General features: G+C 64.9%; 56 protein-coding genes. 17 read left to right on the top strand and 39 right to left on the bottom strand.

The window, feature by feature from the left end; all coding sequences use genetic code 11:
- The 3 genes from P8Y39_01205 to P8Y39_01195 form a co-directional block, all read left to right on the top strand.
- A partial coding sequence (locus tag P8Y39_01205; GenBank protein ID MEJ2190952.1) for a helix-turn-helix domain-containing protein occupies positions 1 to 603 on the top strand: 603 nt, incomplete at its 5' end.
- 164 nt (positions 604 to 767) lie between these two features.
- Positions 768 to 1,262 carry a hypothetical protein gene (locus P8Y39_01200; GenBank protein ID MEJ2190951.1) on the top strand — a complete coding sequence of 165 codons (495 nt, stop codon included), beginning with the start codon at positions 768 to 770 and terminating at the stop codon, positions 1,260 to 1,262.
- A gap of 80 nt (positions 1,263 to 1,342) precedes the next feature.
- The gene (locus P8Y39_01195; GenBank protein MEJ2190950.1) at positions 1,343 to 1,963 is read left to right on the top strand and encodes a HEAT repeat domain-containing protein; all 621 of its coding nucleotides are present in this window, start codon (positions 1,343 to 1,345) and stop codon (positions 1,961 to 1,963) included.
- A 32-nt stretch (positions 1,964 to 1,995) separates the two neighbouring features.
- Here the strand turns inward: P8Y39_01195 and P8Y39_01190 are convergent, their stop codons facing one another.
- Complete coding sequence (locus tag P8Y39_01190; protein MEJ2190949.1) at positions 1,996 to 2,874, bottom strand: A/G-specific adenine glycosylase; 879 nt, start codon at positions 2,872 to 2,874, stop codon at positions 1,996 to 1,998.
- Between P8Y39_01190 and P8Y39_01185 the strand changes: the two genes are divergently transcribed.
- The 3 genes from P8Y39_01185 (at position 2,858) to P8Y39_01175 (ending at position 4,498) form a co-directional block, all read left to right on the top strand.
- On the top strand, positions 2,858 to 3,847 hold the full coding sequence (locus P8Y39_01185; protein MEJ2190948.1) for an NAD(P)H-binding protein: 990 nt from the start codon (positions 2,858 to 2,860) through the stop codon (positions 3,845 to 3,847). The two genes, P8Y39_01190 and P8Y39_01185, sit on opposite strands and share 17 nt — an antisense overlap.
- Before the next feature lie 63 nt (positions 3,848 to 3,910).
- Complete coding sequence (locus P8Y39_01180; protein ID MEJ2190947.1) at positions 3,911 to 4,189, top strand: cupin domain-containing protein; 279 nt, start codon at positions 3,911 to 3,913, stop codon at positions 4,187 to 4,189.
- A 3-nt stretch (positions 4,190 to 4,192) separates the two neighbouring features.
- Complete coding sequence (locus P8Y39_01175) at positions 4,193 to 4,498, top strand: hypothetical protein (protein MEJ2190946.1); 306 nt, start codon at positions 4,193 to 4,195, stop codon at positions 4,496 to 4,498.
- Positions 4,499 to 4,501: 3 nt separating this feature from the next.
- Here P8Y39_01175 and ychF read toward each other — a convergent pair whose 3' ends face one another.
- The 4 genes from ychF to P8Y39_01155 form a co-directional block, all read right to left on the bottom strand.
- Positions 4,502 to 5,596 carry a redox-regulated ATPase YchF gene (gene ychF / locus P8Y39_01170; GenBank protein MEJ2190945.1) on the bottom strand — a complete coding sequence of 365 codons (1,095 nt, stop codon included), beginning with the start codon at positions 5,594 to 5,596 and terminating at the stop codon, positions 4,502 to 4,504.
- On the bottom strand, positions 5,593 to 8,334 hold the full coding sequence (gene uvrA / locus P8Y39_01165; protein MEJ2190944.1) for an excinuclease ABC subunit UvrA: 2,742 nt from the start codon (positions 8,332 to 8,334) through the stop codon (positions 5,593 to 5,595). Before uvrA ends, ychF begins: the two co-directional genes overlap by 4 nt.
- Before the next feature lie 74 nt (positions 8,335 to 8,408).
- Positions 8,409 to 9,278: an acetylglutamate kinase gene (gene argB, locus P8Y39_01160; GenBank protein MEJ2190943.1), complete on the bottom strand. Its 870-nt coding sequence runs from the start codon at positions 9,276 to 9,278 to the stop codon at positions 8,409 to 8,411.
- 1 nt (position 9,279) lies between these two features.
- The gene (locus P8Y39_01155) at positions 9,280 to 9,873 is read right to left on the bottom strand and encodes an FmdE family protein (GenBank protein ID MEJ2190942.1); all 594 of its coding nucleotides are present in this window, start codon (positions 9,871 to 9,873) and stop codon (positions 9,280 to 9,282) included.
- 182 nt (positions 9,874 to 10,055) lie between these two features.
- On the opposite strand from P8Y39_01155, the gene P8Y39_01150 reads away from it, so the two are divergent.
- Complete coding sequence (locus P8Y39_01150; protein MEJ2190941.1) at positions 10,056 to 12,521, top strand: tetratricopeptide repeat protein; 2,466 nt, start codon at positions 10,056 to 10,058, stop codon at positions 12,519 to 12,521.
- A gap of 27 nt (positions 12,522 to 12,548) precedes the next feature.
- Entirely contained in the window at positions 12,549 to 13,373 is an 825-nt protein-coding gene (locus P8Y39_01145) for an AAA family ATPase (protein ID MEJ2190940.1), read from the top strand.
- Positions 13,374 to 13,381: 8 nt separating this feature from the next.
- Here the strand turns inward: P8Y39_01145 and radA are convergent, their stop codons facing one another.
- Entirely contained in the window at positions 13,382 to 14,734 is a 1,353-nt protein-coding gene (gene radA / locus P8Y39_01140) for a DNA repair protein RadA (GenBank protein MEJ2190939.1), read from the bottom strand.
- Between the two features lie 2 nt (positions 14,735 to 14,736).
- Positions 14,737 to 15,513, bottom strand: coding sequence for a bifunctional hydroxymethylpyrimidine kinase/phosphomethylpyrimidine kinase (thiD, locus tag P8Y39_01135; protein MEJ2190938.1), 777 nt, complete (start codon positions 15,511 to 15,513; stop codon positions 14,737 to 14,739).
- Positions 15,514 to 15,608: 95 nt separating this feature from the next.
- On the opposite strand from thiD, the gene mqnB reads away from it, so the two are divergent.
- Positions 15,609 to 16,310, top strand: a complete 702-nt coding sequence (gene mqnB / locus P8Y39_01130) for a futalosine hydrolase (protein ID MEJ2190937.1) — start codon at positions 15,609 to 15,611, stop codon at positions 16,308 to 16,310.
- On the opposite strand, the gene P8Y39_01125 is transcribed toward mqnB, so the two are convergent.
- The 18 genes from P8Y39_01125 to P8Y39_01040 all read right to left on the bottom strand — a co-directional run bounded on the left by P8Y39_01125 (position 16,294) and on the right by P8Y39_01040 (position 29,387).
- On the bottom strand, positions 16,294 to 16,593 hold the full coding sequence (locus P8Y39_01125; protein ID MEJ2190936.1) for a PilZ domain-containing protein: 300 nt from the start codon (positions 16,591 to 16,593) through the stop codon (positions 16,294 to 16,296). The genes mqnB and P8Y39_01125 overlap by 17 nt on opposite strands.
- An 80-nt stretch (positions 16,594 to 16,673) precedes the next feature.
- Positions 16,674 to 17,312, bottom strand: coding sequence for a thiamine phosphate synthase (gene thiE, locus P8Y39_01120; protein MEJ2190935.1), 639 nt, complete (start codon positions 17,310 to 17,312; stop codon positions 16,674 to 16,676).
- Between the two features lie 41 nt (positions 17,313 to 17,353).
- Positions 17,354 to 18,709, bottom strand: coding sequence for an acetyl-CoA carboxylase biotin carboxylase subunit (gene accC / locus P8Y39_01115; GenBank protein ID MEJ2190934.1), 1,356 nt, complete (start codon positions 18,707 to 18,709; stop codon positions 17,354 to 17,356).
- Positions 18,710 to 18,718: 9 nt separating this feature from the next.
- Positions 18,719 to 19,162, bottom strand: a complete 444-nt coding sequence (gene accB, locus P8Y39_01110) for an acetyl-CoA carboxylase biotin carboxyl carrier protein (protein MEJ2190933.1) — start codon at positions 19,160 to 19,162, stop codon at positions 18,719 to 18,721.
- Positions 19,162 to 19,722 (bottom strand): elongation factor P, encoded by a 561-nt coding sequence (gene efp, locus P8Y39_01105; GenBank protein MEJ2190932.1) that lies wholly within the window; start codon positions 19,720 to 19,722, stop codon positions 19,162 to 19,164. Before efp ends, accB begins: the two co-directional genes overlap by 1 nt.
- Before the next feature lie 24 nt (positions 19,723 to 19,746).
- On the bottom strand, positions 19,747 to 20,784 hold the full coding sequence (locus P8Y39_01100; GenBank protein ID MEJ2190931.1) for an aminopeptidase P family protein: 1,038 nt from the start codon (positions 20,782 to 20,784) through the stop codon (positions 19,747 to 19,749).
- Positions 20,785 to 20,801: 17 nt separating this feature from the next.
- The gene (aroQ, locus tag P8Y39_01095; GenBank protein ID MEJ2190930.1) at positions 20,802 to 21,236 is read right to left on the bottom strand and encodes a type II 3-dehydroquinate dehydratase; all 435 of its coding nucleotides are present in this window, start codon (positions 21,234 to 21,236) and stop codon (positions 20,802 to 20,804) included.
- A gap of 34 nt (positions 21,237 to 21,270) precedes the next feature.
- Complete coding sequence (locus P8Y39_01090; GenBank protein ID MEJ2190929.1) at positions 21,271 to 21,477, bottom strand: cation transporter; 207 nt, start codon at positions 21,475 to 21,477, stop codon at positions 21,271 to 21,273.
- 107 nt (positions 21,478 to 21,584) lie between these two features.
- Positions 21,585 to 23,024, bottom strand: coding sequence for a M48 family metalloprotease (locus tag P8Y39_01085; GenBank protein ID MEJ2190928.1), 1,440 nt, complete (start codon positions 23,022 to 23,024; stop codon positions 21,585 to 21,587).
- Between the two features lie 47 nt (positions 23,025 to 23,071).
- Positions 23,072 to 23,428 carry a hypothetical protein gene (locus P8Y39_01080; GenBank protein ID MEJ2190927.1) on the bottom strand — a complete coding sequence of 119 codons (357 nt, stop codon included), beginning with the start codon at positions 23,426 to 23,428 and terminating at the stop codon, positions 23,072 to 23,074.
- Complete coding sequence (locus P8Y39_01075; GenBank protein ID MEJ2190926.1) at positions 23,406 to 24,509, bottom strand: tetratricopeptide repeat protein; 1,104 nt, start codon at positions 24,507 to 24,509, stop codon at positions 23,406 to 23,408. The genes P8Y39_01080 and P8Y39_01075 overlap by 23 nt, the downstream gene beginning before the upstream one ends.
- A gap of 32 nt (positions 24,510 to 24,541) precedes the next feature.
- Positions 24,542 to 25,723, bottom strand: a complete 1,182-nt coding sequence (coaBC, locus tag P8Y39_01070) for a bifunctional phosphopantothenoylcysteine decarboxylase/phosphopantothenate--cysteine ligase CoaBC (GenBank protein ID MEJ2190925.1) — start codon at positions 25,721 to 25,723, stop codon at positions 24,542 to 24,544.
- Positions 25,701 to 26,111 carry a DNA-directed RNA polymerase subunit omega gene (gene rpoZ / locus P8Y39_01065; protein ID MEJ2190924.1) on the bottom strand — a complete coding sequence of 137 codons (411 nt, stop codon included), beginning with the start codon at positions 26,109 to 26,111 and terminating at the stop codon, positions 25,701 to 25,703. The genes coaBC and rpoZ overlap by 23 nt, the downstream gene beginning before the upstream one ends.
- Positions 26,112 to 26,118: 7 nt before the next feature.
- Entirely contained in the window at positions 26,119 to 26,763 is a 645-nt protein-coding gene (gene gmk, locus P8Y39_01060; protein MEJ2190923.1) for a guanylate kinase, read from the bottom strand.
- Positions 26,756 to 27,031, bottom strand: a complete 276-nt coding sequence (locus tag P8Y39_01055) for a DUF370 domain-containing protein (GenBank protein MEJ2190922.1) — start codon at positions 27,029 to 27,031, stop codon at positions 26,756 to 26,758. The genes gmk and P8Y39_01055 overlap by 8 nt, the downstream gene beginning before the upstream one ends.
- An 11-nt stretch (positions 27,032 to 27,042) precedes the next feature.
- Entirely contained in the window at positions 27,043 to 27,882 is an 840-nt protein-coding gene (locus P8Y39_01050) for a YicC family protein (GenBank protein ID MEJ2190921.1), read from the bottom strand.
- 80 nt (positions 27,883 to 27,962) lie between these two features.
- Positions 27,963 to 28,676 (bottom strand): dethiobiotin synthase, encoded by a 714-nt coding sequence (gene bioD / locus P8Y39_01045; GenBank protein MEJ2190920.1) that lies wholly within the window; start codon positions 28,674 to 28,676, stop codon positions 27,963 to 27,965.
- A gap of 3 nt (positions 28,677 to 28,679) precedes the next feature.
- The gene (locus tag P8Y39_01040; protein MEJ2190919.1) at positions 28,680 to 29,387 is read right to left on the bottom strand and encodes an SDR family oxidoreductase; all 708 of its coding nucleotides are present in this window, start codon (positions 29,385 to 29,387) and stop codon (positions 28,680 to 28,682) included.
- Positions 29,388 to 29,501: 114 nt separating this feature from the next.
- On the opposite strand from P8Y39_01040, the gene P8Y39_01035 reads away from it, so the two are divergent.
- The 4 genes from P8Y39_01035 to P8Y39_01020 all read left to right on the top strand — a co-directional run bounded on the left by P8Y39_01035 (position 29,502) and on the right by P8Y39_01020 (position 33,140).
- A complete protein-coding gene (locus P8Y39_01035) occupies positions 29,502 to 30,308 on the top strand; it encodes a helix-turn-helix domain-containing protein (GenBank protein MEJ2190918.1) in 807 nt (268 codons plus the stop codon).
- Positions 30,309 to 30,356: 48 nt separating this feature from the next.
- The gene (locus P8Y39_01030; GenBank protein ID MEJ2190917.1) at positions 30,357 to 31,232 is read left to right on the top strand and encodes a phosphoribosylaminoimidazolesuccinocarboxamide synthase; all 876 of its coding nucleotides are present in this window, start codon (positions 30,357 to 30,359) and stop codon (positions 31,230 to 31,232) included.
- A 157-nt stretch (positions 31,233 to 31,389) separates the two neighbouring features.
- Positions 31,390 to 32,370, top strand: a complete 981-nt coding sequence (locus P8Y39_01025) for an ATP-binding cassette domain-containing protein (protein ID MEJ2190916.1) — start codon at positions 31,390 to 31,392, stop codon at positions 32,368 to 32,370.
- Positions 32,367 to 33,140: an ABC transporter permease gene (locus P8Y39_01020; GenBank protein MEJ2190915.1), complete on the top strand. Its 774-nt coding sequence runs from the start codon at positions 32,367 to 32,369 to the stop codon at positions 33,138 to 33,140. Before P8Y39_01025 ends, P8Y39_01020 begins: the two co-directional genes overlap by 4 nt.
- 167 nt (positions 33,141 to 33,307) lie before the next feature.
- Here the strand turns inward: P8Y39_01020 and P8Y39_01015 are convergent, their stop codons facing one another.
- Both P8Y39_01015 and P8Y39_01010 read right to left on the bottom strand, forming a co-directional pair.
- On the bottom strand, positions 33,308 to 33,544 hold the full coding sequence (locus P8Y39_01015; GenBank protein ID MEJ2190914.1) for a hypothetical protein: 237 nt from the start codon (positions 33,542 to 33,544) through the stop codon (positions 33,308 to 33,310).
- 191 nt (positions 33,545 to 33,735) lie between these two features.
- Positions 33,736 to 34,488: a protein kinase gene (locus tag P8Y39_01010; protein MEJ2190913.1), complete on the bottom strand. Its 753-nt coding sequence runs from the start codon at positions 34,486 to 34,488 to the stop codon at positions 33,736 to 33,738.
- Positions 34,489 to 34,620: 132 nt separating this feature from the next.
- On the opposite strand from P8Y39_01010, the gene P8Y39_01005 reads away from it, so the two are divergent.
- Positions 34,621 to 35,001 carry a PA2779 family protein gene (locus P8Y39_01005; GenBank protein ID MEJ2190912.1) on the top strand — a complete coding sequence of 127 codons (381 nt, stop codon included), beginning with the start codon at positions 34,621 to 34,623 and terminating at the stop codon, positions 34,999 to 35,001.
- 69 nt (positions 35,002 to 35,070) lie between these two features.
- Here the strand turns inward: P8Y39_01005 and P8Y39_01000 are convergent, their stop codons facing one another.
- The 12 genes from P8Y39_01000 to P8Y39_00945 form a co-directional block, all read right to left on the bottom strand.
- On the bottom strand, positions 35,071 to 36,768 hold the full coding sequence (locus P8Y39_01000) for an AarF/ABC1/UbiB kinase family protein (protein MEJ2190911.1): 1,698 nt from the start codon (positions 36,766 to 36,768) through the stop codon (positions 35,071 to 35,073).
- A gap of 10 nt (positions 36,769 to 36,778) precedes the next feature.
- Positions 36,779 to 37,102: a hypothetical protein gene (locus P8Y39_00995; GenBank protein ID MEJ2190910.1), complete on the bottom strand. Its 324-nt coding sequence runs from the start codon at positions 37,100 to 37,102 to the stop codon at positions 36,779 to 36,781.
- 29 nt (positions 37,103 to 37,131) lie between these two features.
- Complete coding sequence (alaS, locus tag P8Y39_00990; protein MEJ2190909.1) at positions 37,132 to 39,771, bottom strand: alanine--tRNA ligase; 2,640 nt, start codon at positions 39,769 to 39,771, stop codon at positions 37,132 to 37,134.
- Positions 39,768 to 40,124, bottom strand: a complete 357-nt coding sequence (locus tag P8Y39_00985) for a hypothetical protein (GenBank protein MEJ2190908.1) — start codon at positions 40,122 to 40,124, stop codon at positions 39,768 to 39,770. Before P8Y39_00985 ends, alaS begins: the two co-directional genes overlap by 4 nt.
- Positions 40,124 to 40,588, bottom strand: a complete 465-nt coding sequence (locus P8Y39_00980) for a RecX family transcriptional regulator (GenBank protein ID MEJ2190907.1) — start codon at positions 40,586 to 40,588, stop codon at positions 40,124 to 40,126. The genes P8Y39_00985 and P8Y39_00980 overlap by 1 nt, the downstream gene beginning before the upstream one ends.
- A gap of 7 nt (positions 40,589 to 40,595) precedes the next feature.
- Positions 40,596 to 41,750 carry a PilT/PilU family type 4a pilus ATPase gene (locus P8Y39_00975; GenBank protein MEJ2190906.1) on the bottom strand — a complete coding sequence of 385 codons (1,155 nt, stop codon included), beginning with the start codon at positions 41,748 to 41,750 and terminating at the stop codon, positions 40,596 to 40,598.
- Between the two features lies 1 nt (position 41,751).
- The gene (recA, locus tag P8Y39_00970; GenBank protein ID MEJ2190905.1) at positions 41,752 to 42,738 is read right to left on the bottom strand and encodes a recombinase RecA; all 987 of its coding nucleotides are present in this window, start codon (positions 42,736 to 42,738) and stop codon (positions 41,752 to 41,754) included.
- A 40-nt stretch (positions 42,739 to 42,778) separates the two neighbouring features.
- The gene (thpR, locus tag P8Y39_00965; protein MEJ2190904.1) at positions 42,779 to 43,360 is read right to left on the bottom strand and encodes an RNA 2',3'-cyclic phosphodiesterase; all 582 of its coding nucleotides are present in this window, start codon (positions 43,358 to 43,360) and stop codon (positions 42,779 to 42,781) included.
- 72 nt (positions 43,361 to 43,432) lie between these two features.
- On the bottom strand, positions 43,433 to 43,891 hold the full coding sequence (locus tag P8Y39_00960; GenBank protein ID MEJ2190903.1) for a phosphatidylglycerophosphatase A: 459 nt from the start codon (positions 43,889 to 43,891) through the stop codon (positions 43,433 to 43,435).
- A gap of 9 nt (positions 43,892 to 43,900) precedes the next feature.
- Positions 43,901 to 44,326 (bottom strand): OsmC family protein, encoded by a 426-nt coding sequence (locus P8Y39_00955; GenBank protein ID MEJ2190902.1) that lies wholly within the window; start codon positions 44,324 to 44,326, stop codon positions 43,901 to 43,903.
- Entirely contained in the window at positions 44,323 to 45,270 is a 948-nt protein-coding gene (gene lsrF, locus P8Y39_00950) for a 3-hydroxy-5-phosphonooxypentane-2,4-dione thiolase (protein MEJ2190901.1), read from the bottom strand. The genes P8Y39_00955 and lsrF overlap by 4 nt, the downstream gene beginning before the upstream one ends.
- A 21-nt stretch (positions 45,271 to 45,291) precedes the next feature.
- The gene (locus P8Y39_00945) at positions 45,292 to 46,320 is read right to left on the bottom strand and encodes an alcohol dehydrogenase catalytic domain-containing protein (protein ID MEJ2190900.1); all 1,029 of its coding nucleotides are present in this window, start codon (positions 46,318 to 46,320) and stop codon (positions 45,292 to 45,294) included.
- Between the two features lie 193 nt (positions 46,321 to 46,513).
- On the opposite strand from P8Y39_00945, the gene P8Y39_00940 reads away from it, so the two are divergent.
- Genes P8Y39_00940 through tpx form a run of 3 tightly spaced genes read left to right on the top strand, consistent with a single transcriptional unit; the run spans position 46,514 to position 48,154 of the window.
- Entirely contained in the window at positions 46,514 to 46,969 is a 456-nt protein-coding gene (locus P8Y39_00940) for a CBS domain-containing protein (protein MEJ2190899.1), read from the top strand.
- A 6-nt stretch (positions 46,970 to 46,975) separates the two neighbouring features.
- Complete coding sequence (locus P8Y39_00935) at positions 46,976 to 47,623, top strand: nitroreductase family protein (GenBank protein MEJ2190898.1); 648 nt, start codon at positions 46,976 to 46,978, stop codon at positions 47,621 to 47,623.
- Between the two features lie 9 nt (positions 47,624 to 47,632).
- Complete coding sequence (gene tpx, locus P8Y39_00930) at positions 47,633 to 48,154, top strand: thiol peroxidase (protein ID MEJ2190897.1); 522 nt, start codon at positions 47,633 to 47,635, stop codon at positions 48,152 to 48,154.
- Positions 48,155 to 48,297 lie beyond the last annotated feature (143 nt).

The raw sequence follows: 48,297 nt of genomic DNA, 5'->3' as shown, positions 1-48,297 counted from the left end.
GGCCACGCCATCGAGAACAGCCTGGACAACCTTCGGGAGTTCCATCGCCTGGGGGGGAAGAACAAGATAAAGGTGGACTCCCGCGTCCTGGCGGCCACGAACAGGAACATCGAGGAGGCTGTGCAGAAGGGCGATTTCAGGTCCGACCTCTATTACCGCCTCAATGTCATAACCATCCAGGTCCCTCCGCTCAGGGAGCGGAAGGAGGATATCCGCCCCCTTGTGGAGCATTTCCTCGGGCTCTATGCGAAGAAGAACAACAAGGACATCCGGGGGTTCGACGAGCCGGTGATGGATATACTGACCGCCTACGAATGGCCCGGAAACGTCCGGGAGCTCGAGAACACCGTGGAAAGGGCCGTCATCCTCTGCCCCTACGATTTCATCACCGAGGAGTGCATTCCCAGGCGCCTGCGCATCTGCCCCGAGGAGGAGCCCGCATCGGACGGGGAAGAATTCAACCTCATGGAGATAGAGAAAAGGGTCATCCTCAAGGCCCTGGAAACCGACAACTGGAACCAGTCCCGGGCGGCCGAGCTCCTGGGAGTCTCCCGGAAGACGTTGAGAACCAAGATGAAGAACCTGGGACTTCTCCCGGGCTGACAGACGCCCCCGGCCTCATCCCTCCCCCCTTCCCCCCCGGTCTTTTCCGCACTTCTGCAAACGGATTTGCCCGGATGCAAAAGAACGCGGACTTTTTCCCTTTTATTACCGGCGCTTAGAGCTGGTACGAAACGTGCCATTCTCCGGGCAGAGGAGAGCCGGAGATGCGCACAAGGGAAATGCCGCCGGGCGATATCGACTATGCCCTGATTGACCCTCCCCTGAGGGCCCTGGTGAGGGCGCTCAACCGGAGCGCCTGGGTGCGGACGCGGGGATGCTGTGCCGGGCGTGCCGCCCACCCGGGGGGAGACTTCTATCTCGCCCTGGAGGTGCGGGGCATGGAGGGAATCCGGGGCCTTCTCAGGTGGCTGGCCCTGTCCCGTTCGCTGGGCTGGGACATGTGCCTGGAAGCGGGCGCCCTCAGGGCCCTGGTCCTGCCCGATGTGGAGCTCTGCCCCGCCGCGGCATCCGACGGGGAGTGGGTCCGCCTGGAGCTCCGCGATATCCTCGGGGACCGGCCCCCCACGGAGACCGAGACCCGGGGCGCCATACGGGCCCTCGAGGCCGGATGGAACGCACTTCACGGGCAGACGGGTCAGCACCGGAATGCCCTGACTATTACCGATTTCCCCATAAAGGAGGTCTTGAGGACGCCATGAAGACACGTCTCGTTTTGTCCTTGCTCGTTGCCGCCTTATTCTTTTTTTCTGCGCCCTCTCTCTGGGCGAGGGCTCCCCTCGTGGCCGGCGCCGAGCCCTATGACGCCGAGCTTCTCTCCGAGTACCGCGACCTGGGCAGGACGGCGCCCCTGATGGCCGCTCTCAAGGACCGGGACCCCTTCGTCAGGGCCAGGGCTGCGCAGCTCCTGGGGGAAATGGGAGACCCCGAGACAGCCGAGGCCCTGATCCAAAGCCTCAAGGACCCCAACCCCTATGTGCGCGCCTATGCGGCCGGCTCCCTGGGGGAGATGGGTGAAAGAAGGGCCGTGGAGGCTCTGGCCTTTCTTCTTTCCGACGAGAGCCCTTTCGTGAGGGCGAAGGCCGAGCTTGCCCTGGGAGAAATCGGCGACCCCCGGGCGGCCCCCCATCTCATCCAGGCCCTGGGGGACCGGGAAGCCGTCGTCCGCTGTAACGCCGCCTGGGCCCTTGGAAAGATATGCGTGCATGAGGCCACGGCACCCCTGGTGCAGGCCCTCGGGGACGAAGACCCCTCGGTGCGCGCCTCGGCCGCCGCAGCCCTGGGCCAGGCCGGAGACCCCACGGCCATGGAGTCTCTGAAGGAAGCCCTCGACGATGAAGACCCCCTTGTGAGGACGAAAGCGGCCCAGGCCCTCTCGGAGCTGATGGAAAGCGACAGGTAAGAACACTCCTCTGGCCGGAGGCCGAACCCTCCTCAGGCCACCCGGTAGACGCCCCGGCCGTAGCGGAGGAAACCTTCCTCGGCGAGGGCCGCAAGGACGGGGGAAAGCCGCTCTGAGGAGAGCCCGAGGGCGCGGGCAAGCCGGGCACGGGTCCCGGGGCCTTCCGTCAGAAGCAGCCGAAGCACACGCCCCCGGAGCTCCCTCTCGGAGCCCTTGAAAGGGCTCTGCTTCGCGTAATGGGCGCTCCTCTGGTTGGTGCGGGGTGCCTTCTGTCCGAGCATGACGCCGTAGTCCATGAGAGCGTAATACCAGGAGCGGGGGTCGGCCCTGTCCAGGGTCTCTGCCACCAGGGGGAGGATGTCGCCGTCCCTGACACAGGCGGCATTGGGAAAAAAGAAATGGAGGAAGACGCGCCGGATGTTGGTCTCCACAAAGACCGCAGGCTCGCCGAAGGCAAAGGCCGAAACGGCAGAGGCCGTAGCCCTCCCCACGCCGGGCAGCGCCATGAGGGCCTCCACGCCCCGGGGAAGCCTGCCGCCGTGCTCGCGCGCCACCCTCCGGGCGGCCTCCCGAAGCCACAGGGCCCGCCGGTTATAGCCCAGCCCCTGCCAGAGGACCAGGACCTCCCGCACCTGGGCACGGGCCAGGGCCCGGAAGCTCCCGAAGGCGCGGAGGAAAGGACCGTACTTTGCCAGAACGCGCTCCGTGCCCGTCTGCTGAAGCATGACCTCGGAAAGGAAAATCCTGTAGGGCACGCGGGTCCGCCTCCAGGGGAAATCGCGGCCATGAACCCGGTAGTGTTCGTAAATGGCCGAGCGGAACGCCTCGACGTCCAGCGGGGCGGGGCGGAGCCGCTGCCCGGGGACGGCCCGGCATGAGGGCGTTCCGTGATGCGTGCCGGAGGCTTTCATTACCCCTATAATAAAGAAGGAGGTGGCGCCTGTGTCGAGCGTGCAGTTCCACATGGTGACGGGGGCTTTCGGCTTCTCGGGGAAATACGTGGCCCGGAGACTCCTGGAGGCCGGCCATGAAGTGCGCACCCTGACCAACTCCCCCCACAGAAGCAACCCCTTCGGGGGCAAAGTGAAGGCCTTCCCCTATAATTTTGACGACCCGGAGAAGCTCGCCGAATCCCTCCGGGGAGCGGCCGTCCTCTACAACAACTACTGGGTGAGGTTCAACCATCCCGGTTTCTCCTATGCCCGGGCGGTGGAGAACTCCCGCGTGCTCTTCGAGGCGGCGCGGCGGGCGGGGGTGAGGCGGGTGGTGCACATAAGCATCACCAACCCCTCGGAGGACTCCCCCTTCGAATACTTCAGAGGGAAGGCTCTCCTGGAGCGCCTCCTCGGGGAAAGCGGCATCCCCCACAGCATCCTCCGGCCTGCCGTCCTTTTCGGCAAGGAGGACATCCTCATAAACAACATCGCCTGGTTTCTCCGGCACTTTCCCGTCTTTGGGGTCTTCGGCACAGGCCAGTACAAGCTCGAGCCCATTTACGTCGACGACCTGGCGGCCCTGGCAGTGCACGAAGCCCAAAGGACCGAAAATCGCACGCTGGATGCCATCGGCCCGGAGTGCTACACATACAGGGAACTCGTTCAGGCCGTGGGCGAGGCCATCGGGAAGAAGAGGCCCATCGTCCCGGTGCCGCCCGCCCTGGGTTACGCGGTGGGCTCTCTGGTGGGCAGAATCCTCGGGGACGTCACCATTACCCACGACGAGGTGGAGGGGCTCATGGCCGGCCTCCTGCACACCGGCTCGCCCCCGCTGGGCGGAACACTGCTCAGCGAGTGGGTCCGGGAACACGCCGAGCTGGTGGGCTCCCGCTACCACAGCGAGCTTGCCCGGAGAACGGACCGGGAAAGTCCCTACGAAAAGCTCTGAATCACAGACCCCGCCGGGGCCGCTCTGGTATAATTATGCGCATTCCACCATCACGGAGGAAAAATGGAAGACATCACGATTGAGCGGAACGCATCATCCGAGCGGCTAGAGGAGCTGGGCGTCCCGGACTGGGCCATCTGGAGCCGGGAGGAGTCGTCCTTTCCCTGGACCTACGGCGACACCGAAACGTGCTTTTTCCTCGAAGGCGACGTGACGGTCACCCCGGAAGGGGGCAGCCCCGTGCGGCTGGCCAAAGGAGACCTGGTGACCTTCCCCCAGGGCATGTCCTGTACGTGGGAGATTCACCGGACCGTGCGGAAACATTACAAGTTCGGCGGATGAGCGATGGCCATGGACGGCGGACGGCTGGAGGTCCTCCTGGTGCAGGAGGTGCTCAGGCGGATAAAGACCTACGAGGACATCGACGTCGCCGTGCACGCCCTGGTGCGGGCCATCGTGGCCGTCCTGGGCCAGACCGTCATGTCCCTGCCCGAAGAAGAGCGGGAGGGCTTCTTCGACCAGGGGACCGAAGAGGTCACCAATGCCCTGAAGCACTACAAGTGGCAGATACTGAAGGAGAGCAAGAAGAAAGAGAAAGACGACAAGCTGGGCTGGTTCGCGCGAAGGATTTCGGAGAATGACATGGTGTGATTCTCAGACGTTGAAACGGAAATTGACGATATCGCCGTCCTTTACTTCGTAGGATTTCCCTTCGAGCCTCAGAAGCCCTTTCTCCCGTGCCTGGGCCATGCTTGCGCCGGCCGACATGAAATCGTCGTAGGAGACCACCTCCGCCCTGATGAAGCCCCTCTCTATGTCGGAGTGGATCTTGCCCGCGGCCCTGAGAGCGCTCGTCCCTCTCCCGACGGCCCAGGCCCGCACCTCGTCGGCACCCACGGTAAAGAAGGAAATGAGGCCCACCTTATCGTAGGAGACGCGGATGAGCCTGTCCAAGGCCGGCTCCTCGATTCCCAGATCGTCGAGGAAGTCCCGGGCCTCCTCCGGGGGAAGCTCCGCAATCTCCATCTCGACCTTCCCGCTCAGGACCTGCACGTCCACCTGGGAGGAACCCCCGAAGAAGCCCGAAACGCTCTCCCTCCACGAGGCGGCCTTTTCGGAGCCAAGGTCCGTCTCGCCGACGTTCAGGACGACCACCTCGGGCTTTATGGACATGAACTGCAGGTGGCGCATGGCCCGCAGCTCGGCCTCGCCGAAGGCGGCGTCCCTGAGAGGTCTTTCGGCCTCCAGGGTCTCCCGGGCCCTCAGGAGCACCTTCTTTTCCTCCTCGTTTATCTTTACCCCGCCCTTCTTCCGCGAGGCCTCCATGGTCTCGAGCCTCCGCTCCACCAGCTCCAGGTCGCCGAAGAGGAGCTCGGCCTCCACCGTCTCCACGTCGGCCAGGGGGGCTATCCGCCCCAGGGGGTGAAGGACCGCCTCGTCCTCGAAGGCCCGCACCACCTGCACCAGCGCGTCGGCGTCCTTGATGAACTCCAAGACGGTACGGTTCTGTTTCAGGTCCTTCGGGGTGAGGCCGATGTAATCCACGTAATGGACTGTGGAAAAGGTGGTTTTCCTGGGATTGAATATCCCGCTCAGCCGGTCAACCCTGGGGTCGGGCACCTTCACCACGCCCATGTTGGGCTGTCCCCCGGTGGAGGGATAAGGGGTCGTCTCCGCGCCGAGCCCGGTAAGGGCGTTAAAGACCGTGGTCTTGCCCGAGTTGGCCAGGCCGGTGATGCCTATTTTCATGCCGCCTCGCCCCTTTCGGCCCTGGCGGCGAGAAGCTCCCCGACGTACCTGCCCGTGTAGGAGCGGGTGGCCTCAACGATTTTCTCCGGAGGACCCGCGAAAAGCACCTCCCCGCCCTGCTCGCCTCCCTCGGGCCCCAGGTCCACCAGCCAGTCGGCGGCACGGATGACGTCCAGGTTGTGCTCGATGACCAGCACCGTATTGCCGGAGTCCACGAGCTTTCCGAGCACCGTAAGCAGGGCCCCCACGTCCTTCATGTGCAGCCCCACCGTGGGCTCATCCAGCACATACAGGACGCCCCGAACGCGCCCCACTCCCAGCTCGGCACATATCTTGAGCCTCTGGGCCTCTCCCCCCGAAAGGGTGGGCGCGGGCTGGCCCAGTATCAGGTAGCCCAGGCCGACCTCCCTCAAGAGGGCAAGGCGCCCTTGTATCTGCGACTGCCCGCCGAAGAAGAGCGCGGCCTCATCCACGGTCATCTTCAGGACCTCGTCGATGCTCTTGCCCTGGTAGGTCACGCCCAGGGCTTCCCGCCCGTAGCGGCGCCCCCCGCAGTCCTCGCACGTGATGTAGAGGTCCTCGAAGAAATACATCTCGAGCTTCTGGTATCCTTCGCCCTTGCACGTCTCGCACCGCCCGCCCGGGACGTTGAAGGAGAAGAAGCCCGGCCCGTACCCCCGGGCGCGGGCTTCCGGCTGCTCGGCAAAGAGCTTCCGGATGTGGTCGAATATCTTCATGTACGTGACGGGGTTGGACCGGGGGCTCCGGCCGATGGGGGACTGGTCCACCAGCTTCACGGACTTCAGGGCCTCAAACCCCTTGAGAGAGCGGTAAGGCAGGGGGCTGTCCGTCCCCAACCGGAGGTTCTTGACCAGGGCCTTGTAAAGGGTGTCCACGGCCAGCGTGCTCTTGCCCGAGCCGCTTACGCCGGAGATCACGGCGAGTGTCCCCAGGGGAACCTCGAGGTCCACATCCCTGAGGTTGTTTCCCGAGGCCCCCTCAAGGCGAAGCCATCCCGAGCCCGTCCTCGGGCGCTCTACGGGCGGCGCCGCCTCCTCGAGGCCGCGCACGTAGCGGGAGGTCACGGTGTCGGCCTGGAGAAAATCCCTCTTTTCTCCCGCGAAGACGACATTTCCCCCCAGATGCCCGCCCCCGGGGCCCAGCTCGACGACCCAGTCGGCGCCCTCGATGACCCCCTTGTCGTGCTCCACCACGATGACCGTATTGCCGATGTCGGCAAGCTCGGCCATAATCTCCGAGACCCGGTCGGTGTCGCGCTTGTGCAGGCCCACCGTGGGCTCGTCCAGGACATAGAGGGTCCCGGTCAGGCGCGAGGAGAGCTGGTTGGACAGGTTGACCCGCTGGTACTCGCCCCCCGAGAGGGTCTTGCCCTCGCGCCACAGGGTGAGGTAGTCAAGCCCCACCCTATGGAGGAAACCGAGCTTCAGCTCTATCTGCCTGAGCAGCTCCGCGGCCACCATCTTCTGGAAGGGAGAAAGAGGCATCTCTCCGAAGAATCCCATCAGCCCCGAGACGGGGAGACCGCAAAGCTCGGCTATGTCCAGGTCGCCGATGCGATAGGCCAGGGCCTCGGGCCGGAGCCTCTTGCCCCGGCAGGCGGGACAGAGCACGCCCTTGCGGTAGCGGGAGAGGAAAACCCGGACGTGCAGCTTGTAGCGCTTGCCCTCAAGCTCCTCGAAGAACTCATCGATGCCCTCGAACGCGCCGGTCCCCTTGAAGAGCTTCGTCCGGTCGGCTCGCGAGAGCTTCCTGTAGGGCTTGTTGACGTCGATGCCCGCCCCGGGCGCGCCCTTCAGAAGCTGGGACTTCCACCACCGGGCGGCGGGCTTCTCCCAGGGCTCGACGGCCCCTTCGGCCAGGGAAAGGTACGGATCCGGCACGATGAGGGATTCGTCGTAGCGCAGGATGTTGCCGAACCCCTTGCATTGCGGGCAGGCCCCCACGGGATGGTTGAAAGAGAAAAGCAGGGGAGAGGGCTCCTCAAGCGCATAACCGCACCCGTCGCAGACGTTGCCCGCGACGAAGGACCTCTCGGGGCCGTCCACCACCCTGACCTTCATCCGGCCGTCTCCCTCCCTGAAGGCGGTCTCCACGCTGTCGGCCAGCCGTTTTTCGTCCCTGAGGACAAGCCTGTCCAGGACGACCTCAAAGGGCGGCCCGGCCTCCGGCGCATCCTCGAAGTCCAGGACACGCCCCTCACGCCAGAGGCGGAGGAACCCCCGCTTTCCGAGGTCTTCCCTTTTCTCCGGGCTTTCGAAAGTGACGACCGCCTTGCGGTTCCGGTAGTTTTCCATCAGCTCCCGGGTGACGTCGGAGGGATGCCACCTGTGGATTTCCTCCCCGCACCGGGGGCAATACGCGGTGCCCACCTTGGCGTACAGGAGCCGGAAGTAATCGTACATCTCCGTCAGCGTGCCCACGGTGGAGCGGGAGCCCCGCACGGGGTTCCTCTGCTCCAGGGCGATGGCGGGCCGGATGTTCTCTATGGCCTCCACCTGCGGGCGGTCCAGCTTCTCCAGGAACAGGCGGGCGTACGTCGAGAGGCTCTCGATGAACCGCCACTGCCCCTCCGCGAAAATGGTGTCGAAGGCCAGAGAGGACTTCCCCGAGCCCGAAACCCCGGTGACGGCGATGACCCGGTTATGCGGGAGGGCGAGGGAAAGGTCCTTGAGGTTGTTCTGCCTCGCGCCCTTCAAGATGAGCTCGTCCGTGGACATCCCCTTATTTTATAGGCCTTCCAGAGGGGTTTGCAACGTGGGTGGCCCCGGCCTTGCGGGCCGGACGAGGCCTTTCAGTGCGTAATCTCGGTGCCCAGGCCCCTGTCGGTGAATATTTCCAGGAGAAGGCAGTGCGGGACGCGGCCGTCAATAATGTGGACTTTGCCCACGCCGTCCTTCAGGGCGCTCAGTGCGGCCTGCACCTTGGGGATCATGCCGCCGGAGATGGTGCCCGCGGTTACGAACTTCGCGGCCTTCGCCCGTGAAAGGGAGACAAGGGTCTTTCCCCCGGCATCCCGGATGCCCGGGACGTCGGTGAGGTAGATAAGCTTCTCGGCCTTGACCGCCGCCGACACGGCGGCGGTCAAGTCGTCGCCGTTTATGTTCAGGGTCTCCCCGTCAGCGCCCACGCCCACCGGCGATATGACCGGGATAAAGCCCGCCCTGTCCAGGCTGACCAGGACATCCGGGTCCACCTCGGTCACCTCGCCCACCAGGCCCAGGTCCAGGTACTCCTCCGGGGCAGGCCCCTTGAGGCGCTTCTTCCGGGCCTTGATGAGCCCGGCGTCCTTTCCGCTCAAGCCCACCGCCCGCCCCCCCTGGCTGTTGATGAGGGAGACTATCTGCTTGTTCACCAAGCCCCCCAGGACCATCTCCACTATCTCCATGGTCTCTTCGTCCGTGACCCGGTGGCCGTGGACGAAGCTGGGCTTCTTGCCCATCTTCTCCATGGTGGCGCTTATCGTGGGCCCGCCGCCGTGGACCACGACCGGACGGATGCCGATGAAGTTCAGGAGGGCGACGTCCTGCGCAAAGGCCTGCTTCAGGTGTTCCTCCACCTGCGCCGACCCGCCGTATTTTATGACGAAGGTCTTCCCGTAAAAAGAGCGGATATAGGGCAGGGCCTCGATGAGGACCCCTGCCTTTCTGATGAGCTCCTCCACGCTAGCCTTCCCGGTCCTCGGCCTCCGCGCAGGGGAGGCAGAGGACCTTGCCCTCGCGGAGGCGGGCACGGGGCTCCATGACCTTCTCGCCGCAGCGCTCGCACCGGAGACTGGCGTAGATGCGGGCCTGGTGCGGCGGCTCCATCCGCCCCCGCTGCACCTCAAAAAGCTCCCCCTCCGGGGCCTCCATAATTGCCTCGATTTTCCGGGATTTTCTGTCCTGCACGGCCTCGCGGACAGCCGCGGAGCGGTCCCCTTTCATATAGCGGCCCCACGCCTCCTTCTCCTCGCTGGTCTCGGGCGGGGGCTCCCATTTGACCGCGACCCGCAGGAACTCGCCCGAAGGGCGCTTGATGAACGTGTAGACCTGCTTGCCGTAGTCCCGGTACAAGAGATTGCCCTTGCCGAAGGTGCATCCCGTCAGGACCTGCACGGCATCCACGGCGCACGAGTCGTTCTCGACCTCGGCCACCAGTTCCTCGTCCTCGGCCCGTTCGCCCATCTCGCGCAGGGCGAGCTCGCTGACCCTGTAGCCCAGGGCCAGGCCGGGACAGACGTGGCCGTGAAAAGCGGCGACATCCTCAAGTGACTGCATCGCTTCCTCCGTATCTCTGGTTCATGCCTCCCATTGTAAATGAAGAAGTCCGGATTTTGCATGGCGTCAACGCCGTAAAGGGTAAAAAAATGCCCGGAATGTGATGTGACTCATTTCACGTTTTTTCAACGAAAACGTATAATTATTGACAGTTTATCTGATTATGTGTGATAATCTGCCGTATGGTCGATAAGGCCTCCATAAGCAAGAACGCCCAGAAGTACCTTGCCAAGGGGCAGATAGACAAGGCTATCGCCGAGTGGCGGAAACTTGCCGACGTCTCGCCCGACGGCAACGTCCTGAACTTCATCGGCGACCTCTACATCAAGAAGGGCGAGAAGGCCCCCGCCCTGGCCGAGTTCCGCAAGGCCGCAAAAATTTATATGAACGAAGGGTTTACCCTGAAGGCCCTGGCCATTTACAAGAAGATCCTGAACGTCAACCCCCGTGCCGCGGACGCCCTTATCGCCCTGGGGCAGTTGACGGAAGAGAAGAACATCTTCACCGACGCCGTCAAGTACTACCTTGCCGCGGCGGACGTCCTGTCCAAGGAGAACAAGCGGGACGAGCTCCTGAAAGTCTATGAGCGCGTCCTGAACCTCGCGCCGACGAACGTCCAGCTGAAAACCAAGGTGGCGGAGCTTTTCTCCAAGGAGGGGTTCGTCTCCGAGGCGGCCCGGGAGTACCTCAACATCGGGCAGATTCACCTGGACAAGGGGGACGCCGAAAAGGGCGGCAAGTTCATCCATAAAGCCATGGAGATACAGCCCAACAACGTCGATGCCATCGTGGCCATGAGCCGCCTGGCCGAGAGTTCGGGAGACATGGCGAAGGCCGAAGAGCACCTGAGCTCCGCCCTTCAGAAGGCCGGCGAGAGTACCGGACTGCTCAAGAGAAAGGCCGAACTCCGCATGGCTTCGGGCGACCGCCAGGGGGCCATAGACGTCATACGCACGCTCGTGGAGAAAAACCCCTCCGACGTCGGGGCGCGGAAGCACCTGGGCGACCTGTACCGGCAGGCAGGCTCGAGGGAAGAGGCCTGGGGGCAGTTCCGCACCATCATCGAGACGCTTATAAAAGAGCAGGAAGTGGCGGAGGCCCAGGAGCTTCTCGAGGAATTCAAGGACCTCGAGCCCGTGGAGAACCGGCGCCGTCTGGTCGACCTGTACAAGAAGGCCGGGGATGAGCGGGCCGCGGGCGAGCTCCTGGGGCTGGCTTCCCTCCATGAGAAAGAGGGCCGGACGGAACAGGCGATTGCGTGCCTGAAAGAGGCCGAGGGCCTGAGGCCCGATGACGCGGAGATAAAGAAAATGATGGCGGCCCTTCAAAGCGGAGCCGAAGAGAAGCCGAAAGAAACCCCGCAGAAGCCCGAGGAAACCCCGGCAGCGGCCCAGCCAGAGGACGAAGCCGGAGACGGGGGGGCTTCCCTTGATATCGCAAGCGCTCAGGCCGACCTGGAGGCCCTTTCGGGCCTGGGCGCAGAGGACGTCCAGCCCGAGGAGAAACCCGGGCCGCCCCCCTCCGCCCACCAGCCGGCCAAGAGCCTGGAGGAGGCCTTCATGGAGACCGACATCTTCTTCAAGTACGGACTCCTGAACGAGGCAAGGAACCTCTTGGAAGGCTGGAAGGCCAAGGCGCCGGAGAGCGTGGAGCTTCACGAGAAGCTCAAGCACCTCTACGAGAAGATGAACGACTCCGAACAGCTCGTGGGCGAGTGCATCATCCTGAGCACCCTGTTGGCCCGCCAGGGGAAGGAGGCCGAAAGCAGGGTCTATCTTGAGGAGGCGCGGAGGGCCGGGCCGTCGGACCCCAGGCTGAACGGGGGGCCCCAGGAGGCCGAAGGGCCCGAAATGCTCACCGCGGATGCCACCGGGGACATAGGCGAAGAATTCGCCCCGCAGAAGGAGGCGGATTCCCCGGAGGCTTACGCCGAGAAGATATCGGAAGGCGACTTCTATCTCGGACAGGGTTTCTACGCCGAAGCGGCGGGCGTCTACCGGTCCCTGCTCGAGAAAATCCCCGACAACGAAGACCTCCGGAAGAAGCTGGGGGAGGCCGAAAGGAAAATGCAGGAGGAGCACTCCTCTCCGGCCCCCGCCGGCGAGGAGTACGACATGGAGGCCGAGGCCTCCGGCGAGCAGCCGGATGCGCAGGCTCAGGAACCGGCCCTCGACGACAACGTCATGGAAATCTTCGACGAGTTCAAGAAGGGCCTGGAACAGGAAATCGAGGCCGAAGACGCCGAGACCCACTACAACCTGGGCATAGCCTATAAGGAAATGGGCCTGGTGGACGACGCCATCAAGGAATTCCAGGCCTCCCAGCACGACCCGGACTACCTCTCCCAGTCCGCCACCATGCTCGGGGCCTGCTATATGCAAAAGGGACTCTATGCCCTGGCCATCGAGTCCTTCGGCACGGCGCTCATGAAAGTGGACCAAGCGGACGAGGCCTCCTGGAGCCTGAAGTACGACCTCGCCCTGGCCCACGAGCAAAACGGCGACGCGGCCCAGGCCCTGGACCTCTTCACGGAGGTCTACGGCTGGAACGCGGATTTCCGCGACGTGGCCGAGAAGGTCAATGCGCTGAAGACGGCGGCCGAGAAGGCACAGCCCAAGGGCAAGAAGAACCGCGTGTCATATATTTGATTTCCTGCCTGATGTATAATAGGCGCCATGGATTTTCTGGAATTCTACGGCCTGAAAGAACATCCCTTCTCCAACGTCGTCGACAGCCGCTTCTACTTCAACAGCGACCAGCACTCCTCGGCCCTCGTCAAGCTCAAGCACGCCGTGGACGCCAAGCGCGGCCTCTCGGTGGTCATCGGCGACATCGGCTCGGGAAAGACCACGCTGGCCAGGAAGCTCCTTGAAGAGCTCGACGAGGAGAGATACGAAGCCGCCCTCCTTGTAATCATCCACTCCTCGGTCAGCTCCGAGTGGCTCTTGAAGAAGCTGGGGCTGCAACTGGGGCTCGAGGAAGTGGCCGACGGCAAGGTGGAGCTCCTGGGCCAGTTGCACCGGCGGCTCGTGGACATCGACGAAGAGGGCAAGACGGCCGTCGTCCTGATGGACGAGGTGCAGATGCTCAACTCCCGGGAGCTCATGGAGGAGTTCCGGGGCATCCTGAACATGGAGAGGGCCGAGGGAAAGATGATGAACCTCATCTTCTTCGGCCTGAGCGAGCTGGAGGACGTCCTCAGCCTGGACGAGCCCCTGAAGCAGAGGGTGGCGATGAGGATACGGCTTCAGGCCTTCACGGAGAAGGACGCCCACGACTACATTCTCCACCGCCTCCGGGTCGCGGGGGCCGCGCGACAGATATTCACCGAGGAGGCCATCAGGGCCGTCCGGGGGTTCGCAGGCGGCCTTCCGCGCCTGATAAACACCATATGCGACAACGCTCTCCTTGAGGGTTTCCTGGTGAAGGCAGAGGTCATCGACGAGCAGCTCGTCCGCTCCGTGGCCGTGGACCTGGCACTGGAGACAGACCTGCGGTAGCCCGGGAGTTACATCCCCGCGGCCTCCAGGGCCTCCTCAAGCCGGGAGACGCCCATGACCTCGAGGCCGAACGTCTCCCGCTGCCTCCCGGCGTTGCCCCCGGGAATGACGGCCCGGCGGAAACCCACCTTGGCCGCCTCCCGGAGCCTCGTCTCGGCCTGGGCCACCGCACGCACCTCCCCGGAGAGGCCTATCTCTCCAAAGGCGATGATGTCGTGACCCGCGGGAATCTCCCTCAGGGAAGAGGCCACCGCGAGCACCAGGGGGAGGTCAACGGCCGGCTCCACGAGCTTGAGCCCTCCCACCACGTTGGTGAAGATGTCCATTCCCCCGAGCTGAAGCCCCCCGAGCTTCTCCAGGACCGCCACCAGGAGGTTCACCCTGGCCACGTCGAACCCGATGGAGGTCCTGCGGGGCATGCCGAAGGAGGTGGGCGTTACCAGGGCCTGCATCTCCACCAGGAGCGGGCGGGTCCCCTCCATGCTGGCCAGCACCACGGAGCCCGTCACCCCCGCGGGGCGCTCGGAGAGGAAGAGCTCCGAAGGGTTGGCTATCTCCCTGAGGCCCGCGTCGGACATCTCGAAGACGCCTATCTCGTTGGTGGAGCCGAAGCGGTTCTTCACCGCGCGAAGAATCCTGTAGGGATGCCCGCGGTCCCCCTCGAAATAAAGCACCGTATCAACGATGTGCTCTAGGACGCGGGGGCCCGCTATGGCCCCCTCCTTGGTCACGTGGCCGATGAGAAAGACGGGCATGCCGGTGCGCTTGGCCAGAAACATGAGCCGCGTGGCGCACTCGCGCACCTGCCCCACCGTGCCGGGGGCCGAGTCCATCTCCTCCGAGTACAGCGTCTGGATGGAGTCCACCACCAGGAGGTCGGGAGACAGGGAGGCCGCGGCATCCAGGGTGTTCTGAAGCGAGGTCTCCGCGAGGAGCACCACGTCCCCGGAGGCCACCTGCATCCTGTCCGCGCGGAGCTTTATCTGCGCGGGCGACTCCTCCCCCGATACGTAAAGGACCTTTCCCCCGACCTCGGCGGCCACCTGAAGGAGAAGGGTGGATTTCCCGATGCCCGGGTCCCCCCCGATGAGGACCACGGAGCCGGCCACCACGCCGCCGCCCAGGACGCGGTCGAACTCCCCGATGCCGGAGGAGGCCCGGGTCTCGCTCCCGGCCGGCACGTCATTCAGCGGGATGGGCACGGCGGCGCCCGCGAGCCCCTCGGAGCGGTGCTCCCGCCCCCCGCCCACTCTCTCCTCGACGAGGGTGTTCCACTGGTCACAATCCGGACACCGCCCCATCCACCGGGCACTCACATACCCGCACGCCTGGCACTGATACCGGGTCTTCGCCTTCGCCATTGCTACAGCCTCAGGAGGGCCCTTCCCCTCCCCGGCCTCCAGGCCCCCCGGATGGCGGCGCTCACGGCGTCCTTGGCCTTTCTGACCGCCTCCAGGGGCGGGGCCCCCAGGGCCAGGTGCGCCGCCACGGCCGCGGAGAAGGCACACCCCGTCCCATGGTACCGGCCCTCGTAGCGCCTGTCCTCGACGGCAACCATGTCGGTCCCGTCAAAGTAGAGGTCCAGCGTCCGGTCCTCCCCCGCCCCGCCGAAATGCCCCCCGGTGATGACCACGGCCCGGGGACCGAGGGCCTTCAACGAGCGGGCGGCCTCCCGCATCTCCTCCAGGGTCTCGATGGCCACGCCGGTGAGGACCTGGGCCTCGTAGACGTTCGGCGTAACGACACGGGCCACGGGCAGGAGGGTCTCCCGCATGACCTCCAGGGCCGCTTCCTCCAGCAGGGGGGTGCCCGAGGAGCTTACCGAGACGGGGTCCACGACGAGGTTATCGAGGCGATGACGCTCCACGGCGTTTCGCACCTCCTGCACGGCGCCCGCCGTATGGAGCATGCCCGTCTTCAGGGCATCCGGCCTAAGGTCCGCAAGAAGGACGTCCAGTTCCGCACGCAGGAACTCCCCTCTGACCGGCATGATGGACCGCACCTCTTCGGTGTTCTGCGCGGTGAGGGCGGCGGGCACCGAAAGGCCGTGCACACCGAGGGACCAGAAGACCTTGAGGTCGGCCTGAAGCCCCGCACCGCCCGAAGGGTCCGAGCCGGCGATGGTGAGAGCCATCCGCATTCCTGGATTATACAGCCCCGAAAAAGCCCTTTACAAACGGCGGCCCTCCCGAGCGAAGCGCCTGCCATAATCCGGGGCGTCTGCTATAATCCCCCATGTCCGGAAAATCTCCCCTGGGGCTCCTGGCTTCGGTGCCTTTCGAGGCCGGGCACATAAGGAAACACCTGAGGAACGTGCGGCTGGAGAAGCACGTGGCCAGGGGAACTCTGAAGGAAAGGCCGGTGGCTCTCCTGGTTTCGGGCATGGGGGCGGCAAACGCCGCCTGGGGGGCCACCGTGCTCATCGAGCGCGCGGAGCCCTGCGCCCTCGTTGTTCTGGGAATCGGGGGCGCATACCCCGGGAGCGGCCTCGCCGTGGGAGAGGTGGCCGCCTGCGAGCGGGAGGTCTACGCCGACCTCGGGGTGCTCACCCCCGGGGGGCTCGCCGGCCTTGAGGCCACGGGCATTCCCCTTCTCCGGCGGGGGCGGAAGACGTATTTCCAGGAGTTCCCCCTGGACCGGGGGCTCCTCCGGAAGGCCCTCCGGCATTTGCACATCCGAAGCGGCACCTTCCTCACGGTGGCCCAGGTGACGGGAACCCTGCGGCGGGCCAGGGAGCTTCGCAGGCGTTTCGGCGCCCTGTGCGAGAACATGGAAGGCGCGGCGGCGGCCCAGGTGTGTGCGCGATACGGCGTGCCTCTTCTCGAAGTGCGCGGGATAAGCAACATGGTTTCGGACCGGGAGCCGGCCTCGTGGCGGAAGCGCGAGGCGGCCCGAAACTGCCAGCACGCGGTAATGGAGCTTACCGGCGTCCTCTGAGCTCCTCGACGAAGGCCTTTATCCGCCGGGCCACGCCCTCCTCGGGGTTGACGAAGCTCGCCCCGAAGCCGATGCCCGGCTGCGCGTGCTCCACCTTGGCGGTGACGGTTATTTCCTCCCCGTCGAGGGCGAAACTCAGCTCGATGACGGACTGCGGCACGACGTTGGCCCGCGTGTAGACATACATGCCGTTTTCGTTCAGGTCGAGGGCGGTGCCGCGTTGGGAACGATTGATGAGGACGTCCTGCTCGATGGAGACCCGCCTTTTACGCTTTTCCCGCATCGGCGCTAGTGTATAAGATTGCGCCGGAAAATGACAAGTATTCCGGTCACAAAAAGAGATGCGGCGTAAAAAGGAAGAGACTACGAGCGGGCCCCGATGCGCCCGCCCCGGCCGGAGGGCTCCAGGCGGGACATGAAATCCACCACGTTCTGCCTGAGGTCCCCCGAAAGCAGGCCGGAGGCCACGGCCACGCCCTGCGCCCCCGAAGCCAGCACGCGGCTCACCGAGCGGGCGTCTATCCCTCCGATGGCCACGACCGGGATGTCCACCTCCCTGGTCACAGCCCGGATGACCCCGATGCCCCTGGCGGGGCCGGCGTCCTTTGTCCGCGTGTCGAAGACGGGCCCGAACCCGATATAGTCCGCCCCCTCCTGCTGGGCCCTCCGGGCTTCTTCCAGGGTGTGGGCTGAGACGCCGAGGATCATCTCCTCGCTGATGACCTTCCGGGCTTCCCTGGCGGGAAGGTCCGCCTGTCCCACGTGCACGCCGTCGGCCCCGACGGCGCGGGCGATGTCGGGATAATCGTTCATGATGAAGAAGGCCCCGAAATCGCCGGTGAGATTTCTCAGGGCGAGGGCGTTTCGGTACAGGGAGAGGCGGTCCTTCTTCTTCTCCCTGTACTGGACCCACCGGATGCCCGACATGAGGGCCATGCGCACCATCTCGACACAGGTAAGGGGACAGGCGTCGCGGTCCGTAATGAAACAGATGCCGCCCATGTAAAGGGGCCGGACCTTATGGCGTCGTGAGGCCATGGACATCAATGCCGGTGTGCGGGTTCAGTGCTCATGCGTTCCACAAACCTCGTATTAAAGTTACCACTTATGAAGTGTTCGTTGTCAAGTACCAGGCGGTGAAAGGGGATGGTAGTCTTGATGCCTTCCACCTGGAATTCCCCAAGGGCGCGCTTCATGCGCGCGATGGCCTCCGTGCGGTCGCGGCCATGGACGATGAGCTTGGCGATGAGGGAATCGTAGTGCGGAGGGACGGACCATCCCGCATAGGCCGCCGTATCCACGCGAACGCCCGGGCCTCCGGGGAGGTAGAGGAAGGTGATCTTCCCGGGAGAGGGGACGAACCTCTCCGGGTCCTCGGCGTTGATGCGGCACTCTATGGCATGGCCGGAGAGCCTGACCTGCGACTGCTTCACGCTCAGGGGCTCCCCGGCGGCCAGACGTATCTGTTCCTTGACGAGGTCCACGCCCGTGACGGCCTCCGTCACGGGATGCTCCACCTGAACGCGGGTGTTTATCTCCATGAAGTATGTCTCACCCTCCGGCCCCACGGCGAACTCCACGGTGCCCACGTTCCGGTAGTTGAAGGCCTTGGCTGCCTTGACCGCGAGGTCGCCCATCTTCCTCCTCATGCGCGGAGAGACGAAAGGCGACGGGGCCTCCTCCACCAGCTTCTGGTGCCTGCGCTGGATGGAGCAGTCCCGCTCGCCCAGGTGTATCACGTCCCCTTCGCCGTCGGCCGCAATCTGCACCTCGATGTGGCGGAGCTCGGTGATGTATTTCTCCATGTAAAGGTCCTTGGTCCCGAAGGCGCTCACCGCCTCGCGCTGGGCGAGGTGGAAGGCATTGGAAAGGTCCTCCGGGCCCGGGACAATCTTCATCCCCCGTCCTCCGCCTCCATGGGCGGCCTTGAGGATGACCGGAAAGCCAATCTTCTTGGCCAGCTTGAGGGCCGCCTCTTCGCCGGCCAGGACCCCTTCGCTGCCCGGGACCACGGGGACCCCGTTTTTCTTCAGGACCTCCCGGGCCTTGGACTTGTCCCCGCCCATGCGGATGTTGCGCGAGGTGGGCCCGATGAAGACAATGCCCGCCGAGGCGCACGTCTCGGCAAAGTGGGCGTTTTCCGAGAGAAAGCCGTAGCCCGGATGGATGGCGGAGGCGTCCGTCAGCTCGGCCGTGGTCAGGAGGGCGGGAATGTTCAGGTAGCTCTGCAGGGGGTCCGGCGGCCCGATGCAGACGGCCTCGTCGGCGAGCCGCACGTGCATGGATTCCTTGTCGCCGCTGGAATAGACGGCCACGGTGGGTATGCCCAGTTCCCGGCATGCCCGGATGACTCGAACCGCAATCTCGCCGCGGTTGGCTATCAGTATCTTCTTGAACATGCCCGGGGGTTAGGCCGGCTCGATGAGAAAGAGAGGCTCGCCGTACTCCACGGCCTGGGCGTTCTCCACCAGCCGGCTGACGATGACGCCGTCCACTTCGCTCTCGATCTCGTTCATGAGTTTCATGGCCTCGATGATGCAAACGACCTGCCCCTTGCGCACCTTGTCGCCCACCTCGACGAACGGCGAGGCCTCGGGGGAAGGCGCCCTGTAGAACGTGCCCACCAGCGGCGCGCTCACCGTCACCAGCCGCTCGGACTCCTCGGGAGGCCTTTCCTCTTTCCGGGCCGCTTCGGCCGCCTGAGCGGGGACGCCCGCCTGCGGCATCTCTATGGAGGCAAACATCTTCTCCCGCCGGAGCCGGATCCTCATGCCCTCCCTCTCCAGCTGAAGGTCGGTGATGTCCGTGTCCTTCAGGAGGTCCATCAGGCGCTTTATCTCGTCCAGATCCATTATTTAACCCTTTCGATGTACTCCCCCGTGCGTGTGTCCACCCTGATGGCGTCTCCCACCTCTATGTGAAACGGCACCTTCACCGAAGCCCCCGTCTCCAGCGTGGCGGGCTTGGAGCCCCCGGAGGCCGTATCGCCCTTGAATCCGGGCTCGGTCTCGGTGACCACGAGCTCCACAAAGGTCGGCGGCTCGATGGAGATGGGCCGGCCCTTGAAGTACAGGATGGCGACGGTGGTGTTTTCCTTCGTGAACTTCCGGGCCTCCCCGAACTGCTCCTCCGTCAGGGGCACCTGCTCGTAGGTTTCCGTGTCCATGAAATAATGGAGCCCGTCCTCCGCGTACAGGTACTGCATCTGCCGCTCTTCGAGCTCCGGGGTCTCGAACTTCTCTCCCGAGCGGAAGGTGTCCTCCAGAACCGCCCCCGTGATGAGGTTCTTCATGCGGGTCTTCACCAAAGCGCCGCCCCGGCCCATCTTGGAATGCTGAAAGTCCACGACCTCGAAGGGCTCGCCCTTGTAGAGGATCTTTGCACCTTTTCTGAACTCGGCCGTCGAAATCAAACCACCACCTCCGCGCCGTGCCTCCTAAAGTATCCGCAGCTCCACCGGAAGCGAGGTGAGCACCTCGCGGCCGTCCCTCCCCACCAGGACCATGTCTTCTATTCTAACACCCCCCAGCCCGGGAACATAGACGCCCGGCTCCACGGTGAAGACCATCCCCTCCCGCACCCTCCTGCGGGAGCGCCCGGAGATACGTGGGAGCTCATGGACCTCGAGGCCCACGCCGTGGCCCAGCGCATGCCCGAAGAACTCCGCGTAACCCGCATTTTTTATAACATCCCTCGCCTCCTTGTCAATCCGCGAGGCCCTCTCTTCGGCCTTGACCGCCGCGATTCCCCGGCGGTTGGCGTCGAGGACCAGGCGGTAGAGCTCCTCTTTCGGGGCGGTGTCCTTCCCCCTCAGCAGCACGGTGCGCGTCATGTCGGAGCAATATCCGTCGGCCTCCCCGCCCCAATCGATGACCACGAGGTCGCCGGGAGCGAGTTTCCGGGAGCCGGGCGCCCAGTGGGGCTTGGCGGAGTTCGGCCCGGAGGCCACGATGGCGTCGAAGGGCACCCGCCGCGAGCCATGAAGCCTCAGATGGTCCTCAAGCCTCAGGGCCAGGGCCCTCTCCACCGCGCCGGGCCTTACGTGGGGCAGAAGCTCCTCGAAGGCCGCCTCCGCCCGGCGCACGGCCTCGCGGATGTGTCTCATCTCCTCTTCGTCCTTGCGCATGCGGAGCTTCTCCACCACGCCCTTGCATGCCCGGAGTGCAATTCCGCTCTTCTCGAGCGAACGGTAAAACTCGTAGCTTATCGAGGACTCCACCCCCAGGGAGCGAACCCCGCGCCGCCTGGCCAGCGCGCGCACCGCCTGCTCGGGGGCCCGCTTCTCGACAAGGACGGTGAAGGCCGGGTCCACCTGCTCCCGGGCCTGAAGAGCGTACCGGGAGTCCGTGACGAACAGCCTTTCCCCCGGCGTGACGAGGAGGAAGCCCGAGGAGCCCGTAAACCCGCTCAGATAGCGGACGTTGGGCATCCGTGTGACCAGGAAGGCGTCCACCTTCCCGGGGAGGCGCCGCATGGCTGAAAGGCGCCCCTTCATTCTCCGGGCTGAAGGTACGTCCTGGCTGCCCTGAGGGCCAGAAGATAGCTCTCCACCCCGAAGCCACTTATCTGCCCCAGGGCGACCCCGGCTATGTAGGAGACCCGGCGGAACTCCTCCCGCCGGTGGATGTTGGACAGATGCACCTCGATGGCGGGCTTCCCGGCGGCGGCGATGGCGTCACGAAGGGCTACGCTCGTGTGGGTGTAAGCCGCGGGGTTGATAACGAGGAACGCATAGTCCTGCTTCTGGATGCGGCTGACCATGGCGCCTTCGTCGTTGCTCTGGAAGATGGAGACCTCCAGGTCCAGGTCGGCTGCAAGGGCCCGTATCTGCTCGTCTATTTCCTCCAGCGTCCGGGAGCCGTAGACTTCGGGCTCCCTCGCCCCGAGCATGTTCAGGTTCGGACCATGGATGACGAGGACTCTCACCCTCCCCCTTCCTGCGTTCGAGGAGAATACGGACTCAGGACTTGCTGACCTTGTAGCCGGCCTTCTCGACGGCCATCTCCAGGTCGGCGCGCGATATCTTCTTCTCGTCGAAGGCGACCTCCGCGGTGCCGATTTCCACCTTCGATGAAGAAACGCCGTCCAGGCCCTCCAGGGCCTGCTTGACCCGCATGACGCAATGCTGGCAACTCATGCCCTCTATCTTCAGCGTGGCTTGGGCCATACGGCACCTCCTTTGGCCTCATTTTATGCGGAAAGTCCGGGAAAAGCAAGCACGGCGAGCACTTAGGGGCGGAGGCCTCACGCCGCGGCATCCCCCGCCGGGCAGGGTCAGGAAGGGGTCATGCCCAGGGCGGCGAGCCTTTCCCGGGCCAGTGCGCCCATGTCGTTCTCCGGCGCCACTTCGAGCTGCCTCTGGTAGGACTGCACGGCCTCGCGGAGACGTCCGGTGCTCTCGTAGCAGAGGCCCAGCATCCCGTGGACCTCCGGATGGCGGGGATAGGCCGAGGCGAAGCTCTCCAGGTAGGGGAGGGCCTCCCGGTACTGGCCGAGCTTGAAGTGGCTCTTCCCCATGCCCAGCACCGTGCCTGCATGCGCGGGGAAAAGCTTGAGGCTCTTGTCGAAATGCACCAGGGCGTCCCGGTAGCGCCCCTGGCTCATGGCAACCAGGCCCAGCCCGTAGACCGACGGCTGATAGTCGGGGTACAGGGCGAGCGCCCGCTCGAAGTATCCCCGCGCCTTCTCCGGGCTGTCGCGCTTGAGCATGAGCATGCCGTAAAGGTTATGGAAGGGAGCCTGCCCCTCCATTGTTGCCAGGGCTTTCTTGAGCTCCGCTTCGGCCTCCCGGAGCTTCCCCTCGCCGTAGTACTTCACCGCACGGTCGTAGGGGGCGTAGGCCTGGTGGACCTCGCGCAAGGAGCGCGTTTTCTCGATGAAACGCTCCCGGCCGGTGCCTCCCTGGGGAGCCGTGACCTGGTAGGGGGGAAGGTCGCCTATCATGTCCCGGATTTCTTCCTTGCGGACCGATTCCCGGGGGTGGGTGGAAAAAAGCGCCTCGATAATGGTGCCCTCCCGTCTCTTCTCGCCGATGCGGTGCAGGTAGTCGTCCACGGCAACCATGAGCCGCTCATGGGCCTGCACCGCCTGACGGGGGTCATAGCCCAACTCCGCCATGTAGCGCACGCCCAGGCGGTCCGCCTGAAGCTCCTGGTCGCGGCTGAACTTCAGAAGCAGGAGGCTGCTGCCCAGGGCCCCCACGCCCAGCACCACGTCCCTGGTCCCGGAGTCGGCAAGCACCGCTCCGCCCAGGACCAGGCCCAGTTGCTGAAGCGTGCGCCGCGTGAGGGCCTTGGCGGTGTGGCGGGCCGCCACGTGCCCCACCTCGTGGCCCATGACGGCGACGAACTGGGCCTCGTTGTCAAACTCCGCCAGGAGCCCGCGGGTTATGGCCACATAGCCCGGCAGGGCGAAGGCGTTGGGGACGGAGGTGTTCAGGGTGGCAAAACGGAAGGGCAGGTCGGGACGCTCCGAGTTCTCCCATATGCGCCTGACGATGGGCTCCAGGTAGCGCTGAAGCTCCTCGTCCCGGTACCGGCCCCCGTAGCCCCAGGTGAGGCTGGGTGCGGCCTCCTTGCCCAGCTGTATCTCTTGCTGCTGGGAGACCAGCATGAGCTCCGGCTTGCCCGTCACCGGGCTTATGGCGCAGGAGGAAAGGACGAGAAACGCTGCACAGGCGCAGGCCGCGCGGAAAAGGACGGAGAGCGGTCTCATGCATAGATTTTGAAGGAAAAAGAATCGGAGCGCAAGCCCGGAGAGGCCTAAAACTCGCTTTCTATCCGCGGGACCAGGCCCCGCAGGACGAAGCGGCCCTTCCCGTAGTTGCCGTGGGGCAAGACCACCAGGGCCAGGTAGTACTCCCGGTTTATCTTCCGCATGATAATGCCGCAAAGGTCGGAGACGACGGAAAACTCCTTGGCTTCTCCCAGGCCCAGGCTCTCAGCGGCGGAGGCGATGTCGCGCATCATCTGGGAGGCCTCGGCAGAAAGGTCCTCGAGGTTGATGATCTTGTGCTGTGTGTACTCCTCCACCGTCATGCCGTCGATGCCGATAATCATGGCCGAGACGGCCCCGTCCACCCGCTCAACGGATTCTCTAAGTATTTCCGAGAAACTCATCCCGCCTCTTCTTTATCCCGTCGAGAAAGCCAGAGAGCCTCTCCTCGAGGACCTCGTCCTCCTTGCCGGTCATCTTGAGGAGCCACTTCAGCTCCTGGAGCCTCTCCCGCGCCCGTGGGTTGTCGGGCTCACCAGAAAGGAGCTCGCCGTAGAGGTCCATGGCCTTGCCGTAGTCCTCGGTGCGGACGGCTTCGTCGGCCCGCCCCAGAAGCACGTCCGCCTCGGAAGGCGGCCCCGCCGGGGCCTCATGGGGCGGGGGCTCCTCCTCCACCGCCGGCCCCTTCATGTCCTGAAACTCTTTTTCCAGCTCCTCAAGAGAGACCGTCTCCTGAACCTGGACTTCCGGAGGACTCATCTCCTCCTCCATGCCCGGGACTTCCTCTTCCGGGGGCGCCATCTCCTCCCCCATGCCAGGAGCTTCCTCTTCCGGGGGCCCGGCCCCCTCCTCCGGCTCGGGAAATTCCAGTTCGAAAGCCTCTCTTTCCCGAAGGCCCTCTCCCTCCTCTTCTTCGCCCTTCTCGCTCAGGGAAAGAATGAATTCCTCGTCGCCTAACTCGGCCTCTTCCTCGGCCTCTCCGGCAGGAGCACCCATGCCCAGGGGCTCCTCGGCGCCCAGGTACTCCTCTTCCTCCTCGCCCAGGGACTCGAAGACGGCCTCTTCCCCGGGCGGGGTCCCTTCCCCGAGCTCCTCGGCCTTCACCCCCTCCAGAAACTGGCATGTCTCCTCGTCCCCGGGGTTCAGCTCGAGGACTTTCCGAGCCTGCTCGACCGCCCGGGGAAGGTCGCCCAGCTCCCGGTAGATATCCAGGAGCTTCTTGCACGCGAAGATGTTGTCCGGAACCGCCGCAACCACGTGCTCCAGCTCTTCCCGGGCCTCTTTCAGCATGTTCTGCTGCAGATATATCTTGGCCAGGGCCACCCTGGCGCTCATGTACCCGGGCTGCCTCTCTATGCCGGCCCTCAGCGTCTCTATGGCGCCCTCCAGGTCTCCGGCCTTGCGGTACTCCTCGGCCAGGGGGACAAAGAGCGCGGAGGACGGGTCCTTGTCTACTTTTTCCTTCAGCTTCTCGATGTTGTCCATGCGACTGATTTTTTACAATGCGGCGAGAAAAGTCAACCCCTTGCCCCACAAACCCCGTCCAGGATTGCCTCGGCAACTTCCTCCTTGCTCATCAGGGGGTATTCGCGCCGGGCGCCGCCCTGGACGATTGTCACTTTGTTGGTGTCGGAGTCAAAGCCCGAGCCGGGCTGGCTGACGTCGTTGAAGACGACCATGTCGACGTTCTTCTTCTGGAGCTTCTCGCTGGCCCGCCCGAGGCCCGGACCGGTCTCGGCGGCAAACCCCACGACGAAGGGCCTGCGCCCCATGGCCCCCACTTCCGCCAAAATGTCTGGAGCAGGGGCCAGCTCGATGCGGCGCAGCGTCTCCTTGGGGAGCTTTGTCCCGGAGGTGACCGTGGGGACAAAATCGGCCACGGCCGCCGCCATCACCAGGACGTCAGCATCCACGGTCTCCTCCAGCACGGCCTCTCGCATCTGGCTCGCGCTCTCCACGCGGACAAGGGCCACCGCGGGAGGCGGCGCAAGGACGGAAGGGCCGCTGACGAGCGTGACGTCCGCCCCCCTTCGCCGGGCCGCGGCGGCCACGGCGTATCCCATCTTGCCCGAGGACCGGTTGCTGATGAAGCGCACGGGGTCTATGTGCTCGCGGGTGGGCCCGGCGGTGACCACGACGCGCTTTCCGGCCAGGTCCTTTTTCGAAAGCGCCGTCTTTACGGCCTCCAGGATGGCCGGGATGCCGGCCATCCTGCCCTTGCCCTCCTCCGCGCAGGCCAAGGCGCCCTCCTCCGGAGGGACCTCCAGCACGCCCCGCTCGGCCAGGACGGCCAGGTTGCGGCGGACGGCGGGGTTTTCGTACATCCGCCAGTTCATGGCCGGAGCCACGACGACCTTCCCGGTAAAGGACAGATAGGACGCGCTCAGCAGGTCCCCCGCCCAGCCCGAGGCCAGTTTGGCCAGGGTGTGGGCCGAGGCCGGGGCCACCAGCAGGAGGTCCGCCTGGCGGGGAAGGGAGATGTGGGCCATGGGCTCCCCGAACATGTCGGTCCCGGGCGGGCAGCCCGAGGCCGCCTCCACCAGAAGCGGGGTTATGAAACGACGAGAGGCATCGGTCATTACCACGGCGACCGATGCCCCCTCGTCCTTGAGCCGTCTTATCAGGTCTATGGCCTTATAAGCCGCAACGCTGCCCGTGATGCCGTGAAGGATTTTTCTATCCCTCAGACGTCTCCTCATCTTCTTCCTGTTTTCTCTCGGCGAACAGGTCCTCGAGCCCCTGCCTGTCGGCCTCTTCCCGTTCCGTGAGATAGACCTTCAGGTCGCGCTCCAGCTCCGAGAGGTCCTCGGGCATGACCTCCTTCCTCTTCTCTTCGAGGAAGCGCTTGTAGTCGAACTTCCGCGCCTTCTCGTTGGCCGCCCGGGCCTCCTCGCCCACCAGGAACTCCAGCTTCCCTTCGATGGTCTCCTCCAGGGCCGTGGTGGTGAACTTGGTGTAGCGGGTATCCACCCGGGGGCGCGCCCCGAAGGCAAGCTCCTTGGCCCGCTGCGCCGCGATGGCCACCAGGCGGAACCGGCTGTCGATTTTCTCCTTGTCGATCTCGATAGGGAGAGAGACGATGTCCATGTATCCCTTACTCCTCCTGCCTGAAAAAATTCTCTTCCACCCACGCGGGGTCGAGGTCCTCGACCCTGAGGCGCCGGGCCAGTATGACGGACTCCAGCTCCCCGACGGCCTTCTCGAGGACGTCATTTACTATAACATAATCATAAAGGGCGTACTCCCTCACCTCCTCGAGCGCCCGCCGGAGGCGCTCCCGGACGACGGACTCCGGGTCGGTCCCCCGGCCCGAGAGCCGCTCGGCCAAGGCCTCCATGGAGGGGGGCAGGACGAAGACGTAGACGGCCTCGCCGTAAAAGTCCCGCATCTGGCGGGCCCCCTGCACATCGATGTCGTGGATGACGTCGTAGCCGGCCCGGAGCATCTCCTCCAGCGCCCTCCTGGGCGTGCCGTAGAGGTTGCCGTGCACGCGGGCCCACTCGGCGAAGTCCCCGGCCTCCACCATGCGCTGAAACTCCTCCTCGTCCACAAAGACGTAGTCCACGCCGTCCACCTCCCCCGCGCGGGGCTTCCGGGTGGCGTAGGAGACGGCAAAGCGGAGGTCCGGCCGGCGGGCAAGGAGCTCCCGGCAAAGGGTGGTCTTTCCCGCCCCCGAAGGGGCCGAGACCACGAAGAGGTGGCCTCCGGCCGTCTTCCTCGGCTGCGGGGCCTCACTCACCGTCCGGGGACCTGCCCTCCACGAAGCGCTGCGTAATCGTCTCCGGCTGAAGAGAGCTCAGAATGACGTGGCTGCTGTCGGTGACGATGATGGAGCGCGTGCGGCGCCCCTCCGTGGCGTCAACCAGCTTCCCCCGCTCCCGGGCGTCGTCCCTCAGTCTCTTCATGGGCGCGCCGGAGGGGGCCACCACGGCCACCACGCGCGAAGCAGCCACCACGTTGCCAAAGCCGATGTTGACAAGCACTCTGCCCACGTCGCCCTTCTTCATGCACCTTCTCCCTACTGGATGTTCTGCACCTGTTCGCGGGTGCGCTCTATCTCCGCCTTCATATCGACAACCAGCCTCAAGACCCGGGCGTCTCCTGCCTTGGAGGCGACGGTGTTGGCTTCGCGGTGCATCTCCTGAAGGAGAAAATCCAGCCTCCGGCCTATTGTACCACCCTCCCGGAGGATTGTCCGCATCTGGGCGATGTGGCTCGAAAGGCGCGCCACCTCTTCGGCGAAATCTCCCTTCTCGGCCAGGGCGGAGGCCTCCTGGAGCAGACGGGCCTCGTCCACCCGGGCCGTGGAGTTCAGAAGCTCCCGGAGAGAGGCCGATGCCCTCTCCCTCTCCTTCTGGCGGACCTCCGGCGCGAGGGCCTTGACCGCCTCGTTCAGCCCCTCCAGGGCGTCCAGGCGCCCCAGGGCCTCCGCCGCGAGGGCCTTGCCCTCCCTCAGGCGCATCTCTTCCAGTTCGCCCGCGGCCTCCTGCACCGCCTCGAAAAGGACCTTTTCGTCATAGACCGCCTCTTCCGTGAGGAAGAACTCCTTCCACTGAAGGAGCGTGTCCATCGTTATCTCGCCCTCCACCAGAAACTCGTCCCTGAGCTCGCGGAGGGCGGCCAGAAGCCTCTCCACCATGGGTTTGTTTACGTGGAAGACGAGGGGGCCCTCTCCGGCAAAGGAGACATAGACGTCGAACTTCCCCCGGCTGAACCGCTTCTTCAGCCGCTCCCTGACGGCCATCTCGTGCCGGGCGAGATGCGGGGGCAGCTTCGTGAAGCACTCCATGAACCGGTGGTTCAGGGAGCGAATCTCGACGCGAAACCCCCCGTGTTCGGCCGCTCCAAACCCCGTCATACTCTGTACCATGAGAACACTATAGAGAACTCACGGAATTTAGTCAAAGCCCCCGGGGGCCAGGGGCGGAGCGCGCCGGGTCAGACGGCGCGGAGGTGTTTTTCCACGGCACCCAGGTCGAGGGCCTCCCGCGCCCCTTGCGCCAGGCTCCGGGCGGAGAGGTCGGCAAGGAAGGGGAAAACCCCCAGGAGAGGCACCGGAAGAAGCCTCCTCAGGGCGGCGGGGTTTGTCTCCTCGGCCAGCGTGCCCCCGGGCGCGCGGTGCAGGCAAAGGACGACGCCCGCCACGCTCAGGCCGGCCCCGAGGGCGTGCTCCACGGTAAGCAGGGTGTGGTTGAGGGTTCCAAGGAAGGCAGAGGCTACCACCAGGAGAGGAAAGCCCGCCTCCCGGGCCATGTCGGCCACCGAGAAGCCCGGCGCCACGGGGACCAGAAGCCCGCCCACGCCTTCCACCACGAGGGCGTCGTGGCGGGCGGCAAGCTCCCTGACGGCCCGCATCAGGCTGCCCTGCTCTATGGTGCGGCCCTCAAGCTCCGCCGCCACCAGGGGGGCCAGGGGATGGGCGAACCTCAGCGGACAGATGGCCGAGAGGGGCTCCTCCCCGCCGGAGGCCTCCCGGAGCATGGCGCCGTCGGCAGGCTCAAGCTCCGGGCCCCTCCTCAGGCACCCCGTCTCCACGGGCTTCATTCCCACGACGTCCAGGCCCCTCTCCCTGAAGGCCCCGACCAGGGCGGAGGCTACGACGGTCTTGCCCACGCCGGTATCCGTGCCCGTGACGAACAGCCCCCGCGCCATTCCCTACGGCCTCGAGTCCAGGGAGAAGACCTGGCCTGTTATGCCCTCGGTGCCCGCGAGCCAGGCGACGAAGGAGGCCGCCTCGCCGGGGTCGGCAAGCCGCCCCAGAAGGCTTTCCCTCCGTGCGCGCTTCACCGCCCCGGGCCGGGAGCGCCCCATGTCGGTGGCCATGTAGCCCGGAAGCACCGCGTTCACCCTGATATTGTCCCCGGCAAGCTCCCTGGCCGCAGATGCCGTAAGCCCGAGCAGGGCCGCCTTGGAAACGCTGTAGGCCGCCTGCCCCGCACCTCCCCGGAAGGCCGCGCGGGAGGAGACGTTCACGACATGCCCTCCGCCGCTCAGGGCCATGAGGGGGGAGAGCAGCTTCGTGGTGTGAAAGCATCCGGCAAGGTTGGTCCTCATGACCTGGTCCCAGTCCTCCTCCCCGAGGGCCAGAAGGAGCGCGTCCCGCACGATGCCGGCGTTGTTGACGAGGACATCGAGCCTCCCCCAGCGCTCCTCGAGAAGGCCGGCCATCCCGGAGACCTCGGCGGCGCTGCCCACGTCGCCCCGGATACTCAGGCCCTCCGGGAGCTCCGCCGCCACCCGGCGGGCCGCCTCCTCGTCCCGGCGATAATTGACCGCCACCCGATAGCCCGCCCCGGCCAGGGCGCGCGCCACGTGGGCGCCAAGGCCCCGGGAGGCGCCGGTGACGAGAGCGACTTTCCGCATGGGACTTTACTATTGCATTCCGCCCGGTCCGTGTCAAGCCGGAAGCCGGCGAGCAGCAGCGTCCAACCCCGTACGGGCTTGACAGCGGGGGCCGGGTCTCTTATATTAACTCCCATGGTAGTCAAGAGGCTCATCGAGAACCTCATGTACACCGGCCTTACCGAGTACGAGGCCAAAGCCTACATGGGCCTCCTGGTCAAAAGCCCCGCCACCGCCTACGAGCTGGCCAAGGAGTCGGGCATCCCCACCTCGAAAATCTACGAGGTCCTCTCCCGCCTGGAGGAAAAGGGCGTGGCCCTGCCCACAGGGGCGGAAGGCGGCAGGAGATACATCCCCATGGAGCCCGAGGAATTCGTCGAAAGCAGGCGGTTCATGATGGAGGCGACGCTTCAGTACCTGAGAAACGACCTCGGCAGCACGGGGGCGGGACAGGCCTCCTTCTACATCTGGCATATCGGCGAGTACGGGCCCCTCCTGGACAAGGCCCGCAGGATGGCTGGCGGGGCCGCAAGAACCCTTCTCCTTTCCCTCTGGGCCGAGGAGATGGAGGCCCTGGAGGGCCCTCTCCGGGACGCCCTGGGAAGGGGGGTAAAGGTGGCCTCGCTTCATTTCGGCGTGCCCGCGGTCCGGGTAGGACAGGTATTTTCCCACCCCATCCAGGGCATTGCAGGAGGCCGGAAGCGGAGCTTCGTCATGGTTTCGGACTCCAGGGAGGCCGTCACGGCCGCAATAGCAAGAGACGGCTCCGTCGAGGGGGCCGGGAGCGCCAACAGGGGATTTGTCGCCCTTGCCGAGGAGTACGTCAGGCACGACATCTACATGATGAAGATAGCCAGGAGATTCGGCCCGGGCCTGACGAGGGCCTTCGGCGGACGGTTCGAGAAGCTCCGGGACGTCTTCAGCGACGAGGAGGCCGGCTGAGGCTTTCCTTTACAAAGTCGCGCTCCTTCCGCATATAATATACGCCTTATGGGCATGGTCTTGAAAACGGAGATACCCGCCCTGGGGAAGCCGCGCCGGGGAAAGGTCCGGGACATCTACGACCTCGGCGAGCACCTGCTCCTTGTGGTCACCGACCGCATCTCCGCCTTCGACGTGGTCCTCCCCGGCGGCATCCCGGGCAAGGGAAAGGTCCTTACCGAGATAAGCCTGTTCTGGTTCCGCCGGATGAAGGACCTCATGGAAAACCACGTGGTTTCGGCCAGCGTGGCGGACTTCCCCCCGGAGCTTCACGCCTATGGAGAGGTCCTCGAGGGACGGAGCCTTCTGGTCAGGAAGGCCGAGGTCATCCCCGTCGAGTGCATCGTGCGGGGCTATCTTTCCGGAAGCGGATGGAAGTCCTACCAGAAAGACGGCACCGTCTGCGGCATCGCGCTCCCCGGCGGGCTTCGCGAGTCCTCCCGGCTTCCGGAGCCCCTTTTTACCCCGAGCACCAAGGCCGCGGCGGGCCATGACATCAATATCTCCTTCCGGGAGATGCAAAACACCGTGGGCACGGAGACCGCCCGCCTCCTGCGCGAGAGGAGCCTCTCCATTTACGCCAGGGCGTCGGAGCTGGCCGAGAAAAAGGGCATCATCATCGCCGACACCAAGATGGAATTTGGCCTCCGCGAGGGGCGCGTCATCCTCATCGACGAGCTTCTGACCCCGGACTCCTCCCGCTTCTGGTCCCGCCGCCAGTACGAGGAGGGAAAAAGCCAGGACAGTTACGACAAGCAGATCGTGCGGGACTATCTCCTCACCCTGGACTGGGACCAGAGCCCGCCGGGACCGGAGCTGCCGCCGCACATCGTGCAAAAGACGGCCGAGCGCTACCGGGAGATACTCGAAATCCTCACCCACTAGGGGGGACCAGTCCCTTTGTATCTCTTTCCTTGATGGTCTCGGTTCGGGACGGTCCCGGCCCGGGACGGTCTCGTCCTTTGCGGCCTTCTGCTATAATGGGGAGGTGCGGCGGGCGGCGCATCTCCGGAAGGCGCCTTCCCCTCCGGACCTTCACTCCATGGCCATCATTCAGGTTGAGAACCTCAGAAAGACCTTCGGGCCCATAACGGCCGTCGAGGACCTGTCCTTCGAGGTGCGGGAGGGGACCATCTTCGGCTTCCTCGGCCCCAACGGCGCGGGCAAGACCACCACCATCAACGTCCTGTGCACCCTGCTTGCTCCCACCGCCGGGACGGCCCGCATCGACGGGCACGACTGCATGAGGGAGCCGGCCGCCGTCCGGAAGGCCATCGGCATCGTCTTTCAGGACACGACCCTGGACAAGGACCTCACCGCCTACGAAAACCTGGCCTTCCATGCGTACCTCTACGGGGTGAAAAAGAACGAGGTCAGAAAGCGGGCCCATGACGCCCTTCAGTTCGTGGGCCTGTTCGAACGGCGGGACGACCTGGTGAAGCACTTCTCGGGGGGCATGAAGCGGCGGCTCGAGGTGGCCCGGGGCGTCATGCACCGGCCCAGGGTCCTTTTTCTGGACGAGCCCACGCTGGGCCTGGACCCGCAGAGCCGCGCCAACCTCTGGGAGTTCATCACCATGCTGCCGGAGAAGCACCAGGTGACCGTCTTCATGACCACGCACTACATGGAGGAGGCCGAGGTCTGCTCGCGCATCGCCGTCATAGACAGGGGCAGGATAATCGCCGAGGGAAGCCCCGAGGAGCTGAAAAAGACGGTGGGCGGAGACGTCATCTCCTTGAGGACCACGGACAATGCGCGGGCCGCGGAAATCCTGAAGGAGACCCTGGGCCTCTCCCCCGAGGTCAAGGGGCCGGAGATTTCCATAACCGCCGAGCGGGGGGAGGCCTTCGTCCCCGAGGTCATCAGGGCGCTTGCGGACATGGTCGTCTCGGTGCGCATGGAAAGGCCCACCCTGAACGACGTCTTCCTGAGCCTCACGGGCAAGGCCATCCGGCCGGAGGCCGCCAGGGGGGCCGACACCATCAGGGAGGAGATACGCGCCTACAGGAGGCGCCGCGGGTGAGCGTCCTCGGATTCAACGCCGTATACGTCATCGTGTCCCGGGAGCTCAAGAAGTTCGTCCGGGAGCGGAGCCGGCTGGTGGCCACGGTGGCGCGCCCCCTCATCTGGCTTTTCTTCGTGGGCGCGGGCCTGAGCAGGCTGGTCCGGCCCGTGGAGGGGGTCACCTACACCCAGTTCATCTTCCCCGGCATCCTGGGCATGACCATCCTGTTCAGCAGCATCTTCTCCAGCATATCCATCATATGGGACAAGGAATTCGGCATGATGAAGGAAATCCTGGTCGCGCCGGTCTCCCGGTTCTCCATCGTCGTGGGCAAGGCCCTGAGCGGCACCGTCGTCTCCACCATACAGGCCGCGCTCATCCTGTGTTTCTTCCCCCTGCTGGGAATCGAGCTCGGGGCGCTTTCCATAGCGGGCGTCATCATAATCTGCGCCCTCGTGGCCTTTTCCATAAGCAGCTTCGGCATCGTCCTGGCCACGTTCTACGAGAGCTACGAGAGTTTCAGCGTCATCATGAATTTCATCGTCATGCCCATGTTCTTTCTCTCCGGGGCGATGTACCCGGTGAAGCTCCTTCCGGAAATCCTGAAGGTCGCCTCCAAGGCAAACCCCCTTACCTACGGCGTGGACGCAATCAAGCACCTGACCACACCGATGGAAGCCGGGGTCCTGAGCCCGGACTTCCCCCTGGGGCTGGACATCGCCGTGGTCTGCGCCGTCTCCACTGTCTTCGTTACGGTCTCCTCGAAGCTCTTCGAGCGCAGGGCCTGAGAAGAATATGGAGTCAAAAAGGCCGAACAGGCCGACGTCTTAGAGCTTTTGGCCTATTTAAAAGGAGGTGTGAGGGTGCACCCCGGGGTGCATTGCAAAGCTTTCGATGGGCTCAGACGAAGGAAAGCGCATCGGGACGATGCGCTTTCCTTCCCGTTGGTCACCCCCTAGGACGCCTGATACATGACGTAAGACTTGTCATAATGGGGGCTGTTGTAAAACTCGCACTGCATGCACGAAGGAAGCTTCTGTGCAAAGGTGCCCTGCACGGCGCCTCCACAGAAGGTGCCCGCGATGCGGGCACAGTGCTTGCCGTGGTTCGGGTAGGCGGGACAGATGCCCAGCTTCTCGGCATTCGCTCCGCCCGCTTCTCGCCCGCACTGCTTGAACTCCCAACAGTTCATCGCTACCTCCCCTTCTTCTGTACTTACGCGCCCGTGTGCGTTTAAGCAAGAAAAGTGCCAAAAACGCACACCTGGGGAAAACGTCCTAAGCGGAGAGGATAAAAGCACTTTTGCCGTTCGGGGGTACGGCGGGCGAAGGATGATAGAGACGCAAATGGTCAAATCTGACGGATTCCGGCATTCCCGGGGGCTTACCACTGCATCGTTTCCAGGTGCTTGCGGAGCTGCCCCATGGAGCGGAACTTCCTCAGGATGAGGGAGCGTTTCAGGCCCGAGATGATGTACTTGACCGCCTCGGGCTGCCGGGCATAATGGCGGGCCCCGCCCAGGCACTCGTAGAAGACCCGGATGAGGTCCACGATGTCCTGCTGCTTGTTCTCGCGCCTGGGGGCCTCCCAGTGGTACAGGTCCAGGAGCTTGATGTCGAAGGTGAGGCCGTAGCGGCTGACGATGATGTTGGCCAGGTGCAGGTCGCCGTGGTACTCGCCCTGCTGGTGGATTTGTTCAATCCCCCGGACCAGGGCGTAGAGGAGGTGAACAGCCTCGAAAGGACTCAGGCGGCGGCCGGGCAGGGCCTTGAGGAGGTCCGAGAGAAGCTCGCCCTCCACATACTCCGAGATGAGGGCCATGATGGGCATGCCCCTGAAAGAAAAGGTCTCCTCCGTGTGGTACTTGATGATGACCGGGCAGTGCCGGAGCTTGTGCAGTTTCTTGGCATAGCGGCGGGCCGTCCTGCCCCGCGGGTTGCGCTGTGGAAAGAAGAGCTTGGCGGCGCGCTCTATGCCGGTGCGGACCTCGACGATCTTGTACACCTCCCCCTCCCAGCCCGAGCCCAGGAGGGAGAGGACCTCGTACTTTCTGTTGATGCGAAACCCGGGCTCCAGGCCGAAGGCCTCGATCTCCGCCCTGCTCTTTGCGCGCCCCACGGGGACGGTTCGCTTCATACATGACATTGAAGCCTAAAACAATGTTTATTTCAAGGCCGTTGCCGGACGGGGCCCCAAGCGCCTCTTTACAGCGGCCTCCCCGAAGCTGTAATCTTACGGGTCCTTTCACTACATCTCATGGAGGCTCCTATGGCGAGGAAAACCTTCTCTCTCTTTCTTGTCGGCCTCATGCTTTCACTTTCGGTGGCGCCCCGGGTGGAGGGGGCCTTCACGCCTTCCCGGACCCTTGCGCTTTCCGGGCCTGAGAGGGCGGAGGACCTTGCCAGGGTCCGGACCGTGCTCGAGAGCAAACTGGTCCGCGAGCGGCTTTCCGCCCTGGGATATGACGCCGGGGAGGTGCAGGGCAGGCTGGCCGGGCTCAGTGACGCGGAGCTTCACCGCTTGGCCCGGCGCCTGGAGGATGCCGTGCCGGCCGGGGACGCCGGGACGACGGTGGTGACCCTCCTGGTCGTGGTTCTTCTCGTCATCGTCCTCCTTGAGCTGACCGGCCACAGCGTGATTCTCCGATAAGCGCTTCCGGCCCGCGGAGAGAGCCCCTTCGCTTCGCCGGTGGACCGAAGGGCACCCGGGGGTGCCCCGTTACAGCCTGCCGGAGCGGATGATGCTGACGAGGAGCCAGACGCCCAGGATGGCGGCAAACCCGAAGGTGATGAAGCCCAGCACGCTCATCCCGTAGATGGTGGGCCCCACGCCGGTGGCGTGCATGATGGCGGAGCTGATGAGGATGGAGCTTACTATCATGGCGAAGGACACCCGGTTGCTCGAGCGGTCCATGTCGCGGATGAAATGCTCAAGCCCCATGTGGGTGAGCTTCATGTGAATGTCGTTTCTGAGGACCTTGCGGATGATCTTCTTCATCTGCTTGGGCAGGAAGACGAAGAACTCCGTGGCCTCCTGCACCTCGTTGGCGGCCTCGCGGACCACCTTGCCCGGCCGGAAGCGCTCGCGCATGAGCTTGGTGACGTAGGGCTCGGAGGCGGACATGAAATCGAAATCCGGGTCAAGGCGCGTCCCCAGGTCCTCCAGGACCAGGATGGCCTTGTCGATGAGGAGAAGGTCGGAGGGTATCCTGAGGTTGTGGCGCATGGCCAGGTGCACCACGGTCTCCAGGTACTGGGCGAAGTCCAGCTCCCTCAGGGTCAGGCCGTACAGGGGCTCCAGGAGGTCCACGAGGTCAGCCTTGAACTCCTTGCGGAAGTCCTCCAGGTCCACGTCCTCCGGAACGAGGCCCAGCTCTATATACCGGTCTATGAGCTTGTCCCAGTCCTTGTAGATGAAGGCCACGAACGTGCTGGCCAGGGTGGTCTTCATCTCCTCGGTCACCCGGCCCACGATGCCGAAGTCCATGAACCCCATCTGCCCCGACGGCATCACGAATATGTTGCCCGGATGGGGGTCGGCGTGAAAGAAGCCGTCCTCCAGTATCATCTTGAAGTAGGCGTCCACGCCGATGCGGGCCAGCTCCTTGCGGTCGTGCCCCAGGCGCTCGATGCCCGCGATGTCGTCCACCCTGACGCCGTGGATGCGCTCCATGACCAGGACCCGCTCGGTGTTGAACTCCGGGTAAACCACGGGGATGTAGACGTTGACGTTCCCCTCGAAGTTCCTCCGGAAGCGGCAGGCGCTCCTGCCCTCCTGGACGAAGTCCATTTCCCGCTTCACGTTCTTCTGGAACTCCTGGACGATTCCCATGGGATTGAAGAACTTCGCCTCGGGGATATTGGCCTCTATGAGCCGGGCCATGGTCAGAAGTATCTCGATGTCGACGTCCAACTGCTCCCGGATGTCGGGGCGCTGGACCTTGACGACCACGTCCGTCCCGTCAAGCAAGGTGGCCGGGTGCACCTGGGCGATGGAGGCCGCGGCGAGTGTTTCGTCCCCGAAATGAAGGAAGGCCCGGTCCAGGGGCATGCCCAGCTCATCCTCGACGATGCGCCGGGCCTCCTCCGCGGGGAAGGGAGGCACCTTGTCCTGGAGCTTCTTGAACTCGTCGGCGTAGCGCGGCGTGATGAGGTCGGGCCGGGAGGAGAGGACCTGGGCGAGCTTGATGAAGCTCGGCCCGAGCTCGGCAAAGGCGCGCCTCAGCCGTTCCGGCACGCTGGGCTCTCTCATGGACGGCCACTTGCCGAAGCTCTTCAGTCGCCTGAGCAGGGGTATGTGCCGCCCCAGCTGGATGCGGTCGATGATGCTGCCGAAACCGTGCTTCAGAAAGACATTGACGACCTGCTGGAGCCGCCGGGCCGTCTTGTATGTCTTGGTCAGCCGGAAAATATCCACCGGCCCCCTGTCAGGAACCCGCTTGCTGCTTCTGGGCCTTCTCTATCCGCTCGATACGGGAGGAGAGGGTCTTCATCTCCTTGTTGAGCTTGTCGATGTCGCCTTTTGTGGAGAGGTTCATCCTCTGGAGGGTCTTGGACATGACCTCCGCGATGGTCTCGTTCAGCTCGGTGGTGCTCTTCTCGGCCTTTTCGCTCCACTCCTTGACGAGCTTGGCGCCCTGGGACTCGCTGATCTCGCCCTTCTTGACGAGCTCGTCTATGTACTCCCGCACCTTGTCCTGCATCCCGAAGCCGGCCAGGAGCGCTTTCCTCACAGATTCAAAGACATCCATCGGGCACCTCCGCGGTCTGGGTTAGAGGTTCACGAACCCTGCTCTTTTTCCACTATATCGTATACGGTTTGAAGTGCAGTGTCCAGTTTCTCGGTCTGCCGGGTGCCCCCCTGGGCCAGGTCTGCCTTGCCCCCGCCCCGTCCCCCGGAGGCCTCGGCCACCGCCTTCAGGATGCGGCCAGCCGACAGCCGGTCCGTGAGGTCCTTGCTCACCATGGCCAGCAGAGAGGCCTGGGAATCGACCACCGAGGCCAGGACCACCACGCCCGAGCCCAGCCGGTCCCGGACGTGGTCGGCGAAGCTCCTGAGGTCCTTGGGCGAGAGGCCCTCGAGCTTCTGGGCCACCACCTTCACCCCCCCGACCGTGCGCGCGCCGGCCAGGACGTCGCCGGAGCCCTTCCGCATGGCCGCCCCTTTCAGCCTGTCCCGCTCCCGCTCGAGCTCCCTGAGCTGCTCCACGAGCTCCCGCACCTTTGCGGCCGGATGCTCCGGGGCCTTGAGCATGGCCCCGATGCTCCTGAGCTCTTCTTCCTCGTGCTTCATGTGCGCAAGGGCTCCCCTGCCCGTCAGGGCCTCTATGCGCCGGATGCCCGAGGATACGGAGCCTTCGCTCCGCAGGACGAAGAGGCCGATGTCCCCCGTGGCCCGCACATGCGTGCCCCCGCAGAGCTCCCGGCTCACCCCGGGCACGCTCACCACCCGGACGGTCTCGCCGTATTTCTCCCCGAAAAGGGCCAGGGCTCCCGCCTTCACCGCTTCCTCCACGGTGGAGACCTCCGTCTGGAGCGGGACGTTCTCCATGACCATCTCGTTGACCAGCGTTTCCACGGAGGCCATGTCCTCGCCGCTCAGGGCGGTGAAATGGGTGAAGTCGAACCTCAGCCTGTCGGGCTCCACCAGGGAACCGGCCTGCTTGACGTGCTCCCCCAGGACGGAGCGGAGCGCCGCCTGCAAAAGGTGGGTCGCGGTATGGTTGCGCATGACGGCTCGCCGCCGCTCCTCGTCCACCCGGGCCCGCACCTTGGCCCACACCCTGAGGGTGCCCCGCTTTACCCGGACCAGATGCACCGGCAGGTCCTCCAGGGGCTTCTCCGTGTTCAGGACCGCCAGGACCACGCCCTCGGCCTCCAGCGTGCCGGTGTCCCCCACCTGTCCGCCGGCCTCCCCGTAGAAGGGGGTGCGGTCGAGGATGACCTCCGCCTCCCCGCCCTGGGCGACCTCCTCGACGACCTTTCCGTCCTGGATGACGACCTTGACGAGGGCGTCCGCCTCCGTACGCTCGTAGCCCAGGAACTCCGTCGGGCCCGCCTCCTCGCGCACTTCCCTGTAGATGGGGGCGATGGCCCGCTCCTCGCCCACCCAGGAGGCCCGGGCCCTCTCCCTCTGGGCCTCCATGGCCTCGTGGAAGCCGGCCTCGTCCACCTGGAGCCCCTCGTCCAGCGCCACGTCCCGGGCGAGGTCCAGGGGAAAGCCGAAGGTATCGTACAGGCGGAAGACCTCCCCTCCGGGAATGAGCCTCTCGCCGGAGGCCCTCACCTTGCCGATAAGGTCCTCCAGGATGCGCATTCCCTGCTCCAGGGTGCGCCCGAAACGCTGCTCCTCCATCTCGAGAATCTTTTTCGCCCGCTCCATATCCTCCAGGAGCTCCGGGTAGGTCTCCCCCATCGCCTCTCCCACGGCCTCCAGGACCTTGAAGAGAACGGGCCCTTCCGCCCCCAGAAGCCGCGCGTGGCGGGAGGCCCTCCTGATAATGCGGCGGAGCACATAGCCCCTCCCCTCGTTGGCCGGCATGAGGCCGTCGCCCAGGAGAAAGGCCGCGGCACGGGCGTGGTCGGCCATGACCCGGATGGAGACGTCCGTGCCGGCGCCCGAGCCGTAGGGCACGCCGGTCTGCGCGGATATGGACTGGATGATGCCCGCGAAAAGGTCGGTGTCGAAGTTGTTCCCCTTGCCCTGGAGCACCGCGCTCAGCCGCTCCAGGCCCATGCCGGTGTCGATGCTGGGGTTGGGCAGGGCGCTGAGGTTGCCGCGCTCGTCGCGCTCGTACTGCATGAAGACCAGGTTCCAGAGCTCCAGGTACCGGTCGCACTCGCAGCCCACCCGGCAATCGGGCTTCCCGCAGCCCATCTCCTCTCCCTGGTCTATGAGAATTTCCGAGCACGGCCCGCAGGGGCCGGTGTCGGCCATCTGCCAGAAGTTGTCCTTCACGCCCAGGCGGACGATCCTCTCCCGGGGAACCCCCACCTCCTCCTGCCACAGGGCCTCGGCCTCGTCGTCCTCCTCGAAGACCGTAACCCAGAGCTTTTCGGCGGGAAGGCCGCAGCGCCCGGTGAGGAGCTCCCAGGCCAGGGCGATGGCCTCGCGCTTGAAGTAATCCCCGAAGGAGAAGTTGCCCAGCATCTCGAAGAACGTGTGATGCCGGCTCGTATGGCCCACGTTCTCCAGGTCGCTGTGCTTGCCCCCGGCCCGCATGCACTTCTGGCACGTCGCGGCCCGGGCGTAATCGCGCTTCTCCTGCCCTAGGAAGACCCCCTTGAACTGCACCATGCCGGCGTTGGTAAAAAGCAGCGAGGGGTCGCTGCGCGGCACAAGAGAGGAACTGGGTACCACCTCGTGCCCCTTCTCCCTGAAATACTCAAGGAAAAGGTGCCGGATTTCGCTGCCTTTCATCGCGCCTCTTGCGGGGGCTCTATCTTGATAAGGGGTTTCTTCTCATTGCCCATAAGGCCGGTCAGCACGCCATCGGCGAAGATGAGCTTGGTCTCCGTGCCCGGGAACCGCCCGTAGGTCCATATCTCGACGAACCGGCCCTGCTTGTCGGGCCCGGGGATTTTCACGTCCTTGGGAGCGCCCCAGGCGTACCGCACGGCCGTCGGGCTCATCCCCAGCGCTATCTCACCCTTCTTGATGTGTTCCTGCACGTCCGGGGAAAACGCGTCTATCTCGGAAGGCGAGTATCTCACCCCCTTTGAGCACCCCGCCAGAAACACAAGCAAAACGGCAGCCGCAAACCATATCCGCATTACTCGTCCTCCTCCTCGATGTCCTCTCTCAGGGCCCTCCGCGCGGAGCGCGAGGAAAAGCCCCTCCGCCTCAGGCTCCCGAGAATCCGCCTCTTCCGCACGCCTTCGGGCAGGTGCGCCATCCGCCGCCGCTCCCTCTGGACGAGCCTCCGCGCGACCCCCTGCTCGTCGTACGCCTCGAGGGCCTCCCGGGCATCGCCCGAACCTATGCCCATGGCCTCCAGGTAGCGGCGGGCTCCCGCCTCCCCCAGGAGGCGGACGTCTTCGGCCCTCCCGCGCAGGGTCCGCGCCCACCGGGCGTCATCCAGAAGGCCCTGCTCATCGAGAAACTCGAGGACCTCCTGCACCACCTCCGGGCCATGGCCCTTTTTCCCTAGGCGAAAGGCCAGCTCCTTCCTGCTCCTCTCACGGTATCTGAGGAGCCTGACGGCGTGCCCGAGGGCCCGGCGAAACTCTTCCGGCATCCTTCCCCTACTTGGAGAACCTCTCTATCTCGATGTCGTCGTCCGGGGAGTCGATGTCCGGCAGGTCGTCCTCCGAGAACTCGGAGGTGGAGTGCACGCCCTTGACCTTGAGCTTGAAGTCCTCGGGATTGGTGGCCCACTGGAGGGCCTCCTCGTAAGCGACCACGCCGCCCTTCAGGTGCTCCAGGATGGACTGGTCGAAGGTCTGCATCCCGTAATGCAGCTTACCCTGGGCGATGTAGTCCCGCATGAGAGGGGTCTTCGCGGGGTCCGTGATGCACTCCCTGATAAGGGAGGTGGCCACCAGCACCTCCACCGCGGGGACCCGTCCCTTCCCGTCGGCCCGGGGCATGAGCCTCAGGGAGATGATGCCCCTCAGGATGGAGGCCAGCTGCGTGCGAATCTGGTTGTGCTGGTGCGGCGGGAAGGACGAGATTATCCTGTTGACCGTCTCCGCGGCGTCCAGGGTGTGCAGGGTGCTCATGACCAGATGCCCGGTCTCCGCCGCCGACATGGCAATCTCCATGGTCTCCAGGTCGCGCATCTCCCCCACCAGGATGACGTCGGGGTCCTGCCTCAAGGCGGCCCTCAGGGCCACGCTGAACGAAAGGGTGTCCGTGCCCACCTCGCGCTGGTTGACGATGCCGCGCTTGTCCCGCTGACGGTACTCGATGGGGTCCTCGTTGGTGACGATGTTGACGGTCCTGTTGGCGTTGACGTGGTCTATCATCGAGGCCAGCGTCGTCGTCTTGCCGCTCCCGGTGGTGCCGGTGACCAGGATGAGCCCCCTGCCCGAAAGGGAGACATCGCTCAGGATGGACGGCAGGTTCAGCTCGGCGATGGTGGGCACCTTCATGGGGATGAGCCGGAAAACGACCCCTATGGCCCCCCTCTGGACGAACACGTTGCAGCGGAACCTGCCCAGGCCGGGCACGCTGTAGGCGAAGTCCAGGTCGTTTTTCTTCTTGAAGGCCTCCCTCTGCCCGGGCGTCATAACCGAAAGGCCCAGCTTCATGCCCTCCTCGTAGGTGATGCGCTCCGCGGAGTCCGTGGCGACCAGCCTCCCATGGATCCTGAGCACGGGGGGAGAGCCCACCTTCAGATGAAGGTCCGACGCCCCCCTGTCGATGGCTGCCTTCAGAAGCTCCTTGATATCCGGCATGTCAGCCCCCTAGGGATGCCATGATTTTTGTCTCTATCTCCTTCTGGACCTCCGGGTTGTCCTTGAGGAACTTCTTGACGTTCTCGCGCCCCTGCCCGATGCGTCTGCCGTCGTAGCTGTACCAGGCGCCCGCCTTCTCGATGATGCTCCTGTCCACGCCGAGGTCCACGAGCTCTCCCTCGCGGGAGATGCCCTCGTTGAAGTAGATGTCGAACTCCGCCTGCCTGAAGGGCGGGGCCATTTTGTTCTTGACCACCTTGACCCGGGCCCGCCCGCCTATCAGGGTCTGGCTTTCCTTGATGGTGTCGATGCGCCGGATGTCCAGCCTCATCGAGGAGTAGAACTTCAGGGCGTTGCCCCCCGTGGTGGTCTCGGGGTTGCCGAACATCACCCCTATCTTCATCCGTATCTGGTTGATGAATATCAGGGTGGTCTTGCTCTTGGAGATGGCCGCCGTGAGCTTCCGCATGGCCTGGCTCATCAAGCGCGCCTGAAGCCCCGGCAGCGAGTCGCCCATCTCGCCCTCTATCTCGGCCTTGGGCACGAGGGCCGCCACGGAATCGATGACGACGATGTCCAGAGCGCCGCTTCTGACCAGGGTCTCGGCCACCTCCAGGGCCTGCTCCCCCGTGTCGGGCTGCGCAACCAGGAGGTCCTCGACCTGAACCCCCAGCCTCCCGGCGTAGACCACGTCCAGGGCATGCTCGGCGTCGATGAAGGCCGCCGCGCCCCCGGCCCGCTGGGCCTGGGCGATGGCCGTCAGCGCCAGGGTGGTCTTTCCCGAGGACTCGGGACCGTATATCTCCACCACCCGTCCGCGGGGATACCCGCCGATGCCGGTGGCCAGGTCCAGGGCCAGAGAGCCCGAGGGGATGGTCTGCACGTGCTCGACCTCCTGGTCCCCGAGCCTCATGATGGCGCCCTTCCCGAAGCTCTTCTCTATCTGCGCGATGGCCGATTCCAGGGCCTTCATCCTGTCCTTGTTCATCCCTCCTCCTCGCATGCTGAATGCCGGTATAACCTATACACTATAACGCATATGCCCCGTTTTCTCCAAGGGGTTCCCCGCCCTCCAGAGCAACCCTGAAAAGCCGCGTATAACGGGAGCCGCCGGGCCCCAGGTCGCTTCTGACGAGGGAGACGCCCTGCACCCGCATCTGTCCGAAATCGGCCTGCTCCATCTCCCGAAGCACCCCCATCAGGGGGCCCGCCCCCCGGGGGTCCTTCACCCTCCCCAGCGTGAGGTGGGGGTTGTAGGGCCTTCCCTCGTCCTCGAACCCCAGGGAGACGAGGGCCTCCTCCACGCCGGCCTGCAGCCTTTGAAGGGGCTCCGGGTTTTCCACGCCTATCCATATCACCCGGGGGCGCCGGGGGTCGGGGAAGACCCCCACGCCCCGGAACCGGACGCTGAAGGCCCCGTGCCCTTTGACAGCCTCCCCGAGGCGCGCCTCGATATCGGGGAGCATGCTCTCGGGGGTTTCGCCCAGGAACTTCAGGGTCAGGTGGAAGTTCCGGGCGGGCGTCCACCGCACCTTCCCGCCCTTTGAGCGGAGGTGCTCGGTGCCCTTGCCGATGAGGTCCTTGAGGGCATCGGGAAGCTCTACTGCCACGAAACATCGAAAGTCCATAGGGTCGCCGTAAAAAGACGGAAGGCTCTTCCGGCTCCGGGAAAGCAGGCCCTCCTATGCCAAAAGACGCCAGGCCTGAAGCAGCAGGTTGACAAGGAGGCCCGCGGCGAGGTCGTCCACCATCACCCCCCAGCCGCCCCCCGAGCTCTGCAGCCCGTCTATGGGCGGCGGCTTCAGTATATCGAAAACCCTGAATAAAATGAAAGCCGCAAGGAAATATCCCATCGTCCGGGGCAGGAAGGCCATGGCCACCAGGAAGCCGGCGAACTCGTCGATGACGATGCAGCCGGGGTCCTTCTCTCCCATGACCCTTTCCATCTTATCGGCCGCCCAGGTGCCGCCCAGTACGGAGGCTATCGTCAGTATCAGGTAGGAAGGCCAGGGCAGTTTTGTCAGGGCCACCACGGCCAGCGCCGCCAGGGTTCCCATGGTCCCCGGGGCCACGGGCACGAACCCCAGGTAGCCCACCGTAGCCACGAGCTTGAAGAGGACTCCGCCCCCTTGCTCTCCCATGGCCGGGGGCTACGCCTCTTGTATGGTGTAGGAGAACTCTATCCTGGCCGTCCCCTCCAGGGTTGCCTTGACCGAGCAGTATTTCTCCATGGAAAGCTCTATGGCGCGCTTGACGGCTGCCTCCTCGACACCCCTGCCCCGCACCGCATAGACCAGGCGTATCTGCTCGAACCCCTGGGGATGCTCCTCCGCCTTGCCGCCCTCGACCCTGATTTCAAGGCCGGTGAGGGCCTGCTTTTTCTTCCTGAGGATGGAGACCACGTCCATGCCGGTGCAGCCGCCGAGCCCCAGGAGAAGCATCTCCATGGGCCGGGGCCCCGAGTCCCTGCCCCCGAACTTCTCCACGCCGTCCATGACCACCGCGTGGCCCGAACCGGTCTCGCCCACGAACTGGAGGCCGTCGACGAAGGTCACTTTTGCCGAGACCGTGCTCATCTCGGCCTCCTCCTGCCCGAGGCCTTGAGCGACAGGTACATGTCATGGGCCTTCCTGGGGCTCATGCCCTCGTGGACCACCGCGCGGACGGCCTGTATCATGGCCACCGGGTCCTCGGCCTGAAAGATGTTGCGCCCCATGTCCACGCCGGCCGCCCCGCGGCGGACGGCGTTGCCGGTGAGCTTGAGAGCGTCGGGCTCCGGGAGCTTCTTGCCCCCGGCCATCACCAGAGGGACCGGACAGGTCTGCACCACCCGCTCGAAATCGTCGCAGTAATAGGTCTTGACGAAGTGCGCCCCCAGCTCGGCGGCTATGCGGCAGGCCAGGGCCAGGTAGCGGGCGTCCCTGACCATGTCCTTTCCCACGGCGGTGACGGCCAGCACCGGGATGCCCCAGCGGGTGCCCTCGTCGATGAGCCGGGCCAGGTTCTGGAGGGTCTGCTTCTGGTACTGCGCGCCCACGTAAATGGAGAGGGCCACGGCCGAGACGTTGAGCCTCGCGGCGTCCTCCATGGCCACCGTGATTTCCTCGTTGCTGAGCTCCCCGAGGATGCTGTTTGCCCCCGACACCCTGAGCACCACGGGAGTGTCGAAGAGGGGGGAGACCGAGGTCCGGAGCCCGCCCCGGGTGGGCATCAGCGCGTCGGCGTAAGGAAGCAGGGGCTCCAGGACGGTCCTCAGGTCCTCCAGGCCCGTCGTGGGCCCGAGGAAATACCCGTGGTCCACGGCCAGCATGACGGTCCTTCCGGTGGCGGGCTTGATGATGCGGGCGAGCCGGTTTCTCATCCCCCAGTCCATGGCGTGTCCGCCGCTGAGCGCGCCCTTGGCGTGCGCTTCCTCGGAGGCCTGAAAGGCCCCGTCGTTCCTCGTCCTTCTGTTCTTTCGAGCGCGGGCGGGCGCTTGAGCCCGTCCCTTTCCCTGGACCATGCCGTCGGTGTCAGCCACGTCATCCTCCATTCATTGTGTTCATTCCTGGGGCCTTATTATAACCTTAATGGACTCTCCCGCCCCGGCCACCAGCCCGAAGCCCTCCCGGGTCCGCGCCAGCGGCAGGGTGTGGGTTATCATCTCCTTCACCCGGACCTTCCCCTGGGCGATGAGGTCCCTGGCCGCGACGTGCTCGGCGTAATTTGCCGCGTAGGTGGAGGTGAGGGTGACCTCGTTGCGCCAGAAAAGGTCGTTTATGGCAAGGGGCACCGCGGCGTCGGGCTCCCCGGGGGCGAAAAAGAGCACCGTCCCCCCGCGGTCCACGCTGCTGAAGGCCTGCTCCACGGCCCCCCGGGCGCCGGTGGTGAGGATGACCACGTCCGCTCCGCGCCCCCCGTTGAGCCTCCGGAACTCCCCGGGGACGTCCCCCCGGGCGTCCAGGGCCCCGTGAGCCCCGTGCGTCCTCGCAGAGCGAAGCCTGTAGTCCACAAGGTCCGTCGCGGCGACGGGCTGGGCCCCCAGGGCCCTGGCCAGGGCGACATGCAAAAGCCCCGAGATGCCGCTTCCCAGGACGAGCACCGCCGAGCCCAGGGAGACTCCCGCCTTCCTCTGCCCCCTCCACACGCAGGCCAGGGGCTCGATGAAGGTGGCCTCGTCGAAGGACATTCCCCCGGGCAGCTCGTACACGCCCCTGTCGACGTTGATGGCCGGCAGGAGCACGTACTCGGAGAACCCTCCGGGCAGGAATTTCGTGCTCCTCAGGGTGTCGCAGACGGTGTGGTGGTCCCGAAGGCAGTAGCGGCAGGTGTTGCAGGGCACGTGGTGGGAGGCCGACACCCTCTGGCCCGGACGGTAGCGCGTCACCCCGGGGCCGGCCTCGGCGACCTCCCCGCCTATCTCGTGCCCGAGCACCAGGGGGGTCTTGCCCGCCCGGTACCACTGCATGACGTCGCTTCCGCAGATGCCGCTGGCCATGACCCTGAGGAGCACCTCCCCCGGCCCCGGCTCCGGCCGGGGCATCTCCTCGAGCCGGACGTCATCGTTGGCATAATACATGGCGACGCGCATCGCTCTCGCTCCCGGAAAAATTTCTTAGAATGTAAACGCAAAGGCCGTCCGCTGTCAAACAAAAACGCCCCGCGCACCACTGCCCCGCGGCCTTGACATCGTCCCTTCATGTGCTACCCTTCGATTAGGGGACAAGGGGGAGGTTGTACCAAGGGGAGGTTGTACCAACTTTTCCAACGAAAGGAGCCAGCACATGTCCTGCATAGCGGCCAAAGACATAATGCATCCGCGCGTGAGCATCGAGGCCAAGGAAAAGGGCTCGGAGCTGGTCAAGAAGCTCATGTCGCCCTATCCCGCCCTGCCGGTCGTGGACGAGAAGGGCACGGTCCTGGGCATCGTCTCCGAATACGACGTCCTGGACGCCGTCAGGGAGGGACGCACCATACACGAGTTCGACGCGGAGACCATCATGAGCTGCGGGCACATAGAGCACAGCGACGTGTGCACGGAGCCCATCGTGGTCTCGCCGGACACCACCATCGAAGACATAGTGGAGATTTTCTACGGCCAGCGCATCTCGGTGATTCCGGTGGTGGGCCATCAACTGGAGCGCAAGCCCCTGGTGGGCATCATCACGCGCACATGCATCGTCAACGCCCTTGCCGAGAAGGGGTTCTGGAAAGAGCACGAGTTCCAGAAGAGAGTGTAGGGCGCGATGGAGGTTATCGAGGCGCTCAAGAGACGGAGGTCCATCAACTTTTTCAAGCCCGGAAAGGAGGTCCCCGAAGAAAAGCTCACCGAGCTTCTCCGCCTGGCCAACCTCTCCCCCTCCTCCTTCAACGTGCAGCCCTGGCGCGTGGTGGTGGTTCGGGACGCCGAGCGGAAGAGAACCCTCCGCACATGCGCCCTGGACCAGCCCAAGGTCGAGGAGGCCTCGGTGGTGCTCATCATGGTGGCCGACCCGGACTTCCTGGAGAAGAACTTCCCGCGCACGCTACGGAGCTGGGAGGAACTGGGCTACACGAAGCCCGAAAAGCGCGAGGGGTACATGCAGTTGGCCCGCCGGCTTTACAGCGAGAAGCCCGACGCCCTCTCCCGGAGGTACACGGCCCTGAAGAATACCGCCCTTTTCGCCATGTGCCTCATGCTGGCCGCCCAGGGACTGGGCCTCGAGACCCATCCCATGGACGGGTTCGACGAGGGCTGCGTGAAGAAAGAGTTCGGAATCCCCGAGGACAAGATAATCCCGATGCTGGTGGCCGTGGGGTACCTCAAGGATGGGGTGGAGCTCCTGCCCAGGGCCTGGCGGCGCGACCTCGAGGAGTTTGTCAGCTACGAGTCCTACGGCGAGCAAGGAGGCTGAAGTGGCGATATGGAAACACTGACCGAACGCAAAGGCATCGTGACCGCGAAGGGGAAACCCGTCACCCTGGTCGGCCCCGAGCTCAAAAAAGGGGACAAGGCCCCGGACTTCCGCATTCTGGATACGGAGCTGAACGAAAAAACCCTGAAGGACTTCTCCGGCACCGTCAAGCTGATAAGCGTGACGCCTTCGCTGGACACCTCCGTGTGTAACAGGCAGGCGCGGACCTTCGACGCCCGGACGGAAGACCTGGGCATCGCCGTGTTGAACGTGAGCATGGACCTGCCCTTTGCCCTGGAGAGGTTCGTGCAAGAGGCGCATCCCGTGCGCCTCAAGGCCTTCTCCGACCACAGGGAGGCATCCTTCGGGACCGCTTACGGGGTGCTCATGAAGGAGCTGAGGCTCCTGGCCCGCTCTGTCTTCGTCGTGGACAAGGACGATGTCATCAGGTACGTCCAGATAGTGCCGGAGATGACGGACGACCCGGATTTCCGCGCGGCCATGGAGGCCCTGAGGCCGGTGTCGGGGTAAAGGGAGGAGGACGGCCCTTGCCTGTCCGCGAAGCGGAGGCGGCACGCAGGGAGCGCGCCGCGCGAAGCAGGGGGGGCGAAAGCCCCTTTTTCTCTTTTATTGCCCCGGCAATTACTGCCAAGAGCATGATATAGTTCACTATC

This window comes from Nitrospirota bacterium (assembly GCA_037386965.1).
Lineage (GTDB): Bacteria > Nitrospirota > Thermodesulfovibrionia > Thermodesulfovibrionales > JdFR-86 > JARRLN01.
The sequence above is the reverse complement of the archived record's forward strand: the minus strand, read 5'-3'. Positions and strand labels throughout refer to the sequence as shown.

Coding starts and splice junctions, on each gene's coding strand:
- P8Y39_01015 (MEJ2190914.1), bottom strand. CDS start 33,544: ATGAACTGTTGGGAGTTCAAGCAGTGCGGGCGAGAAGCGGGCGGAGCG.
- P8Y39_01125 (MEJ2190936.1), bottom strand. CDS start 16,593: ATGCGGGAAAAGCGTAAAAGGCGGGTCTCCATCGAGCAGGACGTCCTC.
- P8Y39_01025 (MEJ2190916.1), top strand. CDS start 31,390: ATGGCCATCATTCAGGTTGAGAACCTCAGAAAGACCTTCGGGCCCATA.
- P8Y39_01090 (MEJ2190929.1), bottom strand. CDS start 21,477: ATGGCCCAAGCCACGCTGAAGATAGAGGGCATGAGTTGCCAGCATTGC.
- mqnB (MEJ2190937.1), top strand. CDS start 15,609: ATGTCCGGAAAATCTCCCCTGGGGCTCCTGGCTTCGGTGCCTTTCGAG.
- P8Y39_00975 (MEJ2190906.1), bottom strand. CDS start 41,750: ATGCCGGATATCAAGGAGCTTCTGAAGGCAGCCATCGACAGGGGGGCG.
- P8Y39_01040 (MEJ2190919.1), bottom strand. CDS start 29,387: ATGCGGAAAGTCGCTCTCGTCACCGGCGCCTCCCGGGGCCTTGGCGCC.
- thiE (MEJ2190935.1), bottom strand. CDS start 17,312: ATGGGCGGCATCTGTTTCATTACGGACCGCGACGCCTGTCCCCTTACC.
- recA (MEJ2190905.1), bottom strand. CDS start 42,738: ATGAACAAGGACAGGATGAAGGCCCTGGAATCGGCCATCGCGCAGATA.
- P8Y39_01055 (MEJ2190922.1), bottom strand. CDS start 27,031: ATGAAGAAGGGCGACGTGGGCAGAGTGCTTGTCAACATCGGCTTTGGC.
- bioD (MEJ2190920.1), bottom strand. CDS start 28,676: ATGGCGCGGGGGCTGTTCGTCACGGGCACGGATACCGGCGTGGGCAAG.
- accC (MEJ2190934.1), bottom strand. CDS start 18,709: ATGTTCAAGAAGATACTGATAGCCAACCGCGGCGAGATTGCGGTTCGA.
- P8Y39_01010 (MEJ2190913.1), bottom strand. CDS start 34,488: ATGAAGCGAACCGTCCCCGTGGGGCGCGCAAAGAGCAGGGCGGAGATC.
- coaBC (MEJ2190925.1), bottom strand. CDS start 25,723: ATGAGGAGACGTCTGAGGGATAGAAAAATCCTTCACGGCATCACGGGC.
- P8Y39_01100 (MEJ2190931.1), bottom strand. CDS start 20,784: ATGCGGCGCCTCCCCGGGAAGGTGGACGCCTTCCTGGTCACACGGATG.
- P8Y39_00935 (MEJ2190898.1), top strand. CDS start 46,976: ATGGAGGTTATCGAGGCGCTCAAGAGACGGAGGTCCATCAACTTTTTC.
- P8Y39_01200 (MEJ2190951.1), top strand. CDS start 768: ATGCGCACAAGGGAAATGCCGCCGGGCGATATCGACTATGCCCTGATT.
- P8Y39_01155 (MEJ2190942.1), bottom strand. CDS start 9,873: ATGCAGTCACTTGAGGATGTCGCCGCTTTTCACGGCCACGTCTGTCCC.
- P8Y39_01150 (MEJ2190941.1), top strand. CDS start 10,056: ATGGTCGATAAGGCCTCCATAAGCAAGAACGCCCAGAAGTACCTTGCC.
- P8Y39_01030 (MEJ2190917.1), top strand. CDS start 30,357: ATGGGCATGGTCTTGAAAACGGAGATACCCGCCCTGGGGAAGCCGCGC.
- radA (MEJ2190939.1), bottom strand. CDS start 14,734: ATGGCGAAGGCGAAGACCCGGTATCAGTGCCAGGCGTGCGGGTATGTG.
- P8Y39_01145 (MEJ2190940.1), top strand. CDS start 12,549: ATGGATTTTCTGGAATTCTACGGCCTGAAAGAACATCCCTTCTCCAAC.
- alaS (MEJ2190909.1), bottom strand. CDS start 39,771: ATGAAAGGCAGCGAAATCCGGCACCTTTTCCTTGAGTATTTCAGGGAG.
- ychF (MEJ2190945.1), bottom strand. CDS start 5,596: ATGAAAATAGGCATCACCGGCCTGGCCAACTCGGGCAAGACCACGGTC.
- P8Y39_00955 (MEJ2190902.1), bottom strand. CDS start 44,326: ATGAGCACGGTCTCGGCAAAAGTGACCTTCGTCGACGGCCTCCAGTTC.
- P8Y39_01050 (MEJ2190921.1), bottom strand. CDS start 27,882: ATGACGGGGTTTGGAGCGGCCGAACACGGGGGGTTTCGCGTCGAGATT.
- P8Y39_00945 (MEJ2190900.1), bottom strand. CDS start 46,320: ATGCGCGTCGCCATGTATTATGCCAACGATGACGTCCGGCTCGAGGAG.
- P8Y39_01005 (MEJ2190912.1), top strand. CDS start 34,621: ATGGCGAGGAAAACCTTCTCTCTCTTTCTTGTCGGCCTCATGCTTTCA.
- P8Y39_00960 (MEJ2190903.1), bottom strand. CDS start 43,891: ATGGGAGAGCAAGGGGGCGGAGTCCTCTTCAAGCTCGTGGCTACGGTG.
- uvrA (MEJ2190944.1), bottom strand. CDS start 8,334: ATGTCCACGGACGAGCTCATCTTGAAGGGCGCGAGGCAGAACAACCTC.
- accB (MEJ2190933.1), bottom strand. CDS start 19,162: ATGGATCTGGACGAGATAAAGCGCCTGATGGACCTCCTGAAGGACACG.
- P8Y39_01035 (MEJ2190918.1), top strand. CDS start 29,502: ATGGTAGTCAAGAGGCTCATCGAGAACCTCATGTACACCGGCCTTACC.
- P8Y39_01080 (MEJ2190927.1), bottom strand. CDS start 23,428: ATGAGTTTCTCGGAAATACTTAGAGAATCCGTTGAGCGGGTGGACGGG.
- P8Y39_00940 (MEJ2190899.1), top strand. CDS start 46,514: ATGTCCTGCATAGCGGCCAAAGACATAATGCATCCGCGCGTGAGCATC.
- P8Y39_01175 (MEJ2190946.1), top strand. CDS start 4,193: ATGGCCATGGACGGCGGACGGCTGGAGGTCCTCCTGGTGCAGGAGGTG.
- P8Y39_00980 (MEJ2190907.1), bottom strand. CDS start 40,588: ATGCCGGAAGAGTTTCGCCGGGCCCTCGGGCACGCCGTCAGGCTCCTC.
- P8Y39_00995 (MEJ2190910.1), bottom strand. CDS start 37,102: ATGGATGTCTTTGAATCTGTGAGGAAAGCGCTCCTGGCCGGCTTCGGG.
- P8Y39_01180 (MEJ2190947.1), top strand. CDS start 3,911: ATGGAAGACATCACGATTGAGCGGAACGCATCATCCGAGCGGCTAGAG.
- P8Y39_01190 (MEJ2190949.1), bottom strand. CDS start 2,874: ATGAAAGCCTCCGGCACGCATCACGGAACGCCCTCATGCCGGGCCGTC.
- P8Y39_01085 (MEJ2190928.1), bottom strand. CDS start 23,024: ATGAGACCGCTCTCCGTCCTTTTCCGCGCGGCCTGCGCCTGTGCAGCG.
- thiD (MEJ2190938.1), bottom strand. CDS start 15,513: ATGCGGATGGCTCTCACCATCGCCGGCTCGGACCCTTCGGGCGGTGCG.
- P8Y39_00985 (MEJ2190908.1), bottom strand. CDS start 40,124: ATGCGGATATGGTTTGCGGCTGCCGTTTTGCTTGTGTTTCTGGCGGGG.
- P8Y39_01075 (MEJ2190926.1), bottom strand. CDS start 24,509: ATGGACAACATCGAGAAGCTGAAGGAAAAAGTAGACAAGGACCCGTCC.
- rpoZ (MEJ2190924.1), bottom strand. CDS start 26,111: ATGGACATCGTCTCTCTCCCTATCGAGATCGACAAGGAGAAAATCGAC.
- tpx (MEJ2190897.1), top strand. CDS start 47,633: ATGGAAACACTGACCGAACGCAAAGGCATCGTGACCGCGAAGGGGAAA.